Here is a 57,671-nt window from a genome sequence, read left to right on the forward strand (position 1 = left end):
TGGAGACAAAATTCCTATTCAAATGTTACAGAAATTATACAGACATTCTTCGGTTACAACTACCATACAGTACCAATCAAACTTTCTTCAGAAGGATACGGATGAAGCCCTTGATAAGGTTATTAATTTTTAGGACTGAAATTGAGTTTATGACCTATAAAGTGTTTCATCTAATAATCATAAATTTTGATAATCAGTATTTCAAGCATTTTAGATTCAAATCCTGTCATCCCGACTATTTATAATATCAATTCATACTAAAAACCTGTTAATCTTATGATTTACATGTTTTTGTGTTTTTTATGGTGTCAAATAAATTGATTTGCACTGAAAACAAAAGTCAACAAATCGGATAACAAATACAGATTAGTAAAGTTGTTGACCGATTTGTTAAAATCCGTTGATTTGTTGGATAAATAAATGTATATTTAAAGTGATTTGGCTTTCGTCTGATAATTAATAATAACTAAAAGACGAAAACATGAAAACATCTTCAACTTTCAGTATTTTTTTTTGGGCAGACTTTTCCAGAGCAAAGAACGAGTACGCATCCATTTACGCAAGAATAACTGTAAATGGCAAACGAGCTACCATCAGTTTAAAACAGAAAATTTTTGTTAAAGACTGGGATGTACATAAAAATAGAGCACGGGGCTCAAGCCAGAAATCTAGAATCCTCAATAATTATTTGGACGAAACCTATAATCATCTTTTTGTGTGTTATCGGGATTTAATGACGGAGAATAAGCTGATTACTTCACAAGCCATAAAAGCAAGATATTTTGGTAAAGATGAAAAAAATCATTCAATATTAGACATTATAAAATACCATAATGAAGATATGGTAAACAAATTAAAATGGGGGACACAAAAAAATTATTTTACTACTCAAAAGTATATATCTAAGTTCCTTTTAAAACTTTAAAATACCACAGACCTTTATCTAAGGGAATTGGATTATCACTTTATTATTAAATTTGAAAAATTCTTAAGAAGTTATATTCCTCAAGACCACCAAAGAAGAATGGGAAACAACACTGTTATGAAGCACATTGAGCGCTTAAGAAAGTTAATTAATTTGTCATTTAGATTAGGGTGGTTAGAACTTGATCCTTTCATTAATTTCAAGGCTAAATTAATTAAAACTGAAAGAGGTTTTTTAAGCTTTGATGAGCTTCAACAGATTGAATTCAAAAAATTTACTATCCCCAGATTGGAATTGGTAAAGGATTTATTTGTTTTCAGTTGCTATACTAGTTTAAGTTATATTGATGTCATCCATTTGACCGCAGATAATATTTCTGTAGGAATAGATGGAGAACTTTGGATTTATTATAACCGAGAAAAAACTGATAAATCCATAAAAATTCCTCTATTGCCGAAAGCTTTGCATATTATTGATAAATATAAGGATAGCCATAAATCCAAGTCTCAAGGTACTATTTTTCCTAAAATGTCAAATCAAAAACTTAACTCATATTTAAAGGAAATTGCAGACGTTTGCGGAATTAAGAAGAATCTTACGTTTCATATTGCTAGACATACATTTGCCACAACGGTTACTCTGAGTAATGGTATTCCAATTGAGACTGTTTCAAAATTATTGGGTCATTCCAAAATTTCGACAACCCAAATTTACGCGAAAGTTATTGAACGTAAAGTGAGTGATGATATGTGGAGATTACGGATCGAATTTAATGAAATTGAAAAAGAAAAACGGATAAAAATTATTTAAATACCTTTTAAAGTCTAAAAAGGTGTAACTAAAAAATACCACCAATTATTTTTGACTAGATTACTATTTTATAATAAGGGATTGGAAATAATCGTATAAAAGCCCAGTATAAATAGAAACTAGGTGCGCCTATTGCTAAATTATAGTATAGTGAGTATGTCAGGTGATAAAGCTCCTTTTAAAATGTTTAAGAAACATTTAGTGGAAATTCTTCAGTAACAAGAGTCATAATTTATCAATCTAATTTTGAGTAAAAAGAAATTGATACTGATTTGTAGAAGCTTATTAATTTTAGCACTCCAAATTGTGGAGTTCAATCTATGAGGCTAAAACATGTTTATTCTGTAATATAAAGTTATAAGTGGAGTAATAATAAGAGAGTATTAGATTATGTTCATTATAGTATTAACAGAATAATCCATTTTTTAAGTTTTAGTATCCATTTAAATTAATGTGTAAATTTCTAATTTTGAATAATTTTAGTGCTAATCTATACTTCTAAAATTGTAATGATATGCTTTTCAAAAAATTATATAACAGAAGTGTAAATAACCGCCGTTTTAGAAAAGATAAGTTTAAATGCTCTAACAAAATGAATACAGAACTATCAAACAAAATAAAAATAAGTTTTAAAGAACGATTTAAAACAGAACCACTAATGATTTTTTCACCAGGACGAATCAACATAATTGGCGAACATACCGATTATAATGACGGTTTTGTGTTTCCAGCGGCCGTTAACAAAGGCATTGTTGCCGGAATACAGAAAAGTGAAGATTTTGAATCGAAAGTTTACGCGGTTGATAAAAATGAAGAAATTTCTTTTTCATTATATACATTAAAACCATCGGCAGAAGGTAGTTGGGCAAATTATGTATTAGGAGTTGTTTCAGAACTCCAAAACAGAAGTAAAACCATCGGTAATTTCAACATCGCTTTTGGTGGAGATATACCAGGAGGCGCAGGCATGTCATCATCGGCAGCTTTGGAAAATAGTGTGGTTTTCGGACTTAACGAACTTTTTAATTTAGGACTTTCAAAAGAAGAAATGATTCTAATTTCACAAAAAGCAGAACACAATTATGTAGGGGTGAAATGTGGTATCATGGACCAATACGCGAGTATGTTTGGTATCGAAAACCATGCGCTATTATTGGATTGTAGAACGGTAAAATCGAAACCCTATAAAATTGATTTTAAAGATTATGAGCTTATTTTAATCAACACCAACGTAAAACATAGTTTATCGGATAGTGCTTATAATGACCGACGCTCCGTTTGTGAATCCATTGCCGAAATGCTTAAAGTAAAAGCCTTAAGAGATGCCACGGAATATGATTTGCAAGGCATAAAGGATAAAGTTACCCCAGAGAATTATCAAAAAGTATTATATATCATTCAAGAAAACGACAGAGTTATAAAAGCATCAAAAGCGATGGAAGCCGACGATTTAAAAACATTGGGTGTATTACTCTATGCATCACATGAAGGCTTACAAAATCAATATAAAGTAAGTTGTTTTGAATTGGATTTTTTAGTTGAACAGGCAAAATTAAATGGTCATGTTTTAGGAGCAAGAATGATGGGTGGTGGTTTTGGTGGTTGCACCTTAAATTTAATTGCAAAAAACGAATCTGAAAATTTCAAAACGCATGTTGCAAAGGTATATAATGAAAAATTCGGTAAAGCATGTTCTATTTATTCAGTAAAACTTTCAGCAGGCACCCATTTAATATAATAAACTAGCGATAAAATGAATACTGATTTACAAGATTTTTCACATAAACGATTCAATATATTAACAGGTGAATGGGTTTTAGTATCGCCACATCGTGCAAAACGCCCATGGCAAGGACAAAATGAAGCCACTTCAAATGCGATTAGACCTTCGCATGATGCCAGTTGCTATTTATGTGCAGGTAACACAAGAATTAACGGTGAAATAAACCCCGATTATAAAAATGCGTTCGTGTTTACTAACGATTTTGCTGCACTTCAAAAAGATTCCAAAATGTTTAGTTTGAATGATGGTTTATTACAAGCGCAAAGCGAAACAGGTATCTGTAAAGTGATATGTTTCAGCCCAGACCACTCAAAAAGTTTGGCAGATATGGCTGTTGAAAGTATTCAAAAAGTGGTTGAAACTTGGCAATATGAATATGAAAATATAGGTAAAAACGAAGGCATCAATTACGTTCAAATATTTGAAAACAAAGGCGAGGTGATGGGTTGTAGTAACCCGCATCCACATGGTCAAATTTGGAGTCAGTCTACACTACCAAACGAAGTATATAAAAAAGATAAACACCAGCAAGCTTATTTTAACAAAAACAAAACGAGTTTATTAGGTGATTACCTTCAACAAGAATTAGAAAAACAAGAACGTATTATTTTCGAAAATGACAGTTTTGTAGTTTTAATTCCTTTTTGGGCTGTTTGGCCATTTGAAGCGATGATTGTCCCAAAAAAGCATCAAAAAGATATTCTTAGTATGAATGGGGAAGAAGCAAGTTTATTTGCAGAAGCTATTTCCGTATTAACCAAAGCGTATGATGCTTTATTTAATACCTCATTTCCATATTCAAGTGGTATTCATCAAGCACCAACTAACAATGAAGCTAATTCTCATTGGCATTGGCATATGAGTTTTTATCCACCGCTTTTACGAAGCGCTACGGTTAAAAAGTTCATGGTAGGTTATGAGATGTTTGGTTCACCACAACGTGATATTACCGCTGAAATAGCAACACAAAGATTGAAGGAATTAATTTAAACTGAAGAAAAAAAATGTCAAATAAAATATTAGTAACAGGTGGTTTAGGGTTTATAGGATCGCATGTTGTTGTAGAGCTCCAAAATGAAGGTTTTGAAGTTGTTATTATAGATAATCTTTCAAATTCATCAATTGATGTTTTAAAAGGTATCACATCTATAACCAAAAAGGAGCCTATTTTTGAAAAGTTAGATTTAAGAGATAAAACTTCAGTAGTAAATTTCTTTAAAAAATATCAAGATATAAATGGTGTGATTCATTTTGCAGCCTCAAAGGCAGTAGGAGAAAGCGTTGAACAACCCTTGTTGTATTATGAAAACAATTTGAATTCGCTAATTTATTTACTTCAAGAACTTCAAAATAAAGCAGCTTCAAATTTTATATTCAGCTCATCCTGTACCGTTTATGGGCAGGCAGATGAATTGCCAATAACAGAATCTGCCCCAATAAAAAAAGCGGAATCTCCTTATGGAAATACCAAACAAATAGGCGAGGAAATTATTCAAGACACCTGTAAGGTGGTGCCAAAATTAAATGCCATTGCTTTAAGATATTTTAATCCCATAGGCGCTCATGAATCTGTAAATATTGGAGAATTACCAACCGGAACGCCTCAAAATTTAGTACCATTTATCACACAAACAGGTGTTGGGAAAAGAGAACAATTATCTGTTTTTGGAGACGATTATCCTACAGAAGATGGTACGTGCGTTCGAGATTATATTCACGTAGTCGATTTAGCAAAAGCCCATGTTAAGGCTTTAAAACGATTGATTCATGGAGATAACAATGAGAATTTTGAAGTTTTTAATATTGGAACAGGGAAAGGATCTTCTGTTTTAGAAGTAATCCATGCTTTTGAAGAAGTTTCAAATACAAAATTAAATTACAAAATTGTAAACCGTCGTGAGGGCGATGTGATTTCTGCTTACGCCGATACAAATAAAGCAAATAGCGTTTTAGGCTGGAAAGCGGAATTGAGCTTAAAGGATGCTTTATTGTCTGCTTGGGAGTGGGAGAAAAAATAAGGAGCTCTGATTAAATTATAAGTGAATAATAAATATTTTATTTTGTTAAGTTTTGTTTGTAATTTCTAGGGGACTTTCCCATAAAATTTTTAAATATTCTAGAGAAGTATAAAGGGTCGTCAAAGCCTACTTTAAAGCTTATTTCTTTAATACTCAAATCGGTGTAATTTAAGTATTCACAAGCTTTTTGTATTTTTTTTAAGTTAAAAAAAACAAGTACAGGATAGCCTGTTTTTATTTTAAATTTAGTGTGCAAATACGATTTAGAATAATTGAATTTTTCAGCAATTTCATCTAAGGTGAAATTCTTGTTCAAATTATTTAGTAGAAACTCTTTTATTAAGTCAACTAAAGTATCATGCGTATTTGTTTCTATGTTCGATTCAAAATCGTGGTAAATAAAAGAACTTATAAAATTTAAACTTAAAAGATTGGTGTACTCTATATGGTTTTCTAGAGAATTACTATTAAAAAGGTTAAAGATTTTCTCGAATTGTTCAATTTTATCAACTGAGAATGCAACATTTTTATAATTGTTTGTATGTGTAGCAGTATATCTGTTGTATAACTCAGGAGCCATATTCCCTTTAAAATGAAACCAATAAATGCTCCAGGGGTCGTTCTTATCTGCCCGATATTCATGTTTTACGTTTTTAGGAATAATGAAAAACTGATTAGGTGTTATTAAAGTTTTAACGTTATCTAACTGTATTTCGCCTTTTCCCTTAGTGCAATAAATAAAGATGTATTGGTTTGCACCGTTTTTTCTAATACGGTGATGGTTGTATGCCATGGGGTAGTAGCCCAAATCACTAACATAAAAATTTTTTGTAATTGGGTTTGCTTTAGCGACATTAATAATGACTTTAGGAAGCGCTATCATTTTCTGACCAAGAAATCCTTGTTTTAAAGCTGTATTATCCATTTTAAAATATAATTTAATTATTGGTTTTATTCAGTTTCGAGGTATAGTTACCTGATAAGTTTGGCCTTAAAATCATAATTATTACAAATCATCTATAGATGATTTGTAATAATTATGATTTTAATAATGTTTGTATAAGCAATCAAGTTCGTATTTGTTAATTGCTTACTTATTTTAACTCAGAAGCGTATTAAATTAATACAACTTTTGGAATACTAAAAATAATTGTTTTAAATTTTATTTCATGCTCAAAAATAAAACAATATTATCTATAACTTCAGTGGTTCTGTCTATTTTTATACCTGTCCTTTATTCTAAATTTGAAAAAAAACCCTATTAATATTGTTTTTATGTTAAATATTAAATCCTTTTTTTTTGAAAAAAATCATTTTTTGTCATTTTTTTTTAAATAAAAAATTTTGTTGATATTCATAAAATAGTCTATGTTTTTTTTGTTTCTAGTTATTGAAAAACTTCTATATACCAAACTTTAAATTAAATAAATTATTAACTAATACATTGAAAATGAAAACACATAAAGTAAACTTATTACTTATTATTAGTGCATTGTTAGCTACAATAATAGGTTGTAGTAAAGATGATGCTGAAGGAGTTGGTTCGATTCCAGAATTTCAGTCATTAACAGAAACAATCTCATCGCTTCCAGGTCAAACATTTATGTTTACGGGAGTTATATCAGATCCTGCCGGAATTCAATCTATTAATATTAAATATGAACCTTGGTTTTTAAACAAAACAATTGTAAAAAGCGATTCCTTATATAAAACATATAATTTGGAATATCAGTTTAAAGTGCCTAGTGACGCTATTAAAAATAGTTCACATACTATTCCTGTAACCATCACTAATTCAGGAGGAAAAACCATTACAAAAAACGTAATAGTAACGTTAAATCTAGATATTTCTAAACCAGTAATGCAGGTTTTACAGCCAATTAATGGTGCTACGGTATTAATTGGTAATGGCGATGAAATAGATTTTGATATAACAGTTACCGATGAAGAATTATCAGAGTTTAAAATAGAGAGTTCTATATTAAATGAAACAATTTCTATTTCAGGAACATCATATACCTATACAAAAAGTTTAAATGTTGAAAATTCAGGGTCATATACCTTCAAAATAACAGCTACAGATGTTACTGGAAATACAACAGTTATGAATATTTTGGTAAACATCCCCGAAGAATTATCGTTTGATGTTATGTACATAACAGATGTTACTAATGATGCCTTGTTGGTGGCCGATTTATTCGGGATTCCTTATAAAACAGATGCTAGTGTGGCCGTAGAGGAAGATGGTTTTGTGTTCACCGCTAAATATTATGCAGCAAATCCAAATACTCAAGTTCGTTTTATACCGCAAAAAAGTTCGTTTGCTCCTTACTCGTTTGGTGCTAACCCTAATGTGGCAGGGGAACTTGTTTTAGGAACAGATGCTAGTGTAGACCCCATAGTGTTACCTCAAGTAGGCTACTATGAAATAAAAATGGATTTAAAAAATAAATCATATACAGTTACACCTTATACACCTGCTGATACACCTTACAATCAGGTATATATATTAGGAAGAGGTATCACTGTAGGAAGTTCTTCAACATGTATTAATAATACAACAGGAGCAACTAGTTGTTGGCATTTTAATTCTGGTAAACCTTTTGTTAAAGATGCAAATAACGCTTATTTGTGGACTGTTGATGTAAGTGTTGCAGATGAACCTAATGATGAAGGTGCCAATGGGTTTATACTAAATGCAAACCCAAGTGGTTGGGCGCCATTCTGGAGGGTAGATAATGCTGAAGACCCAGAATCAACACTATTAGGAAATGGACAAAACTATGTGTTTCCAGATGATGCTTTAGGTAAAGATTACACTTTTATTTTTGATACGCATTTAAATCGAATATCGGTAATTAACAGATAAATAATAGCAATTAATAGAATTATATGAAACATTCAATCTTAATTATTTTGGGATTCTTACTTGTTGGTTTTTCAGCAGTCTCCCAAAATTTAGTAACAGGAACTATAACAGACGAAAATGGGCAACCTATTCCGGGAGCTAACATTTTAGAAAAGAATACTAATAACGGCGCAGTGTCTGATTTTGACGGTAATTACTCACTTAAAGTTAGTGATAACGCTTTATTGGTATTTAGCTATTTAGGCTATAAAACACAAGAGATTCTAGTTAATGGAAAGCAGAACATTTCAGTTTCTATGCTTAACGATAATGCTCAGCTCGATGAAGTTGTCGTTATCGGTTATGGATCTGTAAATAGAGACAAAATAACAAGTTCCATATCAACCGTTGGGGGAGAAGAGATATCAAAAGTAACAGCAAGTAATCCTGCCGAAGCTTTACAAGGTAAGGCTGCAGGTGTGCAAGTACTGTCTTCTGGAGGTAATCCGGGAGCATCACCTCAAATATTAGTAAGAGGTATTACAACGAATAATGGTAGTCAACCACTTATTGTTTTAGATGGTGTTATGTTGCCAGACGGAACCTCTCTTAACTTTTTAAATCCAGCAGATATAGAAAACTTTCAAATACTTAAAGACGCTTCTGCCTCTGCTATTTATGGTTCACGTGCATCCAATGGCGTGGTATTAGTAACCACAAAAAGAGGTAAAGAAGGAAAGGCTGTAATAAATTTAGATGTTTCTTATGGAGCGCAACATTTAGAAAAAATTCAAATGGCAGGTGCAGCAGAGTATATTAAAGCTGTAAACTTAAGAAGAACCAATGATGGTGGACAACCACTATACGACCCAGCTAATATTACTACAGATACAGATTGGTGGAATGAAGTTATTGAAAATTATGCACCAGTAGTTAATGCTAACCTACGTGCATCTGGAGGTTCAGAAAAAATTAATTACGCTGGAAGTCTTAGTTTTTTCGATCAAGAATCAAGCTATGCTAAAGGCTGGTATCAAAAAGTAACAGGGCGATTTAACGTGGACTTTAAAATTTCAGATAAAATTAAATTAAAACAAGATTTAAGTCCAAGAATGGAACGTTATGAAAATACGCCGGGCGCTTTATATAACTTACTAAGAATTGATCCGTTAACGGAAGTATATTTACCTCAAAGTGAACGCATAGGTCGTAATAGTTATAGTATTTATGCTCCTAGTAATAACAATGTACCCAACCCCGTTGGAAATATTGCACGCCAATTTAATGAAACACTCTTTTTTGGATTTTTCTCAAATACACAATTGGACTATGATATTACTCCAGAGTTAACATTTACGACTCAATTTGGTTTAAATATTTCGAATGCACGTAGCGATGCATTTACACCAGAATATTTTACAACACCAAATCAACAAAATGAAATTAATACTGTTACTAGAAATACAAACCAAAATTTAGATTACGTATTAAACAATACTATAAATTTTAAGAAGACTATCAACGAAAAGCACTACATCAATTTATTGGGAGGTGTGTTGTATGATGCTCAAAACTATAATTATTTAAATGCATCTAGAGATGGGGTGCCAGATAATGAAAATCCTGATTTACGATATATTGATGCTGCTTTAGGAGAAGGTATTACGGTAAGTGGTAATGAATCACAAGACAATATTTTGTCAGGAATTTTTAGAACCATTTATAGTTATGATAACCGTTATTTCATGACAGGCTCTGTAAGGGTTGATCAATCATCAAGATTCCCTAAAGATAATAGAACAGGGGTTTTCTCTAGTGTTTCGTTTGCTTGGGATATTGATTCTGAAGATTTTTTCAAGAGTTCAGTAATCAATAACTTACGTTTAAAAGTAGGTGTTGGTGAAGTAGGTAATCAAAACATTAGCAGGTCTGGACAGTTTTTTTCTGTGGGGTCAGACAGTTATGTGTTTAATGGAGATCGTGTCGTTACAAGTTTCTTGTCTCAATTTGGAAATACTAGGCTGAAATGGGAAACAGTAAGGGACCAAAACATTGGTATAGAAACTAGTTTGTTTAACAGCGCTCTCGATTTTTCTGTAGAATACTATAAAAAAACATCAGAAGATTTGCTATTTAATGTCGAGTTGCCAAACTACACGGGTATACCAGGTTTAGTGGCTCAGAATGTAGGAAGTTTTCAATCAGAAGGATTAGATCTTCAAATTGGTTACAATAAACAAATGGGCGACTTTACTTTAGGATTAGATTTTAATGTGTCTACTAATAAAAGTAAAGCGCTAGAACTTGCTCCAGGTAATGAACAAATATTTGGGCAAAAACGAGAGGATTTAGGAAATAGGTTTATAAAAATAACACAACTAGGGCAAACCGTAGGATTATTTTATGGTTTTAAATCCGATGGTATTTTTCAAAATCAAACCGAGTTAAATTCTCACACTTCAGAAAATGGAACTAGCATTCAGCCTAATGCACAAGTGGGTGATATTCGATTTAAAGATGCTAATAATGATGGATTGTTAAATGACGATGATTTACAAGTTTTAGGAAATCCTTTTGCCGACTTTTATGGCGGTCTTACAGCAAATCTTCAGTATAAAAACATCGATTTTTCAATGCAATGGTATGGGACATTTGGCAACGATGTGTTTAATTACCCAACTACATTTTTATATTCAGGAATTCAAGATGTTAATATCGCAGAAGGAGCATTAAATAGCGTGTGGTCTCCAGAAAATACAGGTGCAAAATATCCAAGATTAACACAGTTAGATCGCAATGGAAACTACCAAAGGCCATCAGACTTGTTTATTGAAGACGGTTCGTATTTAAGACTTCGTAACATTCAACTAGGATACAACTTCAATATACCAGGTTTTCAAAAATGCAGATTATATGTATCGGGGCAAAACCTACTAACATTTACAAACTACTCTGGTTTTGACCCAGAAGTTGCTGCGGGTGGCAATGTTATTAATGATTTTGGTATTGATTACGCAAGAAACCCAGTAACCAAAACATATTTATTAGGACTTAATTTAACACTATAAGGTATTATGAAAAAGATTGTTTTATTATTAGTTATTTGTTCAGCTTTTTTCAATGTAGGCTGTAATAAAGAAGAGTTTTTAGACCAACCATTACGAGGAAGACAACAATTAGACGATTTTTTCTCGTCGCCAGAAAATGCTGAATCTTTTGTAAACGGTATTTATAAAAAAGTAAATGGAGAAAGTTGGTGGCAAGTTCATATGCCACGTCAAATTAATGAAATGGCTACAGATGATAATTGGTCTGGAAACACAGCACAACCAAGACCAGATATTACAGGTATTGCTGCCTATAATGTTTATGCAGGTTCTACATATTTTAACTCTATTTGGGAAAACCATTATATTGGTATAACCAGAGCAAATATATCTATTGAAAGAATTCCCGGGGTTGATATGGATGAGAATGTAAAAAATCGTTTATTAGGGGAAGCACACTTTTTAAGAGCATTTTTTTATTTTGAATTAGTGAGAAGCTTTGGGGGTGTTCCTATCGTAACGTCATATACCGAACTTTTAGAACCAGCTATAAATGATAAAACGCGAGCATCAGTCGAGGCTGTTTATGAACTTATTGAAGCAGATTTAGAAATAGCTGTAGAGGCATTACCTTTACGTAGTCAATATGCCTTGAAAGATTTAGGTAGGGTAACCAAAGGTGCTGCGCAATCACTATTAGCAAAAGTTTACTTAACCGAAGAAAAGTGGGATTTAGCACATAAAATGGCTAATAATGTTATTATTTCTGGTGAATATAGTTTAGAACCAGACTTTGCTAATATTCATAGTGTTAATAACCATAACGGAATAGAATCTATTTTTGAAATAGATTATATTAATAACCCAGTATTTCCAGAAATAGGAGCTCAATTACCAATTACGAATGGTAGTCGCGGTGATCAAGGTTGGGGTTGGGGAAGTCCAACAAGCGACCTAGAAAATGCGTTTTTAAGTGAAGGAGATAACATTCGATTAAGATCAACCATTATAAAGCATGGAGAGCCAGTATATGGAGACCCAGCAGTCACTTCATTTGATGGAAAACCTACTGAAAATAAATCAGGAAGAACCAATAGGAAATTCTATGTACCTGTTGATGAGAGACCAGTGCCTTATGCTAGAGGCCAAATTGCTTTGCCTTATATACATATAAGATTTGCAGATGTTTTATTAATGCATGCTGAAGCCGCCTATTTTAATGATGATGAAGAAAGCGCAAAAACCTCTCTAAAAAGAGTAAGAGATAGGGTTGAATTAGATACAAATATGTCCTTAACAGGCGATGCACTTCGAGATGCCATTTGGAAAGAAAGAAGACTAGAATTGGCTTTAGAGCAACATAGGCTTTTTGATTTAAGAAGACAAAAAATAAATGGTGTTCCTAGAATAGCAATTTTAATGGGCCCTGAAGGAACTTTTGTAAAATATAACACTGAAGTTAGTACAGATCCTTTTGAAACTACAAACTTAAATGAATCTCAAGAAAAAGGTGTCTTTTTTGATATTGATACGCATTTATTATGGCCAATACCTCCAGAAGAGATTCAATTATCTCAAGGGAATATTAAACAAAACCCTAATTATTAATTTAAGAAATAATATCAAAATTCGTTTAAGACATTAAAAATAGCAAAAGATGAAATTAAATAAAATTAAATTAATCCTAACTCTAATAGTTGGGTTTGCAATGTTTTCTTGTACAAAAACAGAAGTAACAGACCCTAATGATCCTAAGTATAATGATTTAACCGATGAACCCTTTGAAGGTCCAACACCAGAAATTGTACTCATGGTTGATGCTGCTGATAAAATTGAAATAAACCCTGAAATTTTTGGGGTTAACAACGATTGGAAACAAGTTCCAAATACATCATTTTCGGCGTTTGCTTCCACTTTAAATGGAATAGATTATAGTATTATGAGGTATCCAGGTGGCTGGGAGTCAGAATTCTATGATTGGGAAACAAATACAACGCCAGGCTGGGATTCGGCACCAACAAATCCTGGTGCATCATTTACTACACTAAAAGCAAATGTTGCCAATTTTAGTATTGTTATTCCTACAACTACCGCAATGGATAAAGCCTTGGGGTCCACACAGTTTAATACTGCTTTACAAGCTTTAAAATTAACAGCAGAAAAAGCCATCAATAAAGTAGGAATTAACGAAGCCGGTATTATTGAAATTGGTAACGAATGGTGGCTGCAATGGGCAGGAGGTGTTAATCGTGCAGAAAAGCTCGCAAAATACACTCAAATAGCTATGAATTTAGCAGAGCATATAGATCAAAAATATCCAGACCACAGGTTTAAGTTATTAGTAAATGGTGATTACACAAAACCAGAAGAATTTACGACAATGAAACAGCAATTTACAAAAGCATACGATGCAATTGATGGTGTTGCTTTGCATACCTACGCGGGTTACCAAACAGACACCCATAATATGAGTGATTTGGAATCTAGAATAAAAGCTTGTGCTGATAATTTTAACCCAAACAAACAATTTGTCTATTTATCGGAATGGATGCCTTCAAGAGATTATAACGATCGGGCATTATACATGGAAGCTGCCAATATTATACCAGATATGATTCAAATTTATGCACGTGCAAAAGCTGATGCGGCGGCATTTTGGCCTCCTATTAACACTTCTATACCAGGTTTGGGGCTTACAAATTGGAATTATTCAACGGTTTTTCCTGTTGGGCAAATATTTGGAGAACTTTCACGCTCTTACAAGGGGCATGCCTTAAAAACTACATCTAATAGATACCATGTTGCAGCGGCATTAAATGATTCGCAAACCATGGTTGTGTTTGTAACCGGAGGAAAAGAAAATACAGCCTTAGCTGGTGTTAAAGTAGAAAATTTCACCATTAGTTCGATAGAAAGTGTAGAAAGATATGTTCCTGAAGATTATACAGAAACAAACAAAGCAGTTGCTTACAAAACAGAAAAAGCAACGGCAACATTGAATAAAAATAATGAAGTTGTTTTTAATATAAATAAAGAAGGTAAGTATCAAATTTATAAAATTGTATTAAAAGGCAATTAATTCTGAAAAGTAGTATCATCCATATTTATGGTTTTACTGTCTATTTTTATTACAGTTATTAACTATAAATTTGTTTAAATACAATAAAGAACGTTTTCGCTCAATCATTCAATGGATAAATTAAAAATCAATATTATACATGTTTTCAGGACAATGTTTCTGGTTTTTATGGTTAGCTTTTGTGCGAAAGCACAATCCAAGCCATTACAAGTAGTTATTGATAAAGAAAATTCATTTCAATCCATAGATGGTTTTGGTGCTTCAGATGCTTGGAGATGTCAATTTGTAGGAAAAAATTGGCCAGAAAATAAAAAAGAAAAAATAGCCGAATTATTATTTAGTAAAGAACTTGATATAAATGGTAACCCTAAAGGCATAGGCCTTTCTATGTGGCGTTTTTATATAGGAGCAGGTACTGCAGAACAAGGAGTTAATTCAGATATTAAGAATGAATGGAGGCGAGCAGAGTCTTTTGTAGATGCTAATGGTAACTACGATTGGAGTAAACAAGAAGGACAGCAATGGTTTTTAAATAAAGCTAAAGCGTATGGCGTAGATAAGTTTTTAGCATTTTCAATTTCGGCTCCTGTGCAATGGACCAAGAACGGAAAAGGCTATAATGGTGCTAATAAAGATGGTGAAATAAACTTAAAACCTGAATACTTTAATAACTATGCAAGTTTTATGGTTCAGTTTTTAAAACATTTCGAATCTAAAGGATTGATTTTCGATTATCTAAGCCCTATAAATGAACCTCAATGGGATTGGGAAAAAAAGTCTCAGGAAGGAACTCCAGCAACAAACAAAATCGTTTTAGAACTTACAAAACTATTGGATAATGGTATTGTAAAAAATAATTTATCAACGAAAATAGTTGTTGCTGAAGCGGCTGATTTACGTTGGTTATATTCAAATCACGGAAAACCAGAACGTGGTAATCAAATAGACTATTTTTTTGATGGAAAGAACACCATTAAGAGCTTAGAAAACATTATTTCAGGACACAGTTATTTTACCACATGGCCTGTAGATAATTTAATTAAAGTAAGACAAAAGCTTAATGAAAAGCTTAATGAACATCAAAATCTTGATTATTGGCAAAGTGAATTTTGCATCCTTGAAAAAACAGACGATATTGGTGGTGGAAATAAAAGGGATTTGGGTATGGATACTGCATTGTATGTAGCACGAGTAATACACGCCGATCTAACTTTAGCAAATGCTAGCTCTTGGCAATGGTGGACAGCATTAACCATTGCAGATTATAAAGATGGACTTATCTATTTAGATACTGGTATTGAAAAGGATATGTACAATAAAACATCTTTGCAAACTAACGGTAATTTTCATGAGTCTAAATTATTGTGGGCTTTAGGTAATTATTCCAGATTTGTTAAACCTAATATGGTACGTATTGAAGCGAAATTAAAAGATAATAAAACGCTTAATGAGCAATACGAAGACCTTATGGTATCTGCTTATTTAAACAAGGAAACACAAGAAGTGACCCTTGTAGTAATAAACTACAGTAATGAGATTAAAAATTTGAATATTTCAGATTATAAAATTGATAAGATGTATGTAACTTCAAAAGACAAAAACTTGAGAGGAACTACAGTAAAATCAAAAAACATTAGTATAGAATCAAGATCAATTAATACCTTAATAGGGAATCTTAAAAAGTAAAAAAAAGGAAATGATAGTAAGTAAATCACGTTTTAGTTTAGTTTGTTGTCTTTGTTTTACGGCTATTTTATTTAATAGCTGTAAAAACAAAGATGTTGTTGTAGAAAATAAAAGTAATAAGAAACCAAATGTTGTTTTTATTTTAGCTGATGATTTAGGAGCACACGATTTGAGTTATTCTGGGAGTAAATATTACGAAACACCTAATATTGATCGTTTAGCAGCAGAAGGTGTAGAGTTTACGCAAGGCTACGCAGCAGCTCAAGTATGTAGTCCTTCTAGGGCTAGTGTTATGTCTGGGCAATACCCTGCAAGACATGGAGTTACCGATTGGATTGGTGCTTTGTCAGGTGAGCAATGGAGTAAAAATTACAACTCTAAAGTTTCTCCTCCAGAGTATTTACACGCTCTTTCAGATGATAATATTACTGTAGCAGAAGCTTTTAAAGCCAACGGATATAAAACTTTTTTTGCAGGCAAATGGCATTTAGGAGATGAACCACATACCCCGGAAAACAATGGTTTTGATATTAATAAAGGAGGTTGGGAAGTTGGCGGCCCTAAAGGCGGCTATTATGCACCATGGAACAATCCAAAATTAGATTATGAGTATGAAGGTGAAAACCTTACAATGAGGTTGGCTAAAGAAACAGCTAACTTTATATCTAATAGTAAAGATGAGCCGTTTTTTGCATTCCTATCATTTTACGCGGTGCATGGTCCTATTGAAACAACAGAGGTTAAATGGGAAAAATATAGAAATAAAGCAGAAGCACAGGGTATTCCAGAGTCTGGATTTGAAATGGAACGTGTGTTACCAATTCGTACAGTGCAAGATAACCCGGTATATGCTGGTTTAGTTGAGTCTATGGATGATGCTATCGGTCACGTTTTACAACGACTAAAGGAACTTGGTCTAGATGAAAACACAATAGTTGTGTTTACTTCTGACAATGGAGGTGTTGCAAGTGGTGATGCTTTTTCTACAAGTAACTACCCACTAAGAGGTGGTAAAGGTTATCAATGGGAAGGTGGAATAAGAGAGCCTTATCTTATTAAAGCTCCAATGTATAAAAACACCCCAAAAACAATTGATTATCCTGTGTCTGGAATTGATTTTTATCCAACTTTATTAGATTTAGCAGGCTTAAAAAACGATCCAAAACAAGTCATCGATGGTGTTAGTTTAGTGCCCCTTTTAAAAGGAAAATCGCTTGATACGCGTCCTTTATTCTGGCATTACCCTCACTATGGAAATCAAGGCGGGGAGCCTGTAAGTATGATTAGAAAAGAATCTTATAAGCTTATTCACTATTGGGAAGATGATCGTGATGAGTTGTATAATTTATCTACAGATCCAAGTGAGGAAAAAGATATTTCAAAAGACGAACCACAAATAGCTCAAAGTCTAAGAATGGAATTAGATGCACACTTAAAAAACATCGAAGCAAAAATTCCTGAAAAATATGCAAAGTATGATGAAGCAAAAGCTAAGAAAACATACGAAAGCAGAAAGAAAAATATGATGCCTAATTTAGAAAAACAGCGCAAAGATTTTTTAGATAAAAACTTCAAGCCAAATGAAGATTGGTATAACAGTAGTTTAAATACAAAAGACTAACCATCTTAAAAATAGAATACACCAACTAAACACTATGGAAAACACAAAATTTAATTTCGCTTATTTACTCTTTTTAGCTTTAGTTTCTGCTATGGGAGGTTTTTTATTCGGCTATGACTGGGTCGTTATCGGAGGCGCAAAACCTTTCTATGAGTTGTATTTTGATATAAGTGATTTACCTACACTACAAGGATGGACCATGAGTAGTGCGCTTATTGGCTGTATTTTTGGAGCCGTCATTTCAGGTTTTGTAGCCGATAAATTTGGTCGAAAACTACCTCTAATTCTATCAGCAGCATTATTTACCATTTCTGCTTTTGGAACAGGGTATGTAGATAATTTCACCCCATTCATAATTTACCGCTTAATAGGTGGTTTAGGTATTGGTTTAGCTTCTACATTGTCACCAATGTATATTGCCGAAATAGCTCCTGCAAAATACAGAGGTCAGTTTGTTGCTATTAATCAGCTAACTTTAGTTATTGGTATTTTGGTAGCGCAAGTTGCTAACTTTTTTATAGCCGAAGCTATTCCCGAAAATAGCACGCCAGAAATGATATTAAATTCATGGAATGGTCAAACAGGATGGCGTTGGATGTTTTGGGTAGAATTAATACCAGCAGTATTATTTTTTGTTTTAATGTTTATCGTACCCAAAAGTCCAAGATTTTTGGTGAAGATAAATAATGATGATAAGGCTAAAAATGTTTTAGTTAAAATTGGAGGTATTTTATATGCAGAGCAAGAATTAAAAAATGTAAAAGCCACTCTTAAAGAATCTGGAACGTCCAAAATTAATCTTTCAGATTTTAAAGGTTCAAAAGTAAAACCCATTTTAATTATTGGAATTGTATTAGCTGTTTTTCAACAGTGGTGTGGTATTAATATCATATTTAATTATGCCGACGAAATATTTTCAGCAGCTGGCTATAGTGTAGGGGATATGCTTTTTAATATCGTCATTACAGGAAGTGTTAACTTAATATTTACTCTAGTAGCCATGAGAACCGTAGATAGTTGGGGGCGTAGAAAATTAATGCTTTTAGGCTCTATCGGTTTAGCAGTAGTTTATGCTATTTTAGGTGGTGCTTATTATATGCAATTTACAGGTTGGCCAGTGTTACTTCTTGTAATTATTGCAATTGCCATTTATTCCATGTCTTTGGCCCCTATTACGTGGGTGGTTTTATCAGAAATTTTCCCTAATAAAATACGAGGTATCGCTATGTCTATCGCAACATTCTCATTATGGGTGGCATCTTTTATTCTAACCTTCACATTTCCAATTTTAAATGATGCTTTAGGTGCATCTGGAACGTTTTGGGTCTATAGTTTTATATGTGTAGCAGGCTTTTTATTTATAAGAAAGAAGTTACCAGAAACTAAAGGTAAAAGCTTAGAGGAGATTGAATTAGAATTCACAAAAGAGGAAAAAAAATAAAATATGTTTTTAATTATTAAGAAATACAAAGCACTGCTGTTTTTGTCAGCCTTGTTGAGTTTTAATTTCGCTTGTGCACAACAAGTGGCATTAGCAGAATCTTACTTAGACGGCTTGAAAGAAGAATTACGAATAGCTTGGCCTAAAAACCGAACTATAAATCTTGTATTCCATGGACATTCAGTGCCTACGGGTTACACAACTAAAGGCGTTACAGATAGGCTAAATGCTTATCCGTTCTTAACTCTTAAGCACATAAATAATCATTATCCATTTTCAGTTGTTAATACTATAACAACATCTATTGGTGGTGAGCAAGCAGAACAAGGTGCAAAACGCTTTAAAAATGACGTGTTAAACTATAAACCCGATGTACTATTTATTGATTATGCTCTAAATGACAGGAGTATAGGTTTAGAACGCGCCAAAAAGGCCTGGGAACAAATGATTGAAGAAGCATTAGAATATGGAACAAAAGTGGTTTTGCTAACGCCTACGCCAGATTTAAAAGAAGATATTGCTTCAGAAGAAACAGATTTAGCAAAACATAGTGAACAAATTAGAGGTTTAGCAAAAAAATACAATGTAGGGTTAGTGGATAGCTATGCTTTATTTAAAAAAATAGCAAAAACAGAGCATTTATCAGGTTTCATGTCTCAAAACAATCATATTAATCAAAAAGGACATCAGTTTGTTGCCGATGCTATTCTTGAATATTTTAAAAATCAATTCTAATAGAAATTAAAAATCATTTTCAAAAGAAGCCAAGCATATTTTTGGGAACAAAAAAGGAGTAATATGAAAATCAAAAGCATTATAGTCTTAATTACAGTATTTACATTTTTTAATGTAGCACAGTCGCAAATTGCAGACAGTAATACGTATTTAAGACCTGTAATTACTGAGTTTCAAAAAACGTGGCCTAGCAATAAGACTATGAATTTAGTTTTTCATGGACATAGCGTACCTACAGGGTATTTTCTAACGCCTGATGTACGTACCTTAGAAGCCTACCCGTACCTTACATTAGTAAAATTAAAAGGAATATATCCGTATGCTGTTATTAATACGATAACAACTTCCATAGGAGGAGAACAATCTGAACAAGGTGAGTTAAGATTTAATACCGAAGTTTTAACCATGCGTCCAGAAGTTTTATTTATAGACTATGCTATAAACGACCGTGGTATAGGTTTGGTTCGATCTCGTGCTGCTTGGGTTAAAATGATTGAAGACGCACTTGCTTACGGAACTAAAGTTATGTTAATGACACCAACACCTGTAAGCACGGAGGATTTATTAGATGAACAAAGTCCGTTAGCACTTCAGGCTGCTCAAATTAGAGAGTTAGCCGCATTATATCAAGTAGGATTGGTTGATAGCTTTAAGGCTTTTCAAGATTTAGCAAGGGCAGGAACAGATCTTTCAAGCTATTATGCTCAAGCTGTTCATGTTAATGAAAAAGGGCATGAAATAGTTGCTAATGAAATTAAAAAATGGTTTGATGTATCGCAATCAGTTGTTAATGCGTCTTTACACTTCGATTTTGAAAATAATACGACTACTACATCATTTGATAAAATCACAAATGCTCCAGCTACTTTTTCAGGTTCTAATATTCATACAGATTCAGAAAGAGGAAACGTGCTTTCGCTTCCTACTACAAATGCTAATTTAAAATTACCTGCAAACCCTTTAAATAAAACAGGCTATACCATGTCTTTTTGGATAAAACTAATGGTAGAAGAATTTAATAAATATGCCTTTTATTTTACTGAACAAGGTGGTAAACACCTACTCGCATTAACCAAAGAAAATTGGTTTACTCCAAAACAATTTTGTTTTTATAACCAAACAGTATCAGGAATTTGCGGTACTACACAAAAATTAGAATTTGATGAATGGAACCATATAGTTTTAATTGGAGATGGAGTAAATGCAACTATTTATCAAAATGGCACAAAACGCAACACGAGGCCATTAGCATTATCAGCACTTAACTTTACCGATTTTTATGTTGGTACTCCTACAAGTGCTTCTGCTAACTGTTATATGGATGATATCATGTTTTATCAAACAATGCTAACAGATCAAGAGGTGACTAATTTATATGATTCTCAAAAAGCTGATACGTCGTTAGGGAATAAATTTTTAGACACGAATAAGACAATGTCATATTACCCTAACCCAGTTGAAAAGGGTAACTATTTAAAAGTCGATTTATCAGTTTTTAAGGACTCTGATCCTATTGATTTCTCGGTCACGACTGTTGAGGGTAAAATGATTTTTTCAAAAGAAATTTCAACTAAGGAACAAAATGATTTTAGTTATAAAGTACCGCAACGAGGTATTCTATTTCTAACATTTAATAACAAAAAACAAAAACAAACCTTGAAGGTTATCGTAGATAAATTTTTTAAAAACACATAACTAGATATCAATTAAAACTAAAACAAAGTTAAATATGACATTACTTAAAAGAATAAAAGCGTATTTAATCCTTTTCTTAATAGCAGCAATAATTTCTTGTAAAAGTGAAGATAGTGTTCGCATGGATCTGTCTGGAGATTGGGGGTTTAAAATAGATTCTCTTGATAAGGGGTTGAATGAACAGTGGTTTAAAACAGACTTAACGGAACGTATTTCTTTACCAGGTTCCATGGCTGAAAATGGCTTAGGTGATGATATTACGGTTGAAACCAAATGGACAGGAAATATGTGGAATGATAGTTTGTGGTATAAGGACCCTAAAATGAAGAAGTACCGCGAAGAGGGTAATGTAAAGGTGCCATTTTGGTTAAGTCCTGTAAAAGTTTATTATGGTCCTGCTTGGTACCAAAAAAGGGTAAACATTCCAGAGTCTTGGTCGAATAAACATATAAATTTAGAGCTAGAACGTGTTCATTGGGAATCTACAGTTTGGGTAGATAATAAGAAAGTTGGACTAGAGAACAGTTTAGGAACTGCTCACAACTATAATCTAAGTGAGTTTTTAACACCTGGAGAACACACGATATCAATTCGAATAGATAACCGAGTAAAAGATATTGATGTAGGATTAGATGCGCATAGTATTTCAGATAATACACAAACTAATTGGATTGGTATTGTAGGTAATATCGAATTAACAGCGACTTCAAATAGCCATATTGGTAATGTAAGATTATATCCAAATGTTAAGGATAAAAAAGTGCTTGTAGTTGCACAAATTAAAAATATATCAGAAAGCACTGAAAATTATGATTTGGAATTACAAGTTAAAAGTAAAACAAATGCAAGCGAAGTGCTTGATGCTATAACTAAAAAAGTAAAGGTCGATGCAGAAGGTAAAGTAAGCATAGAGTATCCAATGGGAGAAAATCCATTGCTATGGGATGAATTCAACGCAAATCTTTATGAAATGACATTAACTTTAAAATCTCCTTCAGGAGTTGATGTAAAGAATGTTGATTTTGGTTTGCGCGAGTTTAAAGGGAAAGGGACTATTTTCACTATTAACGAACGTCCAGTTTTTTTAAGAGGAACCTTAGAATGTGCTATTTTTCCTTTAACAGGGTATCCACCAACCGATACAGATTCTTGGAAACGAATTTTTAAAATTATTCAAAACCACGGATTAAACCATATGCGTTTTCATTCTTGGTGTCCACCAGAAGCAGCCTTCAAAGCAGCCGATGAAATGGGAATTTATTTACAAGTAGAAGCATCCGCTTGGACTACAATAGGTGATGGAGCACCTATTGATAAATGGTTATATAAAGAAGCTGAAGATATTATAAATGCATATGGAAATCACCCGTCATTTGTAATGATGGCGTATGGTAATGAGCCTAGTGGTAAAAATCACACCGAATACTTAAGAAAGTTTGTTGACCACTTTAAAGCATTCGACAATAGAAGAGTTTACACCAGTGGCGCTGGATGGCCATACATTGATAATTTAGATTTTTACAATAATAGCAAACCACGTATTCAAGGTTGGAATCAAAACTTGAATAGTATTATAAATGCGAAGCCACCACAAACGGTATTCGACTATACTGATATTATTAGCAAAACACCTATGCCTTATGTAAGTCATGAAATTGGACAATGGTGCGTTTACCCAAATTTTAACGAAATGTCAAAATACACAGGGGTTTTAAAACCAAAGAATTTTGAGATTTTCAAAGAAACATTAGAAGAAAATGACATGTTAGAATTAGCCGATAGTTTGCTTTTAGCTTCTGGGAAATTACAAACACTATGTTACAAAGCCGATATAGAAGCAGCATTAAGAACTAAAGATTTTGCAGGATTCCAATTACTAGATTTGCACGATTTCCCTGGGCAAGGAACCGCCTTAATAGGTGTGTTAGATGCTTTCTGGGATGAAAAAGGTTATGTAACCCCAGAAGAATATAGCAAATTTTGTAATGAAACAGTGCCTTTAGCTCGTTTAGAGAAACGCGTTTTTAAGGGTAACGAAGCGTTTGAAGCTTCTGTTGAAGTCGCTCATTATGGAGAGAAGCCTTTTAAGAATTTAACACCAACTTGGACTTTAAAAAACGCCGATGGTAGTGTTTTCAAAAAAGGAGACTTTAATAAAGTGGATATTCCAATAGGAAATGGAATTAGCTTAGGTAAAATAAATGTGTCTCTCGATGAAATTAAAAAAGCGCAGAAATTAACGCTGGTAGTTCAAGTATCAGGATTTGAAAATACTTGGGATGTATGGGTGTATCCTAGTCAATATGAAAAAATAGACAAGGAAAACAACCTCAAGGTTGTTAATAAACTAGATGCAAGTACCATTAATTACCTTCAAAAAGGCGGAAACGTACTTTTAAATGTAACAAAAGGAGATATTGCAGCAAACAAAGGCGGTGACATTGGAGTTGGTTTCTCTAGTGTTTTTTGGAATACATCATGGACTAAAGAACAAAAACCGCATACATTAGGTATTTTATGTAACCCAGAACACCCTGCGTTAGCTAATTTCCCAACCGAATATCATTCAAATTGGCAATGGTGGGACGCCATGAGCAACTCGAATGCTATTATTTTAGATGAACTTCCTACCACATTAACACCTATAGTTAGAATTGTAGACGACTGGTTTAAAAATAGAAAAACAGCCTTAATTTTCGAAGCTAAAATTGGCAATGGAAAATTAATCATGTCAGGAATAGATTTACATACAAATATTGAAAACAGATTAGAGGCGCAACAATTATTATATAGTTTGAAAAAGTATATGGTAAGTGAACAGTTTAGCCCTAAAACTGAATTAGAAATTCAAGACATAAAAGCGCTATTAGTAAAATAAAATAAATAATCATCTGCAAAATTGAAGCAGAACAAAAACATGCAATTATGAAAACAGTTAAAGCCTGGAAAGAAAAAGTAGTGATACCTACTTACGAAGTTGGAAAACCTGAAAAATATCCTGTTTTTTTAGATAAAAGGGTGTATCAAGCAAGTTGCGGAGCTGTGTATCCAAACCCAGTAATTGAAACTATGAGTGATACTAAAGTTGACAAAGAATGGGATGCTATTTTTATTGAAAACGATTATATAAAAATAATGGTACTTCCTGCATTAGGAGGTAGAATTCAAATGGCCTATGATAAAATCAGAGAACGTCATTTTGTATACTACAATCATGTAATTAAACCTGCTCTGGTTGGTTTAACGGGTCCATGGATTTCCGGAGGTATCGAATTTAACTGGCCACAGCATCATAGACCAAGTACTTATGATCCAACCGATTTTTATATAGAAAATAATGAAGACGGAAGCATAACTGTTTGGGTTAGTGAGTTAGAGCGTATGTTCCGTACTAAAGGGATGGCAGGCTTTACACTACATCCGGACAAAGCTTACATCGAAATCAAAGCGCAACTTTATAACAGAACTCCACATCCACAAACTTTTCTATGGTGGGCAAACCCTGCCGTAGCGGTTAACGACCATTATCAATCGGTATTTCCACCTGATGTAAATGCTGTTTTCGATCATGGAAAGCGTGATGTTTCTGAATTCCCAATTGCTAAAGGAGAATATTATAAAATTGATTATTCACCAGGTACAGATATTTCAAATTATAAAAATATTCCAGTACCAACAAGTTACATGGCTATAAACTCTGAATATGATTTTGTTGGAGGGTATGAGAACGATACTAAAGGTGGTTTGTTACATATAGCCGATCATAACGTGTCTCCAGGTAAAAAGCAATGGACTTGGGGTAATGGGGACTTTGGTAAAGCTTGGGATAGAAACTTAACCGATGAAGACGGTCCATATATTGAATTAATGTGTGGTGTATATACTGATAATCAACCCGATTTTGCTTGGATGCACCCTTACGAGGAAAAAAGCTTTAAGCAATATTTTATGCCTTACTATAATGTAGGAATGGTGAAAAATGCAACGAAAGAAGCATTAGTAAACCTAGAAAAGGTAGAAGGTAAAGCATTGGTGAAAGTTTATGTAACTTCAGAATACAACAACGCCATCATTACTCTAAAAGATGAAAACAGTGTTTTATTAGATGAAGTAGTTAACCTTTCTCCAGAAAATGGTTTTGAAAAATCAATTGATCTTAAAGGTTCTAAATTTGAAGATTTAAAAATATCTGTTTCCGATAAAAAAGGTAAAGTATTAGTAGCTTGGACGCCAGATAAAAATTTATCAACCGAAATTCCTGAATCTGCAAAAGCGGCAAAATCACCACAAGATATTGATACTGTTGAAGGGTTGTATTTACAAGGATTGCATTTAGAGCAATATAGGCATGCCACCTTTAGTCCTATTGATTATTATGAAGAAGGTCTTAGAAGATCTCCTAAAGATGTGAGATGTAACAATGCTATGGGATTGTTAAATTTAAGAAAAGGACAACTAGAAAAAGCTATCACGTATTTTGATGTAGCTATCGAGTCGTTAATGAAACACAACCCAAACCCCTATGATGGTGAACCATTATTTAATAAAGGGATGGCGTTAAGCTTCTTAGGAAAAAAAGATGAAGCCTACGCAAGTTTCTTTAAAGCTTGTTGGAATGCTCAATGGCAGGATGCAGGCTACTTCAATCTTGCTCAAATAGATTGTTTAAGAGGCGATTTAGATAAAGCTCTAGACTTAATAGACCGTGCTTTAATTAAAAACTGGCATAACCATAAAGGAAGACATTTAAAGATTGTTATTCTAAGAAAACAAGGTAAACTTGAAGCAGCAAACAAACTGGTAGAGGAGTCTTTAGCGATTGATCAATTTAATTTTGGTGTATTATACGAGCGTTATTTGTTATCTAATAAAGCGGAAGACTTAAATGCTTTCAAAAGCTTGATAAGAGATTATGCACATAACTACTTAGAATTTTCTTTAGATTATGCTGCTGCTGGACAGTTTGATGAAGCCATTTCAATATTAAAAGTACATACTGAAGGTAAAACGGAAGTTTATCCTATGATTTATTATTTCATGGGATGGTTCTTTGACGAAAGAGGAGATACCAATAAAGCTTTAGAATGCTATAAAAAAGCTTCCCAAATGCCAGATACTTATTGTTTCCCTAATAAAATTGAAGAAGTTTTAGCTCTTAAAGCGGCTTGTAAAGCAAATCCAACCGATGCTAAAGCATTTTATTACTTAGGAAACTTTTGGTATGCCTCAAAACAATATAAAGAAGCACAAGAATGTATCGAGATGTCGGTTAAACTTGATGATACTTTTGCTATTGCACAACGTAATTTAGCATTACTTTACTATAATAAAACAAACCAAAAAGATCAGGCAAGAAAGCATTTAGAAAAAGCTTTTGAATTAGACTCAACTGATGCGCGTTTGTTAATGGAATTAGATCAGCTGTACAAAAAAATTAATGTTTCTGTTGATGAGCGTTTAAACCTTTTGGAAAAACATATAGACTTAACAAACTCAAGAGATGATTTGTATTTAGAACGTATAGCAATTTATAATGTTAAAGGTGACTTTGAAAAAGCAGAAGCCCTTTTAAAGCAACGTCAATTCCACCCATGGGAAGGAGGTGAAGGTAAAGTACCATTTCAATACTTAACTGTACAAGTAGAACTAGCTAAGAAATATATAACACAAGGTAACTTCCAAAAAGCTATTGATTATTTAGAGCAAGCTCAAACGTATCCTCATAATTTAGGTGAAGGGAAATTGCATGGAACTCAAGAAAACGATATTCATTATTGGTTAGGTTGTGCTTATGAAGGTTTGGGCGATCATGAAACAGCTAAACAGTTTTTCGAAAAAGCATCAGAAGGTCTTAGCGACCCAAGTCCGGCGATTTTCTATAACGATCAGCAACCAGATAAAATATTTTACCAAGGATTAGCATTACAAAAATTGAATAGATGCGACGAAGCCAATACCCGTTTTGAAAATCTATTAAATTATGGAAATACACATATGAATGATGACGTGAAGTTAGATTATTTCGCTATTTCACTTCCAGATTTATTAATTTGGGAAGAAGATTTAAATGTTATAAATCAAATACACTGTAACTATTTAATAGGATTAGGGCAGTTAGGAATGGGGCAGCAAGAAGAAGCTATAAAAACATTTAGTAAAGTAACTAACATCGCTTTTCATTTGCCAGCACATATTCACGCTAATTTAGAATTAAGCGCTATTAATAATTAACTAGCAGTAGTATAAAAACTAAAACAATTATGAAAACAATAACTAAAAGTTTGTTGTTTATAGTCGTATTCATGATGTATACTGTTGGGATTGCTCAAAAGAGTGATCCCAATATTATCATCATTTATGTGGATGATTTAGGTTATGGAGATATTGGTGTTAATGGAGCCGTTGGTATTAAAACGCCCCATGTAGATGCTTTAGCAAAAAATGGCTTAAACTTTACAGATGCGCACAGTTCATCTTCAACCTGCACACCTTCACGGTATTCTCTTTTAACAGGTAGTTATGCATTTAGAAATAACGCCGCTATATTAGAAGGTGATGCGCCTTTAATTATAGACCCAAATCAGGAAACCCTGCCAAGTATGCTACAAAAAGCTGGCTATAAAACAGGAGTTGTTGGAAAATGGCATTTAGGACTTGGTCGAGGCAAGATAGATTGGAATAGACGTGTAGCTCCAGGCCCTAAGGAAGTTGGGTTTGATTATAGCTTTTTAATTCCTGCAACAGGAGATAGAACACCTTGTGTGTTTTTAGAAAATCAAGAGGTTGTAGGATTAGATTTGGCAGATCCTATTACAGTAAGTTACGGAACACGAATAGATGGCTATCCTTTGGGTAGAGAACATCCTGAGTTATTAAAACAGCATACAGATCCATACCATCAAGGCGCCATTATTAATGGAATCAGCCGTATTGGTTATATGAATGGAGGAAAAGAAGCCTTATGGGTAGATGAAGAAATACCTTTTGTACTTTCTGCAAAAGCAAATTCGTTTATAGATGATAATAAGGATGATAAATTTTTCTTGTATTTCTCATTGCATGACATTCATCAACCAAGAATTGCTAACATAAAATTTGTTGAAAGTAGTACCATGGGCCCTAGAGGAGATGTGATTGCTCAAATGGATTGGTGTGTAGGTCAAATTACCGAGTCCTTAAAAAAAGCAAACCTTCTAGATAATACCTTAATTATTTTTACGAGTGACAACGGACCAATATTAGATGATGGATATTTAGATTATGCCATAGAATTAGTAGGAGACCATAAACCAGCGGGCCCATTTAGAGGGACTAAATACTCTGTTTATGAAGCTGGTACGCGTATGCCAACTATTGCCCATTGGCCAAAACGCATCAAGCCAGGAACTAGCTCGGCCTTATTATCACAAGTAGACTTATATGCTACATTAGCTGATTTAATTAATCACAAAATAGATAAAGGAGCTGCACCAGATAGTGAAAACCATTTACAAGCTTGGTTAGGAGAAACCAATAAGGGGCGCGAGTTTTTACTTGAAGAGGCTTACACATTCGGATTGAGAATGGGTAAATGGAAGTATATTCAACCAAAAGATCAACAAATACCAAAGTGGTTAAGCGATAAGTTTGTCGATCCTGGATTTAAAAAAGAAATACAGTTGTTTAACTTAGAAGAGGACCCTTCTGAAAGCAATAATGTATATGAAAAACATCCTGATATCGTTAAAATAATGGAGAAAAAAATGGCTAAAATCCTAAAAAATTAATTTCGTATTCCTAATGAAGTATTGTTTCTATATTATTTTTATTGTACATGGTTTTACTACAGTTTTGGCTCAAGACAGACCTAATATATTGTGGATAACCATTGAAGATACTTCACCACAATTTATAGGGTGTTATGGTAATGAGGATGCTAAAACACCTATAATAGATAAATTGGCACAGGAAGGTGTTCGTTTTACCAATGCGTTTTCCACAGGAACCGTATGTTCTGCAAGTAGATCTACCATAATTACAGGTGCTAGAACTTTTAAAACGGGTACAGGGCACCAAAGAAGTCAATATCCCATTCCAAATTATATTAAAGGTTTTCCTTATTATTTAAAACAATTAGGATATTATACTACTAATAATTCTAAAACAGATTATAATATTGCCAATGAAATAGACTTTGTAAATGAGGCTTGGAATGAAAGTTCTAGAAAAGCAACATGGAAAGGTAGGAAAGAAGGACAACCATTCTTTGCAGTATTTAATTTCGATGATTCGCATCAATCTAGAACCATGTCCTGGACTTTTAAGCAGTATGAACAATATGTTTGGGAGCAACTTCCGGAAGAAGATAGAATAGCAGATGATGCGTTTAAAATACCTCCCTTTTATAATGATACACCCGAAATGCGCAAACAATTTGCAAGGGTATATAATTCTATTAAGTTAACTGATAATCGTATTGGCGAATTACTCAAAAAATTAGAGGACGATGGTTTAAAGGATGATACTATTATTTTCTTTTATGCAGACCATGGAGAAGGCATTCCTAGAGCCAAAACAAATGGTATTAACTTAGGGTATCGAGTACCTTTTGTAGCATGGTTTCCAGAAAAATTTGAACATTTATCACCTTGGAAAACAGCAGGAGTTACTAACGACCTTATCAGTTTTGAAGACTTGGTACCAAGCATGATCGATTTACTAGGAGGAAAAGCACCTGAGTATATGAAAGGTAAATCTTTTTTCAAAAATAATTCAAATTCTAAAAACGACCTATTATTACTTTCTACAGATAGAGTAGATAATGGCCTAGATTTGGTAAGAAGTGTAACCGATGGAAAATATGTTTATTCAAGAAACTTTATGCCATTTATACCAGAAGTACGGTATATTAATTATCTAGAAATTGCAGATATTACAAAGCATATGCGTAATGATTTAAAACAAGGTAAACTTAATACATTACAAGCTGGTATTTTTGATGAACGACCTCATGAAGTGCTATATGATATTGAAAATGATACTTGGGAAACAAATAATTTAGCTGATAATCCAGAATACAAGTCTGTTATTGAAAAAATGAGACAGTTTATGGATACAGAGCTTTTAAAAGCGAAAGACATCATGTTTATGCCAGAATATGAAATGGCTAAAATTGCAAAAAAGCAAACCCCTTACGAATACCGTTTAGACGAAGTTAATTATAATTTTAATGAGATTTACAAGGTAGCATCCTTGTCTGGTAAAAAAGGAATAGAAATTATAAAAACTCAAATAGCATATTTAAAGCATCAAAACAATATGGTTCGCTATTGGGCTAGTATTGGATTAATGTCGCAAGATAAAACACTATTAAAATCTTATCAAAAGGAATTAAATGAATTTCTTTATGATGATTATCCACCAGTGGCTATTACTATTTCTGCACTTTTATACAATAAATACAATAATAAAAATGCTATAGATATTTTAAATACTTACTGTAAAAGTAGTAATGAAGATTGGTCATTGTCGCTAATGAGCATAAATTATATGCTGTATTTTAATGATAGAAGTCCTTTTGAAACTACTATTTCTCAGTTATTTCAAAGTCCTAACCTTAATTCTCATTTAAAAAGCGCATGCCATGATTTTTTGCAAAGCCAAAGAATTAGAAAAGAAATATAAATAATAAAGTAAAAGTTATAAACTAAGATAGATATTATGAAATTTTTTAAACTCGCAGTTGTAATATTAGCATTAACCATAAGTGCATGCTCAACTACTAAATTAGAACAAATTGATTTGTCCGGCCAATGGCAGGTTAAGCTAGACTCTACCAATGTAGGCGAAGACGAAAATTGGGCTTTATCAAAAATTATAGGTAATTCAATTAATTTACCAGGTACATTGGATGATGCGTCTATTGGGACACCTAACACCTTAGAGCCAGCTATTAACAACTATGTAATGTCTAATCTTGCTAGAAAGCATCAATATATAGGCAAAGCATGGTATCAAAAAGAAATTGAAATACCTAATACATGGAAAGGTAAAAATGTTACTTTAAATTTAGAGCGTATCATTTGGGAGTCTTCAGTTTATATAGATGGAAAACTTATTGGGTCTGCTAATAGTCTAATTGGAAACCATGGGTATGATTTAACACCTTTTTTAACACCAGGAAAACATTTGTTAACTATTTGTATTGATAATTCTAATAAATTTCCTTTCATAAATGTTGCTGGTACAAAATACCCAGATGTTGTAAATCAAGATATGGCGCACGCTTATACTAACCATACACAAATTAAATGGAATGGTATTTTAGGAGACATTTTGTTAACGGCATCAAATAAAAATACGCCCGAAAACCTTCAGGTATACCCTAACCTTAAAGATAATACACTAAAAGTAACATTCAATCAATCAGCATCTATTAAAGAATCACTACGTTGTGTCATCACATCTATAAACGGGGAAGTTGTTTTTGATTCAGAAATCGCTAATTCAGAAACAACAGGTAATCTCATCAGTTTTATAATAAATAGACCAGAGAAATTAGAATTTTGGGATGAGTTTAACCCTGCCCTTTATGATGTTGAAGTTACATCAAACTCAGGAAGTGTTAAAACGCGATTTGGTTATAAAGGACTTACAAACAATGATGGTGATTTAACTTTAAACGGTAAGCGTATTTTTCTTCGTGGTAATTTAGAATGTGTTATTTTTCCTTTAACAGGATATCCTCCAATGGAAAAAGAAGAATGGGCAACACTTATTAAACAAGCTAAAAGTTATGGTTTAAACCACTTACGTTTTCATTCATGGTGTCCGCCAAAAGCAGCGTTTGAAGCAGCTGATGAATTAGGTTTTTATTATCAAGTAGAACTTCCTCATTGGAGTTTAAAAGTAGGAGAAGATGCAAAAACAACAGCATTTTTAAAAGAAGAAGCCGATAAATTGATTAAAGATTATGGAAACCACCCATCCTTTCTATTCATGGCGCTGGGGAATGAGCTTCAAGGAGACGCTAGTTTGTTAAATAGTATAGTGGCAGATTTAAAAACAAAGGACAATAGGCATATGTATGCTACTACAGCATTTTCTTTTCAAAGGCCCATGGGAGTAAAACCAGAACAAGAAGATGATTTTTTTATCACCCAATGGACCGCTAAAGGTTGGATTCGCGGACAAGGAATTTTCAACGATAAAGCGCCTCATTTTAATGCCGATTACACGTCTGGAAGTGCTCATATAGATATTCCTTTAATATCGCATGAAATCGGACAATACTCGGTATATCCAGACATGAGTGAAATTTCTAAGTATACAGGCGTTTTAGAGCCTCTTAATTTTATTGCAGTTAAACAAGATTTAGAAAAGAAAGGTTTAATTGATTTGGCTCCAGATTTTACCTATAATTCAGGAAAATTAGCGGCATTACTTTATAAAGAAGAAATTGAGCGTGCTTTAAAAACACCAAGTTTTGATGGGTTTCAATTGCTACAGTTACAGGATTTTCCAGGACAAGGAACCGCTTTAGTTGGCTTACTCAATGCATTCTGGGAATCGAAAGGAATTATTTCAGCTGAAGAATTTAGTCAGTTTAATAGCGAATTAGTACCACTATTACGTTTTGAAAAAGCAGTGTATGAAACAGGCGAAACCTTTGATGCTTCAATAGAAATAGCAAACTTTTTTGAAGATAAAGAAAACCAAACTATAGATTGGACAGTAATAGATGATTTAGGTACTTTGGTAAAAAACGGTAGTGAAAGTAATGTAAACTTAACTATTGGTAATAATATAAATTTAGGAAATATAAATTTTGATATTGATGTTAAAGAGGCTAAACAATTAAAAATAACAGTCGCTTTAAAAGGTACAAAATATAAAAACAGTTGGAACATATGGGTGTATCCAAAAGATGTAACTACAACTTCAGAAGCGGTACTAATAACATCTTCTTTTGATGTAGCTTCTAAAGCTTTAAGCCAAGGAAAAACAGTTTTGTTAAATCCAAACTATAAGTCATTACAAGGTATTGAAGGTCGTTTTGTTCCTGTGTTTTGGAGTCCTGTGCACTTTCCAAATCAACCGGCGTCTATGGGAGTATTCGTAGATGATAAGCACCCTGCGTTTAGTAGTTTTCCAACCAGTACACATTCTGATTGGCAATGGTGGGATTTATGTATAAATTCTAAATCCGTGATTATAGACTCATTAGCTGTAACTCCAATAATTCGTGTGATAGATAATTTTGTAACCAATCATCATTTATCAAATGTATTTGAAGCTAAAGTAGGTAGTGGTAAGTTGGTGTTTTCTGCCGTAGATATAACAACAAATTTAAATAAAAGACCTGTTGCTAGACAATTAAGACATAGTTTGTTGAACTACATGACTGGCGATAAATTTAACCCTTCAGAAAATCTAGATATGAAAGATTTAGAGGGAATAATGATAGAGGGTGAAAAAGGTGGTTTTTCAGCAAAAGATGTGTATAGCACAGGGTATAATTAAATAAACAATGATGAAGTTATTAATAATTCGAAATAAGATTTTAAGTATTGTTATAACTTCTTTTAGTTTTTTTATATCATCATCTCAGGAACAGGTTTTAATAAATCCATTTGTCGAGCATCAAACAATAGAAGGTTGGGGCGTATCACTAGCTTGGTGGGCAAATCTAGTAGGGGGTATGCCGCAATCAACTATCGATGAACTTGCAGGTTATGCTGTTAATGATTTAAATTTTAACGTATTTAGATTCAATATTGGAGGTGGAGAAAATCCTAATTGCACAGAAGGAGATCACATAAGAAAAGATGGTGGTAAAATGCCCGGATATAGAAGCCCTCAGAATGATGGTGAAGGTTGGGGAACTTACAACTTGTCTAATGATGCTAGGCAAATAGCTGTAATGGACAAAATGGCATCTTTAAGAGCTCCTAAAGGAGATATAATTACAGAAATGATATCCTATTCACCTCCTTGGTGGATGACGCATGGTGCTTGTGTAGCAGGAAATGTAAGTGCTACTTCAGAAAATTTAAAGCCAGATTTTTATGATGATTTCGCAGATTATTTGGCTTCTGTAACAGCAGGTTTAAATACAAGTTATCCGTCATGGAACATCAGTTATATAGAACCTTTTAACGAACCTATTTCAGGCTATTGGAAAAAAGGAGGAAACCAAGAAGGATCGGCTATTTATGAAGCGACTCAGGCTCAAATATTATGGCGATTATGGCAAAGAAAAATAGCTTTGGGTATTCCTTCTATTAAACTTGCAGCAGCAGACAACTCTAAAGTGACTTCTGCACTTAGTAATTTAACCACATTAAAAAATAATAATCCAAACGAATACAATGGTATTGCTAAAATAAATACCCATAGTTATGGCGGTGGTTGGCAGGATAAAGCTAATTTGGCAACCTTTGCGAAAAATAACGGAAATAAACCTATATGGCAAACTGAAACTGGACCTTTAAGTTGGACGCCACCAATAGCGAATGCGTGGTACATAAGACATTATGATATGGCTTATCGTTTGGTGGAAGACCTTCGGAACTTGAAATCAACCGTTTGGTGCGATTGGCAACTTATGTCTAGAGATGATGGTTGGGGCATGCTTCATCAAACAAATTGGAATGAAAACATACCGTTTCAAACGCCTATATTAAATAAAACTAGAGGTTTTTATTGCCGTAAAAATGTAACTAATTTTATAAAAGTTGGATACACGATTATAAACTCTACGCACGGCGCTACATTAGCGGCTTTAAGTCCTGATAAGAAAGAAGTTGTTATTGTTGTTGTTAATAACGGTAATAGTACAAAATCATATGATGTTGATTTAAGTAATGTCTCCAATATAACAAATTTTAAAACCTATAGAACCTCGGGGTCTAGCTCTGGTTTTGGTGAAGATACATCAGAAAAAACACTTGAAACTATTTCAGAAAAAGGGATTTTATCTGGGAATAAATTATCGTATAATGCCCCTGCTTATTCTGTAACAACGTTTGTTGTAAATGTTTCAGAGGCATTGTCAGTATCGAAGATTAATAAAAGTGATGTTAAGCTATTTCCTATACCATTTTCAACTCATTGCACGCTTAAATTACCGTATCAGTTATTTGATGCTAAGATATTTATTTATAATTCATTAGGGGTTAAAGTTAAGGGGATGAATAATATCGAAGTCCAAAAAATAATAATTGATAGAGAAGGCTTAGGTACAGGTATTTATTTTTACACATTAACAGAAAATTCATCTATAGTATCAAAAGGAACTTTGCTTATAAATTAAAGTTAAAAGTGCTTCTATAAAAGTGTAAGTTTTATCTAACAAATTGGCGACATTATTTTGTTCTGAAATTATTTTTTTTGTGTTTATAACTAAGATAATTCTTCTAAACAATTCAATAAGTAAAATTGTCTATGTTTTAAGTTTTTAAAGCTATATTTTCAATGGTGTATGTAAGTATATTTGTGATTGGTGATCACTAAATATATATTGATATTTTGGTTTAAGAATATATATCCTATCGTTACTATTAGAACGAATTTGATACTATACATAGAGCGTATAGACTTTTTTCAAGCTGTTTTCTCCTAATTAATTTCTATTAAGTAATCATAAATATAAATGATTTGTTTAATATTCTAATCTACTTAAAAAAGGTTCATTTAGTTGATTTCAATAACATGATTGCAATATTTTAAAAATTATGAAGTTTATAAAATTTACTTTCTGTTTTCTTTTATGTCTTTTATTTTCACTGGCATCTGCACAAATTCAATCTATTCGCAATGGTATATTACATCGAGATACCGATGGGAATAGAATACAAGCGCATGGTGTAAGCATCATGAAACACAACGGTGTTTATTAAATGCTTGGGGAAGACCGTTCAGATACCTATACTTTTGAAGGCGTTAATTTGTATGCTTCTACCGATTTGATGAATTGGGAATTCAAAAAAACCATTATAGATGAAGCTATTAATAGCGACTTAACCAACCACCTTCGTATTACAGAACGCCCGTGTTTAATATACAACGCATTGACCAATAAATTTGTGGTTTGGCTTAAGTATCAAAATTCAAGTTATACCAATAATAAAATGGCTATTTTTCATTCTACTACCATTGATGGCGATTATGTGTATGATAGAGAGTTTTTTCCTAAAGGATACGATTCTAATGATTGTAGCATGTTTATCGATACAGACGGCAAAGCATACTTCATATCAACAAATAAAGCTAATGGTAGTTTAAATCTATATGCATTAACGAGTGATTATTTGGATGCTGCTGACGCTACTGTTTTGTTTGCAGGAGAACATAAAGAAGCACCAGTTATTTTTAAGAAAGATAATCTCTACTATATGCTTTGCTCTACTAAAACAGGCTGGGATCTAAACCAAATGCGTTATAGTACGTCTACATCGCTTAAAAGTGGATGGTCTGCATGGAAGCTTGTTGGTAATGGTATTACTTATGATTCGCAACCCTCTGATGTAATCACTATTATTGGAACATCTGGAACCCATCATTATTATGTAGGAGATAGATGGAAAGATCCAGATTTACCAGAATCTAAAATTATTATACTTCCCCTTAATGTAAACACAACTAACAAAACATTAAGCATGCCCTATGTTCATGAATTTAAAATTGACATGACTACAGGCACTTGGACGCCTTTTGATGATAATAGTTACGTACCCCAAAACAATTGGAGCTTGGTGTCAACATCTAGTGAAGAAAGTATAAGTGGTAATTATCCAGCAACAAATGCTTTTGATAATAATTTGAATACCATTTGGCACTCAGCTTATTCAGTTGCAGATACATTTCCTCATGAATTAATTATCAATTTAGGTTCAAACTATAATGTATCTGGTTTTATGTATATCCCACCTCAAGATACTAGCCTTAATGGTATTGTTGAAGATTTTCAACTTTTCTTAAGTTCAGATGGTATTAATTGGGGTGCACCTGTAGCTTCTGGTAACTTGGGGTATTGGAGTGAAATTTATTTTCCTCAAACCACAGCACACTATATGAAATTTGTTGCCAAAAACGACGTGCAAGGTTCTCGGTATGCAGCGGCGGCAGAACTGCGGTTAATGACAAATAGTGATTATGAAAGCTCGGGTATAAATTCTTATTATAATGTGGATAATACAGGTTGGAAAACAGGAACACAAGCCGATGTTAATGTAGGGAATACCATTCAGTTTGGGCCACAAGCTAAATATGGAGTATCTGGCCAAACGCCTTATTATGGCTCTTATAGTTGGTATGGTCCTGACAATTTTTACGCAAACACAAGAGGAGCAGGGGTAAATAATATACAAGCAAACCAATTGGGAGAATACACGGTTTATTATCTTGATGATCGCTTTTTTATGCAAAAACAAGTAGTCAATATAATCTCCAGTACTTTGTCTATAGAAGATATTAGTTTAAATAAGAAAAGCTATTTATATCCTAACCCTGCTATCGATATAGTAAATATTCATAATAGTTACGCAAACACTCCCTATGTTATATATGATAGTTATGGAAAAATAGTTTTAAAAGATAAAGGGACGTTTATAAATGTTTCTAAATTAACGGCAGGTTATTACACTGTTCTAATTGATAATAAAGCCTATAAATTCATAAAAAAAATAAGTTTCTTATAAATAATTTAAGATGAAAATAATGATTAAAACCAGTAATTTAAACACTATGAAAAATAAATATTTAGGTGCTGTAGCAATTATGATGTTACTCTTTTTAAGTTGTAATGAACAGGTTACAAGACCTATTTATACCGCGACAACTTGGGAAAACCCCGAATGGGAAAACCCAGAGATATTTCAAATAAACCGCGAAGCCCCTAGAGCCACATTTTATAATCATAAAACAACAGCCGAAGCGTTATCAAATAAAGATTGGAAGACCTCTTCGTTATACAAATCATTAAACGGAACTTGGGATTTTTACTATGCAGACAGTGTACAAGCTAGACCTGCTGAATTTTATAAAGAAGATTTTAGTGTAAAAGGCTGGGATACCATAACCGTACCTTCTAACTGGGAAATGCAAGGTTTTGGATTACCTATTTATACCAATGTTGTTTATGTATTCCCTAAAAACCCTCCATTTATACCTCATAACATGAATAACGTGGGAAGTTATAAACGAACGTTCGAAGTGCCAAGTGATTGGGGTTCTAAAGACGTTTTTCTTCATTTTGAAGGAGTAAGTGGGGCCATGTATGTTTACGTTAATGGGCAAATGGTTGGTTATAATGAAGGCAGTAAAACACCAGCAGAGTTTAATATTACAAAATATCTTAAATCTGGCGAAAATCAATTAGCGGTACAAGTCTTGCGTTGGTCTGATGCTAGTTATATGGAAGATCAAGACTTTTGGAGATTAAGTGGTATTGAGCGTGATGTATATTTACGTGCCGAAAATCCAGTTTATATCAAGGATATTGAACTTAACGGTGATTTGTCAGCAGACTATAGCCAAGGTATGTTTGATGTAATGTTAGATATTGGGTCTCGTTCAACGCAAAAAGAAAATGGACAAGTTGAAATTAAACTTCTAGACGGTGAAACAGTACTTAAAACATTTTCAAAAGAGTTTAAAACTCTATTAGGAGGTAGAACAAGTATAGGGTTTGGGGAAAGTGTTTCAAACATTATTGCTTGGACTGCCGAAACACCAAAGCTTTACACCGTTTTAGTAGAGTTAAAAGACGCTCAAGGGAATCTACTACAAGCAACATCGCTAAAAATAGGTTTTAGAAATATTAAAATTCAAAATAGTCAATTTTTAGTAAATGGTAAGCCTGTTTTGATAAAAGGTGTGAACCTTCATGATCATGATGAAAAAACCGGACATGTTATTAGCGAGGAATTAACCATGAAGGATTTAAGGTTAATGAAAGAAAATAATATAAATGCCATTCGTTGCAGTCACTACCCTAAAAATCCGTTTTTCTATAGTCTTTGTGATCAATACGGCTTTTATGTTATAGATGAAGCTAACATTGAAACACACGGTATGGGAACCACCAATCAAGGGTTGGATAATAATGAAGAACTTAAAAAAATACACCCAGCATACTTACCAGAATGGAAAGAAGCACATATGGATAGAACCATTCGTATGTTTGAACGCGATAAAAATCATACATCTATCGTAACTTGGTCTTTGGGTAACGAAGCAGGAAACGGGGACAATTTTTTTGCAACCTATGAATGGCTTAAAGGGCAAGATAGAACACGCCCTACGCAATACGAAGGAGCAACTCATTATGAGAATACAGATATTCAAGCGCCTATGTACGATCGTATTCCGCAAATAATTAAGTACGTAGAAAACAACCCGAAACGCCCATTAATATTATGTGAGTACTCACACGCTATGGGTAATAGTTTGGGTAATTTTAAAGATTATTGGGATGCTTTCCGTAAATATGACGTACTTCAAGGAGGTTTTATTTGGGATTGGGTAGATCAAGGGCTTGTAGCGACTACTGAAGATGGCGAAACATATTGGGGTTACGGTGGTGACTTTGGAGCCGAAAATATTCAAAATGATGCTAATTTTTGTTTAAATGGTATTGTAAATGCAGACCGTTCTCCACATCCAGGTTTAGAAGAACTTAAGAAAGTATATCAAGATATTCAATTTAAAAAAGCGAATTTAGAAACAGGAGAAGTAACTATTTTTAATGAATACTTTTTTACCAATTTAAATAATTTTAATTTTTCATGGACACTATTTAAAGAAGGAAAAGAGATAGGGAAAAGTGATATAGAATCGTTCGATTTAGAGCCTAGAGGCACTAAAACAATAACACTTAATTTACCAAAAGTCGATTTAAAATCTGGGGAATACGCGCTACAATTAGTGGCCTCAACAAAAAATGAGTTGCCATTATTACCAAAAGGATATCCTTTAGCTAAAGAAGAATTTATAGCAGGAACTTTTACGCCTGTTTTTCAAAAGAATACAGATGCTGTCATTGCAGTAGAATCTCAGGATAGTTTATTAACGTTTAAATCAGCTGCTTTCAAAGCAAGTTTTAATATTAAAACAGGGCAATTAGTAACATTAGATTATGGTAACGAAAATATTCTTTTGCAAGGAATTAAGCCAAATTTCTGGCGCGCTACCACAGATAATGATTTTGGGTTTAATATGCCAAAGCGATTTGGAGCATGGAAGCGTGCAACAGAAAATCAAACATTATTATCAATTGAGCTAAAAGATGGTAATAAGGTAATAGATTTAGCGTCTATAAGTCAAAGTAAAAATTTAACGAATACTTGGGCTAGCGTTCAAGTTGTTTATCAATTGCCAGATGCTATGGCTAAAATTCAATTAGATTATAAAATGGATGCTTCAGGTCAAATAACAGTTACCAATACCCTTAAAGATGTTAAAAAAGAATTACCAAGCATGCCTCGTTTCGGTAATAATTTAATATTAAATAACAGTTACAGTCAAGTAAATTGGTATGGAAGAGGACCACATGAAAATTACCAAGACAGAAAGACCTCTGCTTTTATAGGAAACTATAAAGCTACGGTTAAAGATTTATATTTTCCCTATGCTCGTCCGCAAGAAAATGGATATAGAACAGATGTACGTTGGTTGTCTTTTACCAATGAAAACGGAAAAGGAATCAAAGTCTTAGGCCCAAAACCTTTAAGCTTTAGTGCGCACCATCAATACAATTCAGATTTCGATGCAGGATTAACAAAACAGCAACGTCACACAATTGATATTGTTACAAGAGATTTAGTTAATATTAATATAGACCATGCACAAATGGGTGTTGGTGGAGATACGAGTTGGTGGACCTTACCATTAGAGAAATACCAAATTAAAGCTAAAAACATGAGTTATTCATATTCAATAATCCCAATTAATTAAAACATGAAGAGTTTCAATATGGGTTTAAATAAAAGTGTTTTATTGTTATTTACATTGCTATTTAGTGTGTCATTTATATCTGCTCAAAAAACATACACAAGCTTTAAGCTAGGCGATATATGGGAGGATACAGAAGGCGTACATATAAATGCCCATGGTGGCGGAATGACGATAGTAGGTGATACGTATTACTGGTTTGGCGAGCATAAGGTTGCAGGTGGTCACGGTAACCAAGCATGGGTGGGTGTAGGAGTTTATTCTTCTAAAGATTTATATAATTGGAAAAATGAAGGGGTTGCTTTAGCTGTAAAAAAAGACCCTGCATCATTACTTATAGCAGGAAGTGTTATTGAGCGTCCTAAAGTAATTTATAATAAAAAAACCAATAAATATGTCATGTGGTTTCATCATGAATTAAAAGGGCAGGGGTATGATGCCGCTTTAACTGGAGTTGCTGTATCTAACCACGTTACGGGACCTTATGAATATTTAAATAGTTTTAGAATACATGCTAATGTTTGGCCGCAAAATTTCACAGAATCACAAAAAGAACATGCAAGAAAAATGTCGAAAGAAAAATTAAAATGGGGTGAAGGTTCTGGGCATGGTGTTTATTTTTTACGAGATTTTGAGGTGGGGCAGATGTCTAGAGACATGACGCTATTTAAAGATGATGATAACACGGCCTATCATATTACCGCTTCTGAAGAGAATGGCACATTAATTATTTCTAAATTGGCAGATGATTACCTTTCATTATCTAATGAATATATTCGTGTGTTTCCAGGAGGAAATAATGAAGCACCAGCAATATTTAAACAGAAAGGGAAATACTATATGATAACTTCTGGACTTACAGGTTGGGATCCCAACCCAGCAAGATCGGCTGTTGCAAATGAGATGTTAGGAACTTGGGAATCTCTAGGAAACCCTGTTCGTGGAACTGAAGCAGAAAAAAAGACCACATTCAGAAGTCAAAGCACATACGTTTTTCCTGTTATAGGCAAAAAAAATGCCTTTGTATTTATGGCAGATCGATGGAATCCTTCCAATGCTATTGATGGAAGATATTTATGGCTACCTATTGAATTTGAAAACAATAAACCTATTATAAAGTGGTTTCCTGAATGGGATTTAAATTTTTTTAAACTAAAAACTAAAAACTAAATGAAATTAAATAAAATTAAAGCCTTTAGTCTTTCCTTGTTTGTTTTGGCATTTGTTAGTTGTAAAACTAAAGTAAACGATCAAAAAGAGCCGCCTGGAAACAAAGAAAGTCCTAATGTTATTGTGATACTTGTTGATGATGCAGGGTATATAGACTTCGGTTTTATGGGCAGTGACGATTTACAAACTCCTAATATCGATTTATTAGCAAATAGTGGCGTAAAGTTTACCGATGCTCATGTAAGTGCCACGGTTTGTGCACCATCTAGAGCAGGTTTAATTACGGGTAAATACCAACAACGATTTGGTTTTGAGGCAAATGGAACAGGTGGAATTGGGCTGAGTGATGATGTGGAGACTATAGCCGATGTCTTTAAAAGCAACGGTTACAATACGTATGCTTTAGGAAAATGGCATTTAGGAGAAGAACTTTCAGATCATCCAAATCAAAGAGGTTTTGATGAGTTTTATGGCTTTATAGCCGGCAGCCGTTCTTATTTTCCAATTAAAAACCCATCCAAAGAAGAAATGCTACAACATAATGGTGAGCGCGTCATTTTTGATGGGTATATGACAGATGTATTAGGAGACCAATCTGTCAAGTTCATTGAAGAATCTGGAGATAAACCTTTTTTTATGTATTTGGCGTATAATGCAGTGCATACACCTATGCATGCTAAAAAAGAAGATTTAGAAAAGTTTAAAGACCATCCACGTAAAGAGTTAGCAGCGATGACTTGGTCGCTAGACGAAAATGTTGGTAAATTATTAAATAAATTAGAAGCACTTGGAATGCGTGATAATACGTTAATTTATTTTTTAAGTGATAATGGAGGTGCGCATAACAATCAATCGAAAGTAGGTCCTCTAAAAGGATGGAAAGGGAACAAGTTTGAAGGTGGACACCGAGTTCCTTTTGTAGTAAGTTGGCCAGCTGGTTTTAAAGGTGGTTCTTCTTTTAATGGTTTGTCATCATCATTAGATATTTTTTCAACATCACTAGCAGCAGCGAACATTGAGAAACCACAAAACCTTCATCTAGATGGAGCTAACTTAATTCCATATTTAATAGGCAATAAACAGGGGAATCCGCATGAGCAACTATATTGGAAAAAACTAGATAAATCTGCCGTAAGAATGGGGGATTATAAAATGATTTCACTTGATGGTTATGGTTCTGTTATGTACAATTTAAAAGAAGATATTGGTGAATCTCACAATATTATGAATTCAGAAACCGAAATTGCTGCACGTCTAAAATCGAGTTATGGCACATGGAAATCGACACTGATACAACCGTTTTGGGATGAAGGAAAAGAATGGATGGGTCTTACTTATTATATTCATAAACAGCTTATGGAAAATAAAAAAGTTGAGTATAAAGATATCTGGAATCCAGCATATAAACGTGTCTTAGAAAAATAAAATGTTTTAATAATATAAAAGAAAGACAGTTTAAAAACTGTAAAAATCAAGCAAACCTAAAAGGTTATTAAAAAACTTGATTTTTGCAGTTTTTTTGCTTTATAAAGTGTTGTTTTGATAAATACATTGAACTATGCTATTGCTTAAAGCTTAGTTTGTTAATATTCGTAAAATGAATCAATTATGGCTTCCGTTGGTTATTCAATTGATTAGTGTCGTTTCATTAAAGTGCTATTTAGGTTTCATACACGAGCTAAAATTTATATTCAATTATAAGTTTAAATGGTTATTTATACAAGTCATACTCAAATTTAAAACATCTTTTATACATCAAGGCTCTATTAACGTAGTTAAATTAGATACAAAAAAAATCTCGAGTCACAAACTGTGCTCGAGATTCTTAATTAAATTATTTTAAACCTACTGTTTGGTTAAGGCAAAAGATTTAATGGTCATATACCTGTCCACAGGTCCACCACTAGCTTTTTCTCCATTTGTAAGTGCTACACCTATAGCAATGTCTGTAAATGGTTGTGTTAGCGTAAACGAAAGTGTATATGTTCTAGCAACACCATACACACGTTCAAAAGTCAAAGTATTTGGTGATGTTTCTACATCGATTACATCTGGTAATACATTACCTAATGCTGCTGTAAAATATACTTGATCATCTATACCATTATAATTATTGCCTTCAGTAATAACAGTATACGTGTAAGTACCAGGTGATAATCGTAATTTTTGATAAACTTTACCGTTAATTATATTTGGTTCACCGTAGCCACTTACAAGATTAAACTTACCGCCGCCGCCGTTACTGTCATATACACCATAACCACCGTGGTTTAATGCGCCTGAATTATGAATCCAAGCAGTTGGTGTACCATAACGACCACCTCCAGATTCAAGTAAAGTAAAAGGGAAAACGGCATTGTTTAAATATGGAGCTTCTGCAATTGGTATTGCAGGAGTCACTACCGTGTAATTTGTATAAAAAATATCTATACACGTTGGGTCTGGTCTGAACACAGAACGGTATTTAAAAGTATTACCATCTATAAAATCTGTTAGTACAATTGGATCTTTATTTTCTACAGGTACTGTAAAAGATTGTAGTTCGTTATTACTATCAATATATTCTATTTCAGACTCAAAGATACCAGATGTTAAATCTACAGGTGCAAATTGAATTAAAGCTGTTGTAGCGCTTTCTATAGTGTTTTTAACCAATGGTCTGTTTATTAATGAATTAATGTAACGGTCTCCATATACTGTACCTGTAATGAAAACGGGGATAGAGCTATTTTCTTTGTCATCAAAAGTGCGGATTTCAAAATTATAAATATTCTCTTCAAGTCCTTCAACAATCTTAGATATCGTATTTGCAATGTCACTTTCACTTACAGGAACATCAATACTATCTTTTTTATTTGACCAGTAAATACGATATGAAGTGACTTTAGGGTCGGGACTAAGCATACCTTCAAGTTTAATTCTATTATGCCCGGAAAATATTTTTACAGAATCTAATTTTCCTGAGTAAAGTATTTCGCCTCCTTCAGTATACTTTTTATAATCATCAGCACTTGTTGGCGTACAAGCATTAAAAATGCTTATGCAGAAAGCCAATAAAAATAACGGAAGACTTGTTTTTTTTATATTGTTTATCATAATTTTAATCAATTTAAATATTATTTTATTTATCTAGGATCACCATAAACGCGCATTTCAGCAATCGCTAAACGTCCTCCGCCGGCCCAGTTTTCAAGGTTATTAATTCTTAAATACCTGTATTTTGGCGCTGTGATAGGGATGGGCCAATTAAATCCATCTCGTGCATACTCTAAATCTTCTGCGCTTTGCTGTGTTAGAGGTAACCCCGAAGGTTTAAATTGTTCATAGGTTCCTATTAAATCCCAGCTATCCCATGTGCCGTCAGAATTTGGATTGTTAGAGCCCCAAATTTCAAATTTTCTCATGTTAAATTGCCAGTAGTAGAAAAATCCACTTGAAGTTTGTTGTGGGTAATCCCAAATTTTTACACGACTTATTTGTATAGAAGCGCCTAAATCTATGGTAAAAGAATGGGGTGCTGGTGCCGATGCATCTGTAATGTAAATTCTTGGCCAGCTAACAAAGTTATTGTCAAATAATCTGTCTAACCCAAACCCAAAATCTTTTGTAGGGGCATCACCTGGCAACGGGTATCCTGTATATTGAGTCCTTGGTAACTCGGTTTCATATTTAGGTGTTATAGTTTGGAATAGAGTGTCAGAAGTGTTTAAAAATCGGTCTCTTATAGTAACAGCAAACTCATAAGGAATGGTATCTAGTCCTCTTACGGTTCTAAATATTTCATCAGTTGAAGTATAAATACTGTTTCCGTTTGTTGTCCAATCACCATTATTGTCTTTTAACATTAATAAGATGGCAATATTGGTGCGGGTAGGGTTTTTAGCATCTACATACAAGCCACCAAAATCTGGTCCAATTTCTAAGCTTCTAAAAATGTTGTATAGCGGAGATTCTTTAGGGTTAATTGTTACCGTAATAGGTTGTGAAGCGACTTCACTTCTGTTTACCGTATAAACTTTTACTTCACGAGCACCTGCAGCAGCATAACCATCAATTAGTAATGATTTTTTATAAGAAGAAGATTTTACTTCCATTGGTGTGCCGTTATCTAATACATAAGTGGCTTTTACGTAAAGTAAATTATTATCGTTCGGTAATTTGTAGCTAATTTCCGATTTACCATCTAAATCTGTAACCACTATATCAAATACTTGCTCAGGCGGTGTTCCATTGCTTTCTAATGGGGTGTTTTCATTATCCTCTTTACTACAAGATGTTACAAGTAATACTGAAAATAAGAAAGCAAAACTGCATTTTAAAATTATTTTTTTCATAATGAATTGTTCTTTTTTGTTATTTAAATTTACCATCCTGGGTTTTGAACTAAATTTGGATTTTGTAGCAATGTGTTTACGTTTAATGGCCATAAATAATCTCTTGGTGACACAAAACGTTGTTGGTCTAAAGTTACTAATTGATAGTATTCAGGTTCGGTTTTTCCAAAAACATTCCATCCTTGAATAGGACTATTAAGTTCTTGAGCTGCTTTTTTCCAACGTCTTAAATCCCAGAAACGTTTTCCTTCAAAGGCTAATTCAATAAGACGTTCACGATGTAAAATTTCACGCATACCATCTTTAGTACTTGGTTTTGATGGGTTTAATGAGTAGTTTGCCCATGATGCTTGGATACCGTCTAATCCAGCGCGCTGTCTAACTAAATCGGCATATTTAAACACATCTGCAGTCGGTCCTTCAGCCTCATTTAAAGCTTCAGCATATAGTAAATATAAGTCTGCTAATCGCATTTCTGGCCATGCATAATCTCTATATGGTGTGCCTGTAGAATTTGTCATTCTCCAGTCTACTAATTTTTTAATATAATACCCTGTAAGATTATAATTTGCCCCAGCATTACTTCCCGCATAATCATTTAGTTTAGCACGAATAACCCATGTATCTTCATCTGATTTTGATGGACTGTCTTGTTTGTAAAATGTACTACCATCAAAACCTAAATCAGCATAAAAACGTGGTTCTCGGTCAAAATTAAGCCGAGCCGTTCTGTAGCCTTCAGAAATATTTAAACGCTCATCGTTTGTAGCTAATCTTAAGTCGGTATCATTCCCAAAGGTTAACGTTTTATCCTCTGCAATAGGAACTCCATTTTTAGTATGAAATAATTTAGCCATTTTTAATGGAGGGGATAATAGTTTTTGAGCTAATGTATGTGTGTAATCGGCACTTAAAGGTACCATACAGTAATATTGTAAATTTGTGGTTCGGCTATTTGGGTTGGACCATATAATTTCTGGATTCCAACGTTCGGTTACTGCTTGTCTGACGCTTAATTTGGTAAGCGTTGAAGGGGCTAAATCAAATTGATTTTGAGGAAAATAATACAACTCATTTCCATTAGCTTCAGCCATTTCAATTGCTGCAAGGGCAGCATCGGCTGCTTTTCGCCATTTCTCAGGGTCTGGTGTTGTGCTTATTAATTGTTTTCCTCTGTTATCAACAAATCCTACATAATCAGGGTTTCCATTAAATAAAGGGCTGGCAGCCATGGTTAATAATTCTGCTTTAATACTTAATGCTATAGGTTTTGTTATTCTACCCAATTCGTTATTAAGATCTATAATAGATTCTGGTAATTTTTCTGCAGCAGTATCTAATAAATCTGAGATGTAAGTAACACAATCATCAAAAGGTTCTCTGTAAACATTAATTTCTTGTGTTGAAGCTTCAATAGAAATGTTTTTATCTATAATTGGAATAGGACCATACATTCTTAATAAATAATAATGATAATACGCTTTAAGGAATTGAGCTTCAGCTATCCAGCGTTCTCTGTCGGAGCTATCCAAGTCTCTGACATTATCTGTGTTAGCTAAGGTTTCTATAAAGATATTACACTGTCTGATGCCTTGGAATAATTTATAATTATTTCCAGGACCACCACCGTAGCTATTACCATCCCAAACATTTATATAAGGGTTTCCTGATCTTTGATTACCATGTGCTATCATATAACTTGGTAAATCTGGAAATTTAAGATTGTTTATCCAAATTTCATCTCCCGACAGCATGGCGATGTTAAATGTTATATCTCCATTTTTAGGCAAATAGGAATAGCAAGTAAATAAATACTTTTCTGCTTCGTTTCGCAAAGTGAATGCGTGGTCTATCGTTGCTACATTATCAGGAACAACATCTAAATAATTGTCGCATGATTGTAGATTAATTGCCGCAGCAATTAAGAACACCATTATTTTAATTTTTTTGATATACATAATTTGTAGTTTCATTAATTTAAATATATTTTTAAAGTCTAGCTGTAATTCCTAGGTTATACACCGATTGAATAGGGTAACCTAGTCCGTTTGCACCTTGTTCTGGATCCCATAAGTCGAATGAACTCCATACAGCTACATTAATAGCACTAGCGTATATTCTTAAGTTATTTAATCCTATTTTGTCTGTGAATTTCTGAGGAGCATTAAAACCAAATTCAATATTTTTAAGCCTCAAGAAGGAACCGTCACGCATCCACCAAGTAGAAGCTTGGTTGTTGTTTTCTTCTTGATCTGTACTTAAGCGAGGCCAAAGGGCGTAAATGTTGCGATTGTCTTCTGACCAATGGTCGTCTGCAATAGCTTTAAGTAAACCGCTTTCTGACCGACCATTAATGTAAAATGGTTGAATACTTGCCGGGTTTATAAAAAAGCTAGAACGCCCAGACCCTTGAAAGAAGAAACTAAAGTCAAAGTCTTTGTATCCTAAAGTGCCTCCAAAACCATAAATAAGTTCTGGAGTTGTTGGTAACCCAATAGGGACTCTATCTGAATTATTAATAACACCATCATTATTTATATCGCGGTATTTAATATCTCCACCGCGTACATCACCAAATTGTGTTGGTGAATTAGCAACTTCTTCATCATCAATAAATAGACGTTCTGCTATAAGACCATAAGTTTGCGCTACAGAATTACCTGTTCTATTAAGGTATGATAATTCTTGTGGATAATCAATTTCAGCATATTGTAATATTTCACTTGTAGAGTAGGTCATGTTAGCTCTAAAGCTTGTCCACCATTCTTGAGATAATTGCTTATTGTAATCTAAAGATAATTCAAATCCTTTACTTTTAACTTCTGCAAAGTTAGTTGAAGGAGTAACTTGAAGCCCTAGTGTAGAACCTACATCGCTTCTTTGTTGTAAAATGTTAAATCTGTGTTGTGTAAAAACATCTGCAATAATGTTTAAATCACCAAATAGTTCTACATCAAGACCAAGGTTAAATTGGCGTGATTTTTCCCAAGTAATTAAACTATTTGGGTATCTGCTAGTAGAAACACCTGGTCTATTATAGGAAAATTCTTCTCCAAACGTAGCGCCATAGGTATTATTGTTAAGGTTTACTTCTGAAAGATAGAAGAAACGATCAGAAGCTGCACCAATTTCATCATTACCAACAGTTCCGTAGGTTGCTCTTAACTTTAAATCTGAAACGATTTCTTTGAAAGGCTCAAAAAATGTTTCATTTGAAATTCTGTATGCTAAACCAAACGAAGGAAAGAAGCCATAGCGATTTCCAGTTGAGAAACGCTCTGATCCGTTATAACCAAAGTTAAATTCAGCTAAATACCTGCTATCATAACCATATGTAAATCTACCTGAAATACCATGGTTTCTACTAGGAAGTGATGATTGTACACTTCCAGAATTTCCTGTTTGATAGCTGGATAGTAAATTAATAAGCATTCCAGATACCGCATGCTTTTCGTTGAAAGTATGATTGTAATTTACGGCTGTTTCTAAATAAATTCTAGAATCTAAACTTTTTTCACCAGGATCATATCCTAAAAATTCCGTTCCAGCTCCTCCAATAGAGCCTTCACTCCCATCGTTAATAACATTAATTATAATGTCTCCAGTTTCATTGTTTTTTCGTGATGAATAGTAAAAAGGGTTGTATTGTCTTGCAACGTCAAAATAAGAAAAACGTCTTATGTATCCCATCGCTCTAGCGCTTAAACCTTCTGTCCAAGAATCTAAATCTTGTTTAAGTTCGATTTGAGCTTGAATGGTTGAATTTTTATATGTTTCATAACCACTAACCATTTCTGCATACGGGTTTTGTGCTAATACGCCACTACCTGGGCGTGTTTCAGCACCACCAAACAAAGGGTGGTTTGTGTAAGGAGATAGACTAGCAGGATATACATCGGGGAATAATACAGGGTTTGAATATAATGCTAAATTAAATATTCTTTGACCTCCATTTATTCGGCTGCCATTAGCATTTCTTCCTCCTACAGGTCCAGAATAATCATCAAATTGTCCATAAACTCTAATAATACCTTCAGTAGTTTTAGTAAGTTGGAGGTTTACGTTACTTCTTATAGAGTAACTTAATAATTTTATGTTATTATTAAAATCGTTAATACCATTTACTTTAAGTAAGCCATTATCAGCATTAAATGTTCCTGCTACATAGTAACGTGCTTTTTCTGCTCCACCACTTGCACTTAAGTTATAAGCTTGGTTCCAGCTGTAATCTTTTATTAATTTATCAATCCAATTGTTATTAGGGTATAATAAAGGGTTGTCGCCTGCTGCAGTTCTTTCTATTTTATTTTGTGAATAGGGCAGAGGGAGTAAGGGGTCTCTAGTAAGAGTGGCTTCATTAGCTAACTTCATGTAAGTAATGTTGTCTGCCATCTTAAAGTTGTCTGTATTTGATGAGATCCTGTTTTCAACCCTAACATCAAATTTCGTTTTACCAACTTTACCACTTTTGGTCGCAATTAATACCACACCATTTGCTCCACGTGCACCATAGATGGCAGCCGCAGCGGCATCTTTAAGTACCGAAAATGATTCAATATCATCTGGTTGTAAACGTGCCATATCGGTTGATGAGGATTCAATACCATCAATAAGTATTAAAGGATTTTGTTTGCCTGCTCCAAATGTACCGAGACCTCTAATAAAGAAATCAGAATTATTAGCACCTGGTTCTCCACTTCTTTGAAAAGCAATCATACCAGCAACACGCCCTGCCATCATGGTGGTTAAGTTACTAGTTGGAGCTTTTAAATCTTTTGGAGAAATGGAAGTAATGGAACTTACTAAGCTTTCTTTTTTTTGACTTCCAAAACCAACTAAAACAACTTCGCCTAATTGATCGAGGTCTTCTTCTAGTATTACATTTATTTGTGTTTGATTTTTTACGGAAATTTCTTTTGTCTTGTAACCTAAGTAGGAAAATACCAAAATAGCATTACTATTCGATACTTTAATTTCATAGTTTCCGTCAAAATCTGCAGCCACACCCTTGGAGGTTCCTTTTTCAAGAATGTTTACACCTATTAAAGGCATGCCGTCGGCATCTTTAATAGTTCCTTTAACGAGTGTTTGGGCAAAAATGCCCTGACAGACCAAAGTTAATAAGATTAATAATGATTGTTTAATTTTCATGTGTGTATAATTGTGTTTGAGTTTGGTTTATTTTACCTAAATACCATGAAGTTTGCTTTAAATTCTATGAGTTTTAACTAAAGCTTAGCTTTTCGGGTAATTGTTAAAGTTGAGATAATGTTTTTTAATTATACGAATATAGATTTAACAAAAGCTTAATGCAATGGATAATACAATGTTATATATGGATGATGTTATTTTTTTTAAATAAAATTGACTTAATTTAATTGTATTTAGAAAATGTTAAATAAATATTGGTTTTTTTATTTAGTTATTTACACTGATATTTTTTATTAAAAAAAGGTTATTAATTACTAAAGTTTATATAGGGATTATGGACTATTTTAATTATTAATTTTACACTGTGATTTTTATTTATTTTTCATTTTTTTCGGTCCTAACCACAGCCAAAATCCGGTTATAGTAAACATTAATAGAGCAAGGCCCATAGTGGTTGTATAGATAAGTTTTATAATTTCCCCATCCGTTTTAAAGAAATCATCTAAAATGGAGCCGTCATGAATATCTTCAAGTAAATCCGACCGTCTTATAGTTTTTGCTAATACTTCTCCTGAAGTAGCATCTAATTGAATTTCTAAATAATCGGAATCAAAAATAAATTTAACGATGCCCTTTTCTGGTCTTGCATCAATTCTTTCAAGCTTAATGCTAACATTTTCGTTGTCTTCTAGTGCTTCAAAGGCTGTTTTTTGTAAAACATCAAGAGGTAGCCATTTACTTATATTTGTAGAAATACCATTTTCAGTTTTCGGGAGAAAAATACCTCGGCTGTTTTTTTTCCATCCCAGTAATAATCCTGAAATAGAAATTATAAAAAAAAAGATAAACAAATAGACACCTGTTGTTTTGTGTACTTTCCTAAAAATGCGAATTAGTCTTGCTTGTTTTTTTCTTTTAGTCATTCTACTTTCTAATTAACTAATGTGTTTTGTCTTAAAAGTGAAAGCCGTATATGTAGAAAATTCTATATGTACGGCTTTATGAAAGATTGAAAATATAGCCAGTTTTGGTTTGGGATTTTCCTATCTAAATTGAACTAAAAAAAGTGTGAAATTTAATTTTTTATAACTCGTTTAGTAACACTATTACCCGCGGTATCACTAATTCTAACTAAATATAATCCACTAGGTAATTTACTTAAATCATATGTGTTTTTGCTTGGAGTAGTTGTTAGAGCTATTTCTTTACCAAGTAAGTTGTGCATAGTAACATTTTCAATCTGGATGTTACTAGATGTTTTGATTTTCAATAAAGAATTTGCTGGATTTGGATATAATTTAATTTGAGTTTCAAAAGAAATTTCATCTTTAGTACTTAAGGTTTGATTGTTGTATAATTCGGTAACCGCATCTTGGTCTAATAAACTAGAATGAATCATGAAATCATCATATTTTGATAAACCACTAGCGCCCCAATCTGCTCCTAAAATCCAACGATTGTAATTTTGAAAAGCAAAAGGGTAGGTGTTTCCAAAACTCTGAGTTTCTAAGAAAACACCGTTTCTATAGGTTGTGATTTCGTTTTCAGATTCATCAAATGCAGATACGAAATGATTCCACTCGCCTTCTACAAATGCAGGCCCCTGATCGGAGGTTATTCCTGAAATCTTGTTTAAGAACAATGCACTTTTACCACCATTCCATCCTACATTAACAATACTTACTAAAGAATTGGTAGTATCAGAATAGAATACTAAGTTATACGGGGTGTATGATGTGCTAGAGTCTAGTTTAAACCAATAACTCATAGTCCAATCACCTGTAGTTGGTAATGTTGAAGCTTCGGCATATTCATACCTATTTGCTATTTGTAATACGAGACCTCTTTCAGTATCTGTAACAATTCCTGAGGTCATGTTTCCTGACTCTAAGTTATTCTCATTAGCACTTTCAATTAAACTTAAAGTTTGTGTGTTGGGAGTTGTGGCATCAATAACTGTAACTCCCATATCGTCTCTAGAGGAGTCGAATGTAAAATGTACCTGGGCATTGATGAAAAATGGTAGCATTAAAAACGCTAAAATAAAAGTAGTTTTTTTCATGGATTTTAGTTTTTAAGTTGGTAAGTAAATATCATAATTTTCGTTTAGAAAAAAATGGACAAATATTTGAGTTATATGGATAATATTGCTGTTTTTTACTTTAACTAAAAGTTTTGATATATATATATTATTTTTTTACAATTTTAAAACTGACTAACTTGTCTAAATGAACTTTAGCGAAGTATATACCAGAAGCTTCATTTTTAATATTAAGTGTTATTCTTCCATTTAGTTGATTGTACTTTTTTTTAGAAATGAGTGCACCCGTCTCAGAATATAAATCTACTCGTACTTCTTTTTTTGATTTTGGTATGCTAATTTCGAATACACCCGAAGTCGGATTTGGTATTATTTTTACCTCTCCTAGTTTATTATTAAAAGTATTTTTAACAGACAGTAAGTTTTCATTGATTTTGAAATCTAAAACGCCACTGCCGTATGTAGAGAATCTCACTAGGTTTTTCGATTTGATAAACTGAACATCTGTAAATAGAACATTTGGTACTTCGGCCCCTGACATTTGAAACCATTGGTCTTGATCTACAGGATATACCCAAGCTCCAGATTCTTCACAAGATGCAAAAACGTACTTTCCGTTTGGGGAAACTGCTAAATCTGTAATTCGTGTTACAGTTAAGCCTGTGTTATGATTTGTAAAAGTGGCACCACCATCATTAGATACTAAAAACATATTACCTTTTCCTGCAAAATACACGGTAGCTTCATCTTTAGTACATGCGGTGATAACAGTTCTTCTTTTTCTATGTGAATCCTCTTGTCCTGGCCAAGTTCCAGAGTAACTTGATTGTGTAAATGTTACTCCGCCATCGTTAGAATACATTATTGGGCCATTTTTTAAACCAACATACCACCTGTTAGTATTCAAATCAGAATACCCAAAACTAATAGGTGCTCCAGAAAAAACATAGGGATGTAAAGACTGCGTAATGTTTCCTGCATTGAATGTGTATTTGTTTAATTGACTTCCTCCTGCAGGAATATAAATAGCATCCTCGCTCGGGTTTGGTGATGGAATCATGCTAGTTGCCCACCAACTGCCATAAAAGTCTTTTTTAACCACTGTGCTATAATCACCGCCATTTGAGACTGATGCGTGACCGATGGTACCATAATAATACCAAAGCCACACCGATGTTTCGTCTTTAGATAACGTAACTCTTAAAACATCTGTATTAGCTTCTCGGTCTGCTTGGAATACGTTATTACTATTAGGAGTATCAAAAAAAGCTTGAGAACCTCGGTCTTGATTGGCAGTGTATATTCTATTGTTTACATCACTAGTAGCACCATCATAGGCCATGATAATAGGTGAGCCTGAATTAATTGATACCCAAGAATCCCATAGCCTTGGGTTGGTAGAGTAGAAGCTACCAAAATCCATACCAACAAAAGTAATATTTCCACCACTTTCTTTTTCGTATGTTTTCATATGCTGTAGGTCCCAGGTATAAAAAGTATTTAAATAATGCTTATTGCTAGTCCATGTCACTCCATAATCAGTAGACATAAATAAATCAATATACCCTTTAAAACAAACGTTTGGAGAAGTTGGGTGAATTTCCATTAAAGGACTGTCATTAGAACTACTAGTTTGTGTCCATGTTTTAGCTTCATCATCGGAATAAAAAATATCTGTACCACCGCTACTTACATAAAAATAGTATTTACCAGCTACAAATGTTCCAAAAATTTTCAAAGCACCAGAGAATGTTTGTGTAGGGGATGTGAAAGCAGAAAAATCACTATCACCTTCTTCCATTTTATAAATTAATAATCTGGAATCACTTTTTCTTTTAGCAAAACAGTAAACACTATTACTATTGTGAGGTTTATTTATTGTGACTTCAAATTCTGATTTTTTAAATCTGATGTTTGATTCTGTGTAATTTAAACCATAATCGGTTGAGATAAATAAGCGATCGTAAGCTTCGCCTGCAACATAGCTTCCTCCATGAGCAACGATTCGTTTTCCACTTGGCGTTTTAGTTACTAATGTTCTATGATTCCAAGAACTTTGAAAAAGAGCACCATTGGAATCTACCCAAGTGCGACCTTCATCGTCAGAAAACTCCATGGCTCCATTGGCTTTTTGATGTAGTAGTCGAAAACTATTATCAGGTAAATTAATGCCATTAAAGTCATCTCCTAATAGGTTTTTTTTATGATTTCTAAGTGACCACTTTATTGGGGCACTTTCATCAATTTTATAAAGGTGTCCTGCGTATGAAACGGCATATATTACTTCATTAATAGGGTCGTAAGTAGAACCATCGGCTCTAAAACCGCTATCATCGAACAAATTCAAATATTTTTGCGACCAACTTCCAGTTATGGTGTTATTGGCGTATGCATAATCATTAGCTGGTTTTGCGGGACTTAAGTATTTAAAAAACTTTTTGGTTGACGATGGTAAAGTATCATAATTTGTAAATTTATAGCCAGATGTTTCTACAGATGTTTTCCATGTTTGATATTCTACCAGAGCATCTCCCTCTAAAATAGTTGGATTAAAAGGAACTTCTTTTGGTAAACGCTTTTTGGGTTCTTCCTCTGGTACTTCTTCTTGGTTATTATTTGTTGTTTGTATGTTTTTTTCTTGTGAGCTATTGTAGTAGAATACTGCTGTAGCAAGTAGTACTAGTGATGCGAAAATGGCTGGTTTTAATATTTTCATTTTTAAAACTTGTAAAAAGGTTTATAATATTTAGTTTTTGATTACTAATTTAGATTCATTACTGTACAGGCCGCCAACCGTTAAAATATAAGTGCCAGAATGAAAATTATGAGTGTCAATTTCTAAATAATTAAGGGGTGTTGAAATTGTTCCTTCCTTTAGTAAAGAACCTGTAATTGTGTGGATTTTCCATGTATTAAAGGTTCCTTGAGTTTCCCATTTTATTTTAATTTTATCTTGTATTGGGTTCGGGAATATATTAAAGTTAGGTTTTGTAGAATTACTGACACTAAGAGGGGAGCTAAGATAATACCCTTTTAAATGTATTTCGGCAGCATTGGCAAATGGGGTGTCATTTATAGAGGATAGAGAAACTAGTCTAATAAATCTACATTCTACAGAATCATTAAAGTTTACTGTCTTTAAAGAGCTATCTTCAGTAAAAGTCCCGGTAGCAATAGGCGTGCCCCAATTAGAAGTGCTATGGCTAGCATAAAATTCGTATTGTGTTATCGTTCCGTTTAAATTACCATCTTGTCTGGGTAAATATTTAAAAGCATCGATTTTTGCAGTTTCACCCAGATCAATTTGGATTTCATGAGGGTGCGTAGGCTTGTGATCTTTCCACTCTGTATGCCA

The 57,671-nt window shown here is 33.4% G+C and carries 34 protein-coding genes and 2 pseudogenes (1 of these 36 running past the window's edge); 27 read left to right on the plus strand and 9 right to left on the minus strand.

The window, feature by feature from the left end:
• From ABYI63_RS09130 to galE, 7 genes and pseudogenes are all read left to right on the plus strand, one after another.
• Nucleotides 1-133 (plus strand): annotated as a pseudogene (locus tag ABYI63_RS09130) (recombinase); the annotation flags it as partial.
• A gap of 348 nt (nucleotides 134-481) precedes the next feature.
• Nucleotides 482-925 carry an Arm DNA-binding domain-containing protein gene (locus tag ABYI63_RS09135; protein ID WP_372755706.1) on the plus strand — a complete coding sequence of 148 codons (444 nt, stop codon included), beginning with the start codon at nucleotides 482-484 and terminating at the stop codon, nucleotides 923-925.
• Between the two features lie 15 nt (nucleotides 926-940).
• Nucleotides 941-1,117, plus strand: a pseudogene (locus ABYI63_RS09140) (phage integrase SAM-like domain-containing protein); the annotation flags it as partial.
• Nucleotides 1,118-1,138: 21 nt separating this feature from the next.
• On the plus strand, nucleotides 1,139-1,735 hold the full coding sequence (locus ABYI63_RS09145; RefSeq protein WP_372755786.1) for a site-specific integrase: 597 nt from the start codon (nucleotides 1,139-1,141) through the stop codon (nucleotides 1,733-1,735).
• Nucleotides 1,736-2,327: 592 nt separating this feature from the next.
• The gene (galK, locus tag ABYI63_RS09150) at nucleotides 2,328-3,473 is read left to right on the plus strand and encodes a galactokinase (RefSeq protein WP_372755708.1); all 1,146 of its coding nucleotides are present in this window, start codon (nucleotides 2,328-2,330) and stop codon (nucleotides 3,471-3,473) included.
• Nucleotides 3,474-3,488: 15 nt separating this feature from the next.
• The gene (locus tag ABYI63_RS09155) at nucleotides 3,489-4,508 is read left to right on the plus strand and encodes a UDP-glucose--hexose-1-phosphate uridylyltransferase (RefSeq protein WP_372755710.1); all 1,020 of its coding nucleotides are present in this window, start codon (nucleotides 3,489-3,491) and stop codon (nucleotides 4,506-4,508) included.
• Nucleotides 4,509-4,522: 14 nt separating this feature from the next.
• Nucleotides 4,523-5,536, plus strand: a complete 1,014-nt coding sequence (gene galE / locus ABYI63_RS09160) for a UDP-glucose 4-epimerase GalE (protein ID WP_372755712.1) — start codon at nucleotides 4,523-4,525, stop codon at nucleotides 5,534-5,536.
• 37 nt (nucleotides 5,537-5,573) lie between these two features.
• Here galE and ABYI63_RS09165 read toward each other — a convergent pair whose 3' ends face one another.
• A complete protein-coding gene (locus tag ABYI63_RS09165; protein ID WP_372755714.1) occupies nucleotides 5,574-6,461 on the minus strand; it encodes an AraC family transcriptional regulator in 888 nt (295 codons plus the stop codon).
• A 525-nt stretch (nucleotides 6,462-6,986) separates the two neighbouring features.
• Here ABYI63_RS09165 and ABYI63_RS09170 point away from each other — a divergent pair.
• The 20 genes from ABYI63_RS09170 (at nucleotide 6,987) to ABYI63_RS09265 (ending at nucleotide 44,215) form a co-directional block, all read left to right on the plus strand.
• Nucleotides 6,987-8,405, plus strand: coding sequence for a hypothetical protein (locus ABYI63_RS09170; RefSeq protein WP_372755716.1), 1,419 nt, complete (start codon nucleotides 6,987-6,989; stop codon nucleotides 8,403-8,405).
• A 23-nt stretch (nucleotides 8,406-8,428) separates the two neighbouring features.
• Entirely contained in the window at nucleotides 8,429-11,452 is a 3,024-nt protein-coding gene (locus ABYI63_RS09175) for a SusC/RagA family TonB-linked outer membrane protein (RefSeq protein ID WP_372755718.1), read from the plus strand.
• Nucleotides 11,453-11,458: 6 nt separating this feature from the next.
• Nucleotides 11,459-13,039, plus strand: a complete 1,581-nt coding sequence (locus ABYI63_RS09180; RefSeq protein ID WP_372755720.1) for a RagB/SusD family nutrient uptake outer membrane protein — start codon at nucleotides 11,459-11,461, stop codon at nucleotides 13,037-13,039.
• 49 nt (nucleotides 13,040-13,088) lie between these two features.
• Nucleotides 13,089-14,510 (plus strand): hypothetical protein, encoded by a 1,422-nt coding sequence (locus ABYI63_RS09185; protein WP_372755722.1) that lies wholly within the window; start codon nucleotides 13,089-13,091, stop codon nucleotides 14,508-14,510.
• Between the two features lie 111 nt (nucleotides 14,511-14,621).
• The gene (locus ABYI63_RS09190) at nucleotides 14,622-16,196 is read left to right on the plus strand and encodes a glycoside hydrolase (protein WP_372755724.1); all 1,575 of its coding nucleotides are present in this window, start codon (nucleotides 14,622-14,624) and stop codon (nucleotides 16,194-16,196) included.
• 10 nt (nucleotides 16,197-16,206) lie between these two features.
• On the plus strand, nucleotides 16,207-17,817 hold the full coding sequence (locus tag ABYI63_RS09195) for a sulfatase (protein ID WP_372755726.1): 1,611 nt from the start codon (nucleotides 16,207-16,209) through the stop codon (nucleotides 17,815-17,817).
• A gap of 16 nt (nucleotides 17,818-17,833) precedes the next feature.
• Nucleotides 17,834-19,258, plus strand: coding sequence for a sugar porter family MFS transporter (locus ABYI63_RS09200; RefSeq protein ID WP_372755788.1), 1,425 nt, complete (start codon nucleotides 17,834-17,836; stop codon nucleotides 19,256-19,258).
• Between the two features lie 3 nt (nucleotides 19,259-19,261).
• Nucleotides 19,262-19,993 carry an SGNH/GDSL hydrolase family protein gene (locus tag ABYI63_RS09205; RefSeq protein WP_372755728.1) on the plus strand — a complete coding sequence of 244 codons (732 nt, stop codon included), beginning with the start codon at nucleotides 19,262-19,264 and terminating at the stop codon, nucleotides 19,991-19,993.
• Between the two features lie 63 nt (nucleotides 19,994-20,056).
• Entirely contained in the window at nucleotides 20,057-21,688 is a 1,632-nt protein-coding gene (locus ABYI63_RS09210) for a LamG-like jellyroll fold domain-containing protein (protein ID WP_372755730.1), read from the plus strand.
• 34 nt (nucleotides 21,689-21,722) lie between these two features.
• A complete protein-coding gene (locus ABYI63_RS09215) occupies nucleotides 21,723-24,566 on the plus strand; it encodes a sugar-binding domain-containing protein (protein WP_372755732.1) in 2,844 nt (947 codons plus the stop codon).
• A 47-nt stretch (nucleotides 24,567-24,613) separates the two neighbouring features.
• Nucleotides 24,614-27,919 carry a DUF5107 domain-containing protein gene (locus tag ABYI63_RS09220; protein WP_372755734.1) on the plus strand — a complete coding sequence of 1,102 codons (3,306 nt, stop codon included), beginning with the start codon at nucleotides 24,614-24,616 and terminating at the stop codon, nucleotides 27,917-27,919.
• A gap of 29 nt (nucleotides 27,920-27,948) precedes the next feature.
• Entirely contained in the window at nucleotides 27,949-29,454 is a 1,506-nt protein-coding gene (locus ABYI63_RS09225) for a sulfatase-like hydrolase/transferase (protein ID WP_372755736.1), read from the plus strand.
• A 13-nt stretch (nucleotides 29,455-29,467) separates the two neighbouring features.
• Nucleotides 29,468-31,351, plus strand: a complete 1,884-nt coding sequence (locus tag ABYI63_RS09230; protein WP_372755738.1) for a sulfatase — start codon at nucleotides 29,468-29,470, stop codon at nucleotides 31,349-31,351.
• A gap of 36 nt (nucleotides 31,352-31,387) precedes the next feature.
• Nucleotides 31,388-34,189, plus strand: coding sequence for a sugar-binding domain-containing protein (locus ABYI63_RS09235; protein ID WP_372755740.1), 2,802 nt, complete (start codon nucleotides 31,388-31,390; stop codon nucleotides 34,187-34,189).
• 10 nt (nucleotides 34,190-34,199) lie between these two features.
• On the plus strand, nucleotides 34,200-35,981 hold the full coding sequence (locus tag ABYI63_RS09240; RefSeq protein WP_372755742.1) for a glycoside hydrolase: 1,782 nt from the start codon (nucleotides 34,200-34,202) through the stop codon (nucleotides 35,979-35,981).
• A gap of 421 nt (nucleotides 35,982-36,402) precedes the next feature.
• Nucleotides 36,403-36,567, plus strand: coding sequence for a hypothetical protein (locus ABYI63_RS09245; RefSeq protein ID WP_372755744.1), 165 nt, complete (start codon nucleotides 36,403-36,405; stop codon nucleotides 36,565-36,567).
• Complete coding sequence (locus tag ABYI63_RS09250; protein WP_372755746.1) at nucleotides 36,568-38,367, plus strand: discoidin domain-containing protein; 1,800 nt, start codon at nucleotides 36,568-36,570, stop codon at nucleotides 38,365-38,367.
• 46 nt (nucleotides 38,368-38,413) lie between these two features.
• Nucleotides 38,414-41,623 (plus strand): glycoside hydrolase family 2 TIM barrel-domain containing protein, encoded by a 3,210-nt coding sequence (locus ABYI63_RS09255; RefSeq protein ID WP_372755748.1) that lies wholly within the window; start codon nucleotides 38,414-38,416, stop codon nucleotides 41,621-41,623.
• Between the two features lie 3 nt (nucleotides 41,624-41,626).
• Entirely contained in the window at nucleotides 41,627-42,790 is a 1,164-nt protein-coding gene (locus ABYI63_RS09260) for a glycoside hydrolase family 43 protein (protein WP_372755750.1), read from the plus strand.
• Nucleotides 42,791-44,215, plus strand: a complete 1,425-nt coding sequence (locus ABYI63_RS09265) for a sulfatase-like hydrolase/transferase (protein ID WP_372755752.1) — start codon at nucleotides 42,791-42,793, stop codon at nucleotides 44,213-44,215.
• Between the two features lie 420 nt (nucleotides 44,216-44,635).
• On the opposite strand, the gene ABYI63_RS09270 is transcribed toward ABYI63_RS09265, so the two are convergent.
• The 8 genes from ABYI63_RS09270 to ABYI63_RS09305 form a co-directional block, all read right to left on the minus strand.
• The gene (locus ABYI63_RS09270; protein WP_372755754.1) at nucleotides 44,636-45,886 is read right to left on the minus strand and encodes a DUF4998 domain-containing protein; all 1,251 of its coding nucleotides are present in this window, start codon (nucleotides 45,884-45,886) and stop codon (nucleotides 44,636-44,638) included.
• 29 nt (nucleotides 45,887-45,915) lie between these two features.
• Nucleotides 45,916-47,124 (minus strand): DUF5000 domain-containing lipoprotein, encoded by a 1,209-nt coding sequence (locus ABYI63_RS09275; protein ID WP_372755756.1) that lies wholly within the window; start codon nucleotides 47,122-47,124, stop codon nucleotides 45,916-45,918.
• 29 nt (nucleotides 47,125-47,153) lie between these two features.
• Entirely contained in the window at nucleotides 47,154-49,097 is a 1,944-nt protein-coding gene (locus tag ABYI63_RS09280) for a RagB/SusD family nutrient uptake outer membrane protein (RefSeq protein WP_372755758.1), read from the minus strand.
• A gap of 16 nt (nucleotides 49,098-49,113) precedes the next feature.
• Nucleotides 49,114-52,275 (minus strand): SusC/RagA family TonB-linked outer membrane protein, encoded by a 3,162-nt coding sequence (locus tag ABYI63_RS09285; RefSeq protein ID WP_372755760.1) that lies wholly within the window; start codon nucleotides 52,273-52,275, stop codon nucleotides 49,114-49,116.
• Nucleotides 52,276-52,646: 371 nt separating this feature from the next.
• Nucleotides 52,647-53,198: a PepSY domain-containing protein gene (locus tag ABYI63_RS09290; protein ID WP_372755762.1), complete on the minus strand. Its 552-nt coding sequence runs from the start codon at nucleotides 53,196-53,198 to the stop codon at nucleotides 52,647-52,649.
• 152 nt (nucleotides 53,199-53,350) lie between these two features.
• A complete protein-coding gene (locus ABYI63_RS09295) occupies nucleotides 53,351-54,337 on the minus strand; it encodes a T9SS type A sorting domain-containing protein (RefSeq protein ID WP_372755764.1) in 987 nt (328 codons plus the stop codon).
• Nucleotides 54,338-54,464: 127 nt separating this feature from the next.
• Nucleotides 54,465-57,032: a T9SS type A sorting domain-containing protein gene (locus ABYI63_RS09300; RefSeq protein WP_372755766.1), complete on the minus strand. Its 2,568-nt coding sequence runs from the start codon at nucleotides 57,030-57,032 to the stop codon at nucleotides 54,465-54,467.
• Nucleotides 57,033-57,062: 30 nt separating this feature from the next.
• Nucleotides 57,063-57,671, minus strand: partial view of a discoidin domain-containing protein gene (locus tag ABYI63_RS09305; RefSeq protein ID WP_372755768.1) — the 3' end only. 957 nt of this gene lie beyond the right edge of the window; only the last 609 of its 1,566 coding nucleotides appear in the window; its start codon lies off the right edge, out of view; its stop codon occupies nucleotides 57,063-57,065.

It is taken from the genome of Mariniflexile sp. (assembly GCF_041583155.1).
Taxonomy (GTDB): Bacteria; Bacteroidota; Bacteroidia; order Flavobacteriales; family Flavobacteriaceae; genus Mariniflexile.

Coding starts and splice junctions, on each gene's coding strand:
- galE (WP_372755712.1), top strand. CDS start 4,523: ATGTCAAATAAAATATTAGTAACAGGTGGTTTAGGGTTTATAGGATCG.
- ABYI63_RS09235 (WP_372755740.1), top strand. CDS start 31,388: ATGAAATTTTTTAAACTCGCAGTTGTAATATTAGCATTAACCATAAGT.
- ABYI63_RS09195 (WP_372755726.1), top strand. CDS start 16,207: ATGATAGTAAGTAAATCACGTTTTAGTTTAGTTTGTTGTCTTTGTTTT.
- ABYI63_RS09165 (WP_372755714.1), bottom strand. CDS start 6,461: ATGGATAATACAGCTTTAAAACAAGGATTTCTTGGTCAGAAAATGATA.
- ABYI63_RS09180 (WP_372755720.1), top strand. CDS start 11,459: ATGAAAAAGATTGTTTTATTATTAGTTATTTGTTCAGCTTTTTTCAAT.
- ABYI63_RS09270 (WP_372755754.1), bottom strand. CDS start 45,886: ATGATAAACAATATAAAAAAAACAAGTCTTCCGTTATTTTTATTGGCT.
- ABYI63_RS09240 (WP_372755742.1), top strand. CDS start 34,200: ATGAAGTTATTAATAATTCGAAATAAGATTTTAAGTATTGTTATAACT.
- ABYI63_RS09175 (WP_372755718.1), top strand. CDS start 8,429: ATGAAACATTCAATCTTAATTATTTTGGGATTCTTACTTGTTGGTTTT.
- ABYI63_RS09275 (WP_372755756.1), bottom strand. CDS start 47,124: ATGAAAAAAATAATTTTAAAATGCAGTTTTGCTTTCTTATTTTCAGTA.
- ABYI63_RS09185 (WP_372755722.1), top strand. CDS start 13,089: ATGAAATTAAATAAAATTAAATTAATCCTAACTCTAATAGTTGGGTTT.
- ABYI63_RS09265 (WP_372755752.1), top strand. CDS start 42,791: ATGAAATTAAATAAAATTAAAGCCTTTAGTCTTTCCTTGTTTGTTTTG.
- ABYI63_RS09135 (WP_372755706.1), top strand. CDS start 482: ATGAAAACATCTTCAACTTTCAGTATTTTTTTTTGGGCAGACTTTTCC.
- ABYI63_RS09215 (WP_372755732.1), top strand. CDS start 21,723: ATGACATTACTTAAAAGAATAAAAGCGTATTTAATCCTTTTCTTAATA.
- ABYI63_RS09155 (WP_372755710.1), top strand. CDS start 3,489: ATGAATACTGATTTACAAGATTTTTCACATAAACGATTCAATATATTA.
- ABYI63_RS09255 (WP_372755748.1), top strand. CDS start 38,414: ATGAAAAATAAATATTTAGGTGCTGTAGCAATTATGATGTTACTCTTT.
- ABYI63_RS09170 (WP_372755716.1), top strand. CDS start 6,987: ATGAAAACACATAAAGTAAACTTATTACTTATTATTAGTGCATTGTTA.
- ABYI63_RS09205 (WP_372755728.1), top strand. CDS start 19,262: ATGTTTTTAATTATTAAGAAATACAAAGCACTGCTGTTTTTGTCAGCC.
- ABYI63_RS09250 (WP_372755746.1), top strand. CDS start 36,568: ATGCTTGGGGAAGACCGTTCAGATACCTATACTTTTGAAGGCGTTAAT.
- ABYI63_RS09190 (WP_372755724.1), top strand. CDS start 14,622: ATGGATAAATTAAAAATCAATATTATACATGTTTTCAGGACAATGTTT.
- ABYI63_RS09280 (WP_372755758.1), bottom strand. CDS start 49,097: ATGAAACTACAAATTATGTATATCAAAAAAATTAAAATAATGGTGTTC.
- ABYI63_RS09210 (WP_372755730.1), top strand. CDS start 20,057: ATGAAAATCAAAAGCATTATAGTCTTAATTACAGTATTTACATTTTTT.
- ABYI63_RS09225 (WP_372755736.1), top strand. CDS start 27,949: ATGAAAACAATAACTAAAAGTTTGTTGTTTATAGTCGTATTCATGATG.
- ABYI63_RS09295 (WP_372755764.1), bottom strand. CDS start 54,337: ATGAAAAAAACTACTTTTATTTTAGCGTTTTTAATGCTACCATTTTTC.
- ABYI63_RS09290 (WP_372755762.1), bottom strand. CDS start 53,198: ATGACTAAAAGAAAAAAACAAGCAAGACTAATTCGCATTTTTAGGAAA.
- ABYI63_RS09245 (WP_372755744.1), top strand. CDS start 36,403: ATGAAGTTTATAAAATTTACTTTCTGTTTTCTTTTATGTCTTTTATTT.
- ABYI63_RS09220 (WP_372755734.1), top strand. CDS start 24,614: ATGAAAACAGTTAAAGCCTGGAAAGAAAAAGTAGTGATACCTACTTAC.
- ABYI63_RS09230 (WP_372755738.1), top strand. CDS start 29,468: ATGAAGTATTGTTTCTATATTATTTTTATTGTACATGGTTTTACTACA.
- ABYI63_RS09285 (WP_372755760.1), bottom strand. CDS start 52,275: ATGAAAATTAAACAATCATTATTAATCTTATTAACTTTGGTCTGTCAG.
- ABYI63_RS09260 (WP_372755750.1), top strand. CDS start 41,627: ATGAAGAGTTTCAATATGGGTTTAAATAAAAGTGTTTTATTGTTATTT.
- ABYI63_RS09300 (WP_372755766.1), bottom strand. CDS start 57,032: ATGAAAATATTAAAACCAGCCATTTTCGCATCACTAGTACTACTTGCT.
- galK (WP_372755708.1), top strand. CDS start 2,328: ATGAATACAGAACTATCAAACAAAATAAAAATAAGTTTTAAAGAACGA.